The organism is Pinirhizobacter soli, assembly GCF_015905305.1.
Taxonomy (GTDB): domain Bacteria; phylum Pseudomonadota; class Gammaproteobacteria; order Xanthomonadales; family Rhodanobacteraceae; genus Pinirhizobacter; species Pinirhizobacter soli.
This window is the reverse complement of sequence record NZ_JADZLQ010000001.1, coordinates 115,344-171,940: the sequence shown is the minus strand read 5'-3', so window position 1 is coordinate 171,940 and position 56,597 is coordinate 115,344. Positions and strand designations below refer to the sequence as shown.

General features: G+C 60.9%; 55 protein-coding genes (2 of these 55 cut by a window edge). 36 read left to right on the top strand and 19 right to left on the bottom strand.

What is annotated here, in order from left to right:
* From NDK18_RS00620 to NDK18_RS00610, 3 genes are all read right to left on the bottom strand, one after another.
* On the bottom strand, positions 1–702 hold the start of the coding sequence (locus NDK18_RS00620) for a glycosyltransferase family 2 protein (protein WP_250626778.1). The gene continues 762 nt to the left of window position 1, outside the view; only the first 702 of its 1,464 coding nucleotides appear in the window; it begins with the start codon at positions 700–702; the stop codon falls past the left edge of the window.
* A gap of 24 nt (positions 703–726) precedes the next feature.
* On the bottom strand, positions 727–1,344 hold the full coding sequence (locus NDK18_RS00615) for a cytochrome b (protein WP_250626777.1): 618 nt from the start codon (positions 1,342–1,344) through the stop codon (positions 727–729).
* Positions 1,345–1,426: 82 nt separating this feature from the next.
* Positions 1,427–2,308 carry an ATP-grasp domain-containing protein gene (locus NDK18_RS00610; RefSeq protein ID WP_250626776.1) on the bottom strand — a complete coding sequence of 294 codons (882 nt, stop codon included), beginning with the start codon at positions 2,306–2,308 and terminating at the stop codon, positions 1,427–1,429.
* Positions 2,309–2,650: 342 nt separating this feature from the next.
* Here NDK18_RS00610 and NDK18_RS00605 point away from each other — a divergent pair, with 342 nt between their 5' ends.
* The 4 genes from NDK18_RS00605 (at position 2,651) to NDK18_RS00590 (ending at position 5,612) form a co-directional block, all read left to right on the top strand.
* Positions 2,651–3,091 carry a VOC family protein gene (locus tag NDK18_RS00605; RefSeq protein ID WP_250626775.1) on the top strand — a complete coding sequence of 147 codons (441 nt, stop codon included), beginning with the start codon at positions 2,651–2,653 and terminating at the stop codon, positions 3,089–3,091.
* Positions 3,092–3,337: 246 nt separating this feature from the next.
* Entirely contained in the window at positions 3,338–3,739 is a 402-nt protein-coding gene (locus NDK18_RS00600) for a hypothetical protein (protein ID WP_250626774.1), read from the top strand.
* A gap of 4 nt (positions 3,740–3,743) precedes the next feature.
* On the top strand, positions 3,744–4,142 hold the full coding sequence (locus NDK18_RS00595) for a hypothetical protein (protein ID WP_250623000.1): 399 nt from the start codon (positions 3,744–3,746) through the stop codon (positions 4,140–4,142).
* Between the two features lie 459 nt (positions 4,143–4,601).
* Positions 4,602–5,612, top strand: a complete 1,011-nt coding sequence (locus tag NDK18_RS00590; RefSeq protein WP_250626773.1) for a DUF3800 domain-containing protein — start codon at positions 4,602–4,604, stop codon at positions 5,610–5,612.
* On the opposite strand, the gene NDK18_RS00585 is transcribed toward NDK18_RS00590, so the two are convergent.
* Positions 5,593–6,018 carry a winged helix-turn-helix transcriptional regulator gene (locus tag NDK18_RS00585; protein ID WP_343219673.1) on the bottom strand — a complete coding sequence of 142 codons (426 nt, stop codon included), beginning with the start codon at positions 6,016–6,018 and terminating at the stop codon, positions 5,593–5,595. The genes NDK18_RS00590 and NDK18_RS00585 overlap by 20 nt on opposite strands.
* A 97-nt stretch (positions 6,019–6,115) precedes the next feature.
* On the opposite strand from NDK18_RS00585, the gene NDK18_RS00580 reads away from it, so the two are divergent.
* From NDK18_RS00580 to NDK18_RS00570, 3 genes are read left to right on the top strand one after another with little or no spacing between them, the layout of a single operon-like run.
* Positions 6,116–6,514 carry an NAD(P)H-binding protein gene (locus NDK18_RS00580; RefSeq protein ID WP_284692058.1) on the top strand — a complete coding sequence of 133 codons (399 nt, stop codon included), beginning with the start codon at positions 6,116–6,118 and terminating at the stop codon, positions 6,512–6,514.
* The gene (locus NDK18_RS00575; RefSeq protein WP_250626771.1) at positions 6,469–6,825 is read left to right on the top strand and encodes a Rossmann-fold NAD(P)-binding domain-containing protein; all 357 of its coding nucleotides are present in this window, start codon (positions 6,469–6,471) and stop codon (positions 6,823–6,825) included. Before NDK18_RS00580 ends, NDK18_RS00575 begins: the two co-directional genes overlap by 46 nt.
* Complete coding sequence (locus NDK18_RS00570) at positions 6,818–7,219, top strand: DoxX family protein (protein WP_250623003.1); 402 nt, start codon at positions 6,818–6,820, stop codon at positions 7,217–7,219. The genes NDK18_RS00575 and NDK18_RS00570 overlap by 8 nt, the downstream gene beginning before the upstream one ends.
* On the opposite strand, the gene NDK18_RS00565 is transcribed toward NDK18_RS00570, so the two are convergent.
* Positions 7,181–8,326 carry an RHS repeat-associated core domain-containing protein gene (locus tag NDK18_RS00565; protein WP_250626770.1) on the bottom strand — a complete coding sequence of 382 codons (1,146 nt, stop codon included), beginning with the start codon at positions 8,324–8,326 and terminating at the stop codon, positions 7,181–7,183. The two genes, NDK18_RS00570 and NDK18_RS00565, sit on opposite strands and share 39 nt — an antisense overlap.
* Positions 8,327–8,560: 234 nt before the next feature.
* Here NDK18_RS00565 and NDK18_RS00560 point away from each other — a divergent pair, with 234 nt between their 5' ends.
* The 6 genes from NDK18_RS00560 (at position 8,561) to NDK18_RS00535 (ending at position 11,782) form a co-directional block, all read left to right on the top strand.
* On the top strand, positions 8,561–8,896 hold the full coding sequence (locus NDK18_RS00560) for an ArsR/SmtB family transcription factor (protein ID WP_250623005.1): 336 nt from the start codon (positions 8,561–8,563) through the stop codon (positions 8,894–8,896).
* Positions 8,893–9,381: an SRPBCC domain-containing protein gene (locus NDK18_RS00555; RefSeq protein WP_250626769.1), complete on the top strand. Its 489-nt coding sequence runs from the start codon at positions 8,893–8,895 to the stop codon at positions 9,379–9,381. The genes NDK18_RS00560 and NDK18_RS00555 overlap by 4 nt, the downstream gene beginning before the upstream one ends.
* Positions 9,382–9,422: 41 nt before the next feature.
* Positions 9,423–10,349, top strand: coding sequence for an MBL fold metallo-hydrolase (locus tag NDK18_RS00550; protein ID WP_250626768.1), 927 nt, complete (start codon positions 9,423–9,425; stop codon positions 10,347–10,349).
* Between the two features lie 100 nt (positions 10,350–10,449).
* Entirely contained in the window at positions 10,450–10,593 is a 144-nt protein-coding gene (locus NDK18_RS00545) for a hypothetical protein (RefSeq protein ID WP_250626767.1), read from the top strand.
* A gap of 45 nt (positions 10,594–10,638) precedes the next feature.
* Positions 10,639–10,995 carry a hypothetical protein gene (locus NDK18_RS00540; RefSeq protein ID WP_250623009.1) on the top strand — a complete coding sequence of 119 codons (357 nt, stop codon included), beginning with the start codon at positions 10,639–10,641 and terminating at the stop codon, positions 10,993–10,995.
* Positions 10,996–11,047: 52 nt separating this feature from the next.
* Positions 11,048–11,782 carry an SDR family oxidoreductase gene (locus NDK18_RS00535; protein WP_250623010.1) on the top strand — a complete coding sequence of 245 codons (735 nt, stop codon included), beginning with the start codon at positions 11,048–11,050 and terminating at the stop codon, positions 11,780–11,782.
* 13 nt (positions 11,783–11,795) lie between these two features.
* Here the strand turns inward: NDK18_RS00535 and NDK18_RS00530 are convergent, their stop codons facing one another.
* Complete coding sequence (locus tag NDK18_RS00530; protein ID WP_250626766.1) at positions 11,796–12,743, bottom strand: alpha/beta fold hydrolase; 948 nt, start codon at positions 12,741–12,743, stop codon at positions 11,796–11,798.
* A gap of 146 nt (positions 12,744–12,889) precedes the next feature.
* Here NDK18_RS00530 and NDK18_RS00525 point away from each other — a divergent pair, with 146 nt between their 5' ends.
* On the top strand, positions 12,890–14,443 hold the full coding sequence (locus tag NDK18_RS00525) for an SDR family NAD(P)-dependent oxidoreductase (protein WP_250626765.1): 1,554 nt from the start codon (positions 12,890–12,892) through the stop codon (positions 14,441–14,443).
* Between the two features lie 12 nt (positions 14,444–14,455).
* Here the strand turns inward: NDK18_RS00525 and NDK18_RS00520 are convergent, their stop codons facing one another.
* Positions 14,456–14,599: a hypothetical protein gene (locus tag NDK18_RS00520; RefSeq protein WP_250626764.1), complete on the bottom strand. Its 144-nt coding sequence runs from the start codon at positions 14,597–14,599 to the stop codon at positions 14,456–14,458.
* 253 nt (positions 14,600–14,852) lie between these two features.
* On the opposite strand from NDK18_RS00520, the gene NDK18_RS00515 reads away from it, so the two are divergent.
* The 10 genes from NDK18_RS00515 (at position 14,853) to NDK18_RS00470 (ending at position 25,881) form a co-directional block, all read left to right on the top strand.
* On the top strand, positions 14,853–15,401 hold the full coding sequence (locus tag NDK18_RS00515; protein ID WP_250626763.1) for a hypothetical protein: 549 nt from the start codon (positions 14,853–14,855) through the stop codon (positions 15,399–15,401).
* A gap of 298 nt (positions 15,402–15,699) precedes the next feature.
* Complete coding sequence (locus tag NDK18_RS00510) at positions 15,700–16,590, top strand: hypothetical protein (protein ID WP_250626762.1); 891 nt, start codon at positions 15,700–15,702, stop codon at positions 16,588–16,590.
* 126 nt (positions 16,591–16,716) lie between these two features.
* A complete protein-coding gene (locus NDK18_RS00505) occupies positions 16,717–17,301 on the top strand; it encodes a hypothetical protein (RefSeq protein ID WP_250623020.1) in 585 nt (194 codons plus the stop codon).
* Positions 17,302–17,404: 103 nt separating this feature from the next.
* A complete protein-coding gene (locus tag NDK18_RS00500) occupies positions 17,405–19,246 on the top strand; it encodes a M61 family metallopeptidase (RefSeq protein WP_425600633.1) in 1,842 nt (613 codons plus the stop codon).
* On the top strand, positions 19,246–19,716 hold the full coding sequence (locus NDK18_RS00495; RefSeq protein ID WP_250623022.1) for a group II truncated hemoglobin: 471 nt from the start codon (positions 19,246–19,248) through the stop codon (positions 19,714–19,716). Before NDK18_RS00500 ends, NDK18_RS00495 begins: the two co-directional genes overlap by 1 nt.
* A gap of 201 nt (positions 19,717–19,917) precedes the next feature.
* Positions 19,918–20,916: a transporter gene (locus NDK18_RS00490; protein WP_250626760.1), complete on the top strand. Its 999-nt coding sequence runs from the start codon at positions 19,918–19,920 to the stop codon at positions 20,914–20,916.
* 73 nt (positions 20,917–20,989) lie between these two features.
* Positions 20,990–21,745, top strand: coding sequence for a methanethiol S-methyltransferase (gene mddA / locus NDK18_RS00485; protein WP_250626759.1), 756 nt, complete (start codon positions 20,990–20,992; stop codon positions 21,743–21,745).
* Between the two features lie 107 nt (positions 21,746–21,852).
* On the top strand, positions 21,853–24,825 hold the full coding sequence (locus tag NDK18_RS00480) for a sensor histidine kinase (protein WP_250626758.1): 2,973 nt from the start codon (positions 21,853–21,855) through the stop codon (positions 24,823–24,825).
* Between the two features lie 62 nt (positions 24,826–24,887).
* Complete coding sequence (locus NDK18_RS00475; protein ID WP_250623026.1) at positions 24,888–25,253, top strand: hypothetical protein; 366 nt, start codon at positions 24,888–24,890, stop codon at positions 25,251–25,253.
* On the top strand, positions 25,237–25,881 hold the full coding sequence (locus tag NDK18_RS00470) for a response regulator (RefSeq protein ID WP_250623027.1): 645 nt from the start codon (positions 25,237–25,239) through the stop codon (positions 25,879–25,881). The genes NDK18_RS00475 and NDK18_RS00470 overlap by 17 nt, the downstream gene beginning before the upstream one ends.
* Here the strand turns inward: NDK18_RS00470 and NDK18_RS00465 are convergent.
* The 3 genes from NDK18_RS00465 to NDK18_RS00455 are packed head-to-tail and all read right to left on the bottom strand — an operon-like array spanning position 25,878 to position 27,540.
* The gene (locus NDK18_RS00465; protein ID WP_250626757.1) at positions 25,878–26,747 is read right to left on the bottom strand and encodes a CPBP family intramembrane glutamic endopeptidase; all 870 of its coding nucleotides are present in this window, start codon (positions 26,745–26,747) and stop codon (positions 25,878–25,880) included. The two genes, NDK18_RS00470 and NDK18_RS00465, sit on opposite strands and share 4 nt — an antisense overlap.
* A gap of 2 nt (positions 26,748–26,749) precedes the next feature.
* Positions 26,750–26,902 (bottom strand): hypothetical protein, encoded by a 153-nt coding sequence (locus NDK18_RS00460; protein WP_250623029.1) that lies wholly within the window; start codon positions 26,900–26,902, stop codon positions 26,750–26,752.
* Positions 26,899–27,540, bottom strand: a complete 642-nt coding sequence (locus NDK18_RS00455; protein ID WP_250626756.1) for a YceI family protein — start codon at positions 27,538–27,540, stop codon at positions 26,899–26,901. Before NDK18_RS00455 ends, NDK18_RS00460 begins: the two co-directional genes overlap by 4 nt.
* 210 nt (positions 27,541–27,750) lie before the next feature.
* Between NDK18_RS00455 and NDK18_RS00450 the strand changes: the two genes are divergently transcribed.
* Entirely contained in the window at positions 27,751–28,773 is a 1,023-nt protein-coding gene (locus NDK18_RS00450) for an alpha/beta fold hydrolase (RefSeq protein WP_250626755.1), read from the top strand.
* Positions 28,774–28,842: 69 nt separating this feature from the next.
* Here NDK18_RS00450 and NDK18_RS00445 read toward each other — a convergent pair whose 3' ends face one another.
* Positions 28,843–30,306 (bottom strand): MFS transporter, encoded by a 1,464-nt coding sequence (locus NDK18_RS00445; protein ID WP_250627635.1) that lies wholly within the window; start codon positions 30,304–30,306, stop codon positions 28,843–28,845.
* A 159-nt stretch (positions 30,307–30,465) separates the two neighbouring features.
* Between NDK18_RS00445 and NDK18_RS00440 the strand changes: the two genes are divergently transcribed.
* From NDK18_RS00440 to NDK18_RS00425, 4 genes are all read left to right on the top strand, one after another.
* Positions 30,466–31,476 carry a LacI family DNA-binding transcriptional regulator gene (locus tag NDK18_RS00440; protein WP_250626754.1) on the top strand — a complete coding sequence of 337 codons (1,011 nt, stop codon included), beginning with the start codon at positions 30,466–30,468 and terminating at the stop codon, positions 31,474–31,476.
* A 177-nt stretch (positions 31,477–31,653) separates the two neighbouring features.
* On the top strand, positions 31,654–34,167 hold the full coding sequence (locus NDK18_RS00435; RefSeq protein ID WP_250626753.1) for a glycoside hydrolase family 3 protein: 2,514 nt from the start codon (positions 31,654–31,656) through the stop codon (positions 34,165–34,167).
* A 170-nt stretch (positions 34,168–34,337) separates the two neighbouring features.
* The gene (locus NDK18_RS00430; protein ID WP_250626752.1) at positions 34,338–36,767 is read left to right on the top strand and encodes a TonB-dependent receptor; all 2,430 of its coding nucleotides are present in this window, start codon (positions 34,338–34,340) and stop codon (positions 36,765–36,767) included.
* A gap of 27 nt (positions 36,768–36,794) precedes the next feature.
* Positions 36,795–38,336 (top strand): tryptophan halogenase family protein, encoded by a 1,542-nt coding sequence (locus tag NDK18_RS00425; RefSeq protein WP_250626751.1) that lies wholly within the window; start codon positions 36,795–36,797, stop codon positions 38,334–38,336.
* Position 38,337: 1 nt separating this feature from the next.
* On the opposite strand, the gene NDK18_RS00420 is transcribed toward NDK18_RS00425, so the two are convergent.
* Entirely contained in the window at positions 38,338–40,047 is a 1,710-nt protein-coding gene (locus tag NDK18_RS00420; protein WP_250626750.1) for a thiamine pyrophosphate-dependent enzyme, read from the bottom strand.
* Between the two features lie 353 nt (positions 40,048–40,400).
* On the opposite strand from NDK18_RS00420, the gene NDK18_RS00415 reads away from it, so the two are divergent.
* Positions 40,401–40,982: a response regulator transcription factor gene (locus NDK18_RS00415; protein WP_250623037.1), complete on the top strand. Its 582-nt coding sequence runs from the start codon at positions 40,401–40,403 to the stop codon at positions 40,980–40,982.
* Positions 40,983–41,058: 76 nt separating this feature from the next.
* Here the strand turns inward: NDK18_RS00415 and NDK18_RS00410 are convergent, their stop codons facing one another.
* Together NDK18_RS00410 and NDK18_RS00405 are read right to left on the bottom strand one after the other, a co-directional pair.
* The gene (locus tag NDK18_RS00410; protein WP_425502727.1) at positions 41,059–41,889 is read right to left on the bottom strand and encodes an alpha/beta fold hydrolase; all 831 of its coding nucleotides are present in this window, start codon (positions 41,887–41,889) and stop codon (positions 41,059–41,061) included.
* A gap of 335 nt (positions 41,890–42,224) precedes the next feature.
* Positions 42,225–43,079, bottom strand: coding sequence for a PA4780 family RIO1-like protein kinase (locus tag NDK18_RS00405; RefSeq protein ID WP_250623038.1), 855 nt, complete (start codon positions 43,077–43,079; stop codon positions 42,225–42,227).
* A 258-nt stretch (positions 43,080–43,337) separates the two neighbouring features.
* On the opposite strand from NDK18_RS00405, the gene NDK18_RS00400 reads away from it, so the two are divergent.
* Together NDK18_RS00400 and NDK18_RS00395 are read left to right on the top strand one after the other, a co-directional pair.
* On the top strand, positions 43,338–44,132 hold the full coding sequence (locus NDK18_RS00400) for a trypsin-like serine protease (protein ID WP_250626749.1): 795 nt from the start codon (positions 43,338–43,340) through the stop codon (positions 44,130–44,132).
* A gap of 403 nt (positions 44,133–44,535) precedes the next feature.
* Positions 44,536–45,732: a diguanylate cyclase domain-containing protein gene (locus NDK18_RS00395; protein WP_250626748.1), complete on the top strand. Its 1,197-nt coding sequence runs from the start codon at positions 44,536–44,538 to the stop codon at positions 45,730–45,732.
* 704 nt (positions 45,733–46,436) lie between these two features.
* Here the strand turns inward: NDK18_RS00395 and NDK18_RS00390 are convergent.
* Together NDK18_RS00390 and NDK18_RS00385 are read right to left on the bottom strand one after the other, a co-directional pair.
* Positions 46,437–47,657, bottom strand: coding sequence for a PQQ-dependent sugar dehydrogenase (locus tag NDK18_RS00390; RefSeq protein WP_250623042.1), 1,221 nt, complete (start codon positions 47,655–47,657; stop codon positions 46,437–46,439).
* 220 nt (positions 47,658–47,877) lie between these two features.
* A complete protein-coding gene (locus NDK18_RS00385; protein ID WP_250626747.1) occupies positions 47,878–49,338 on the bottom strand; it encodes an efflux transporter outer membrane subunit in 1,461 nt (486 codons plus the stop codon).
* Positions 49,339–49,428: 90 nt separating this feature from the next.
* Between NDK18_RS00385 and NDK18_RS00380 the strand changes: the two genes are divergently transcribed.
* From NDK18_RS00380 to NDK18_RS00370, 3 genes are all read left to right on the top strand, one after another.
* Positions 49,429–50,046 carry a TetR/AcrR family transcriptional regulator gene (locus tag NDK18_RS00380; RefSeq protein ID WP_250626746.1) on the top strand — a complete coding sequence of 206 codons (618 nt, stop codon included), beginning with the start codon at positions 49,429–49,431 and terminating at the stop codon, positions 50,044–50,046.
* Between the two features lie 86 nt (positions 50,047–50,132).
* Positions 50,133–51,248: an efflux RND transporter periplasmic adaptor subunit gene (locus NDK18_RS00375; RefSeq protein WP_250626745.1), complete on the top strand. Its 1,116-nt coding sequence runs from the start codon at positions 50,133–50,135 to the stop codon at positions 51,246–51,248.
* Positions 51,245–54,328 carry an efflux RND transporter permease subunit gene (locus NDK18_RS00370; protein WP_250626744.1) on the top strand — a complete coding sequence of 1,028 codons (3,084 nt, stop codon included), beginning with the start codon at positions 51,245–51,247 and terminating at the stop codon, positions 54,326–54,328. The genes NDK18_RS00375 and NDK18_RS00370 overlap by 4 nt, the downstream gene beginning before the upstream one ends.
* Here NDK18_RS00370 and NDK18_RS00365 read toward each other — a convergent pair.
* Together NDK18_RS00365 and NDK18_RS00360 are read right to left on the bottom strand one after the other, a co-directional pair.
* Complete coding sequence (locus tag NDK18_RS00365) at positions 54,310–54,942, bottom strand: class I SAM-dependent methyltransferase (RefSeq protein ID WP_250626743.1); 633 nt, start codon at positions 54,940–54,942, stop codon at positions 54,310–54,312. The genes NDK18_RS00370 and NDK18_RS00365 overlap by 19 nt on opposite strands.
* An 87-nt stretch (positions 54,943–55,029) precedes the next feature.
* Positions 55,030–55,782, bottom strand: coding sequence for an SDR family NAD(P)-dependent oxidoreductase (locus NDK18_RS00360; protein ID WP_250626742.1), 753 nt, complete (start codon positions 55,780–55,782; stop codon positions 55,030–55,032).
* Positions 55,783–55,940: 158 nt separating this feature from the next.
* On the opposite strand from NDK18_RS00360, the gene NDK18_RS00355 reads away from it, so the two are divergent.
* Complete coding sequence (locus NDK18_RS00355) at positions 55,941–56,495, top strand: TetR/AcrR family transcriptional regulator (protein ID WP_250623048.1); 555 nt, start codon at positions 55,941–55,943, stop codon at positions 56,493–56,495.
* An 8-nt stretch (positions 56,496–56,503) separates the two neighbouring features.
* Here NDK18_RS00355 and NDK18_RS00350 read toward each other — a convergent pair whose 3' ends face one another.
* Positions 56,504–56,597: the end of a hypothetical protein gene (locus NDK18_RS00350; RefSeq protein ID WP_250623049.1), read on the bottom strand. The gene runs 179 nt beyond the window's last position; only the last 94 of its 273 coding nucleotides appear in the window; the start codon falls outside the window, past its right edge; the stop codon is at positions 56,504–56,506.

The window sequence follows — 56,597 nt, the reverse complement described above, 5'->3', positions numbered from 1 at the left end:
ACCGCTGGCCGTGCGACTGCAGACCGGCGACAGCAGTCCCGCCGCGACCACCAGGTTTGGCGATACGGCGAACGCTTGTGACATCGCCGCACACGCTTCCGGTTCGAGCAGCGTGTCCGCATCGACGGTCATCACCGTCTCGGTAGTCATCAAGGTGATCGCCGCATTCAAGGCGCGCGCCTTGCCACCGTGCGGCATGCGCAACCAGCGCAACGCGGGGAAGGACGGACTCGGTTCGCTCAGATTGCCCTCGCCGGGGTCAACCAAACCATAGCGCGCAGCCAGAAGTGTGGCGGTAGCATCGGTCGATCCGTCATCGGCAATTACAATCTGCGTTGGCACGCGGGTCTGGCCGAGCAACGCAGCGAGCGTGATCGGCAGTACCGCCGCTTCGTTATGCGCGGCAACTACCACGCCCAGCGTCGGTGCGGGACGGCTTGTCGCAACCGATGGCAACGGCCTCACCAGCGAAAGTGATTTCCACGCTACGAAGGTCAGCAGCAGCGTGTCGTAAATGACATACGCAATACCGGTGGACCAGGCAGTAACGCCATGCAGGAAAAACGCCCTCGCGAACAACACCAGCCACAGCGCCATTACGCCACCGTGGATCAGCATGCTTATCAGGGGTGTGCGCACGGGCGAGATGCGCGGCGAAGTCAGCGCCCGCGCGCGATCAAGAGCAGAAAGGGGGGTGTTCATCGACATCCTTTACAAATCGGTTGCTTACGGCAGCATCCGTCCCAACACCGGATGGCGGTCGATCCACTGATGTTTGAGCGCGCCAAGAATGTGCAGCGCCAGCACCACATAAAGCGCATAACCGCATTCGGTGTGCAGTGTGCCCAACTGCGTATGCAGTTGTTCTTTCAGGCCAGGATCAAGATGCATCAGGAAACCGATGCGCGGCCACGGCACCACGCCGAACAAATGCATCGGATGCGATGCAGCGTCGCTCCAGGCCGAGTCGTGCATCCAGCCGCTGAGTGGCAGCGCGAAGATCAGCACGTAAAGCGCGATGTGCGCGGCGTGCGCCATAGCCTTTTCCCAGCCAGGAAACACGCTCGGAAGCGGCGGCGGCCGGTGCATTAACCGCCACAGCACGCGCAAGATGGCCAGCCCGAGTACCGTGATGCCGATGGACTTGTGCATGTCGACCACGACGCGCGCATCCGTATCGGACAGTATCGAGGCCGGCAGCAGGGAAGCAGTCAGGCCAAGGGAGATATTGACGATGATCAACAGCGCGATCGTCCAGTGCAGCAGCATCGCGATATGGGTATAGCGAACCGTGTCCTCGATCAATGCGCGAGAGTTGGGTTCAATGGTTTGGGAAGCTTTCACGATAGTCTGCGATGAAAGCTGGTTGGTGCCTAAATGGATGCAGATGGTTGCGTCCGCAAGAAGATACGATCCCGCCTCGAATCTACGAGATGTCGCTTAACCGCTTGAACAAATTGGCAGCGAAGCGTTCTGACGCGTCAGCTCTATTTCCCAGATGCAGGAATGGCTCGATCATTTCCAGTTCCATTAGCAAGAAGCGTCCCTGGGAGATAACCCCGTCTATGCGTGCATAGGCTACGTCGGCATGACCGATCGCCGCCGCCGCCTCCAGGGCACGACCCGCGCTGGCAACCAGCTCTGCACCTGGTTCAGCCGCCAGGGCGACGCCGCCGAAATCGCTCTGCACACGATAATCGCCAGTCTTGGGCCGCTTGATGACCGCGTGACTGTATTCCCCGTCGAAAAACAGCAAGGACCATTCTCCATCGCTGGCAACTTCGGGCACGTAGGGCTGCACCAAATACTCAAACTCTGACGGAAGTTGCGAAACGATTTGATCAAACGCGGCGTCGCCGGCTACGCCGCGCACCGTGTGCCACGCCGTGCCACTTACCGTTGGCTTGATCACCACTTCACTACCGGGCATGGCCGCCAAGGCGCTCTGCAACTGCGATGCCGATACGACCTGCGTGGGAATGATCGGCACTCCGTACTTCTCCAACTCGACGAGGTAGCGTTTATCGCTATTCCAGAGCAATAGGTCCCTATTGTTGATCGTGGGCACCGGCAGCCGAGCCAGCCATTGCTTGAAGCTGGCGTAATGCTTGAAATAGTCCCAGATTGAACGTATCAGCACAGCGTCGAACCTTGACCAATCCACGGCAGGGTCGTTCCAGATACAAGCAGTGGTTTCCACGCCGAGGCCTTTCAGCGATGTGGAGAGGTGTTTGTCATCAGAGTGGATTCCAGGCTCGGCCACGGAGGTAGCGATCGCCAGGCGGTACGTATAGGCAACAGACATCATGGAATCATTCCATAGGGGAGGTCATGCGATGGGTCCGATCTTATAAGACTTCGGGGTAGTCAAAGGGACCCTCGCTGGCCAGAACCGGAAATACCTGCTTACAAACTCCCCAATTTCAGACACCCCTGCCCTAGTGGGTGGCGATACTTTTGCACTACGCGCAAGTGGCGCGGTTACGTCAGGCAAGAGAGATCAACCATGCCAAGCATCCCAGACGATGGAGGGAATATAGGACGCCAGAAAAAAAAGCGTGAGCGTCGTAACTCTCGACTCGCTGCGTCCGGCGCTCGATCAATGGGCATCGAGCGTGGTATCGGAACTAACGTCAGAACGAGGTAATTCATGACAGCCAACCGTTCCATGCCCGGCAGCACCGTGACGCCGGTCCTTCATTACCCGGATGTGCGCGCTGCCGTCGAATGGCTTTGCGGAGCCTTTGGTTTTCGCGAGCGCCTGCGTATCGGCAATCACCGGTCGCAGCTGGAGATCGGCAACGCCAGCGTGGTGGTGGCGCAGGGCGCGCAGTTCTATCCGGGCGGTGGCTGGCTGGGACACTCCACCATGGTGCGAATTTCGGATGTGGATGCCCACCACAAGCACAGCGTCTACAGCGGTGCCGACGTAGTCAGCCGGCCGGTGACGCACCCTTATGGCGAGCGCCAATACAGGGTGCTGGATATCGGCGGACATTCGTGGACGTTCTCGCAAACCATGGAGGATGTGGATCCGGCGTTTTGGGGCGGCGTCGAAGTAGGCAAGGAAACGCCAGCGGAACACGCATGAACGCGCGAAGCTGAAACTACCGACATTTCTCGTAAGATCTTGCGACTTGCCGCGCCGGAAAGGCGCCGCAGGGGACTGTTGTTTCGTTTTGAGACTCGGCTAGTATCCGAACCAGCGTGCCAGCAAGGCGCGCTAAAAGGGGATCCACGAATCGTTCAAATCAACGCACCCTTGCGAGGGGGCGTCTGTTTGCGTGATACGTGCAGCGCAAAAAAATAGATTCATAACTCAACAAGGGAGTGGTTGATGATGAAGTCAATTTCAGCGAAAGCTGCGGTGGCAGCTTGCATGCTTGTTCTCGCCGGTTGTTCGGCGACACCCACCAAACCGTCACAAGGCGCGCCTGGCATCGTCTACGACAAACCTGAAGCGACGGTCCAGAAAGCGGCGGTCGATGCACTGGCGGCGAACGGCTTCGAGATCCTCAAGTCCGAGCCGGAGTACGTTGAAGGATCGCGGCCGCACAAGATCGGCGTTGTAGTGGGTTCTGGCGGCGAGTCAGCTGGTGTGTGGCTGTCGTCGTTGGGGAGCGACAAGACGTCCGTCAAGGTGAACACGGCCAAGTCGTCGTTCGGCATCGTCGGCCAGAAGAACTGGGACAAGGAAATCATTGCCGGCATGGACAACAGCCTCGGCGGGCATCAGTAACTTCATGGACAAGTACGTGGGGAAGATCATGAAAAACATGCTTGGAATGGTCTTCCTCGCGTTTGGCCTATGCGGTTGCGTGACCACGACGGGCAACTACAGGCCGATAGGCGACCATTCCTACCCGCCGCGGATAACTGGTTGTGATGTGGAGATATTCAGGGACCACGCCCCGAGCAGGCCTTATACCGCCATATCTCAACTAACTGTCCATGTCGAAAAAACCGCCCTGATGGCCTCCGACTATGCCTCGGCGAGCGACGAGCTCAAGTATCAGGCATGCATGTCCGGCGCCGATGCCGTGATCGATTTCAAGGAGCAGAAGTCGTCATACCTGGAAACACGGATGTACAACCTGACCGCGACAGGTATTCGGTGGATGGATAGGGCGACTAGGCAGTAGGAGGCTCGTCGCGTAACGAATCGGGCGGATGAACGATGCGGGCCTCACTGGAGCCCGTGGACCCCGGTCGCGCGATGGGGGAGGGGGGAGCGACCGGTGGTTGTCCAAAAACACTTCCACGCGTTCCATGCGTCCATCCACCCGGCCTGGCCAGATGGATCCTGCCACCTCATCACTGGAAGTGAGGTGGCGGGCAAGCCAGGGTGACAATCCGTAGTGTTCACGGTCGGGCTTGCGCCCTCCTGGCTGCCCACCATAAAGGCGGGGAACCCAGCTCCCGCAGGATTGCCCTGCGGTAGCCGAAACACTACTGGGTTGTCACACCCGGTTGCCGGTGTTTGCCGGCAACGAGGAAGATGATGGCTGACAGCGTGGTGTGGTTCCATAGTAACGGTCGTAAAAGTGGAGACGGATTTCTATGGAAGGGATCGGAGTAACTGACTAACAAGGTCGAGATCCGTGTACATCTTCATCGACGAGTCCGGAACGTTCGCCCCGACAAGCCAACCCGGGGCATGGTGCGTCGTCGCCGCCTACGTTGTCGGCTCCCGAGATCGCGTTGCAGCGGAAGACGCGCTGAATGCTCTCAAGGCGCGAGCTGGCCGCAGTGCGCTGGACGAAATCAAGCGCCGCGACGTAACCGAAGAAAACTACTTCCGGTTCCTGGAATATCTCAGCTCCCAGGGCGGCTTCCTCGTATCCGTAGCGACCGACGCAGGCGTAAACAACGGAGTAACTGAAAACCAGATGGGCCAGGTTCGCATCATTCGAGATGCGATCGACAGCCTGGAGACATCCAAAGACAAATCGGAAGCCGAAGCCCTCGCCGCAGCGATGGAAGTCCTGTCGCCGCAGCTATACGTGGAAATCATCTGCCGAATGTACCTGGCCTGGCTTGCCGTGAATGTTGGTGTTGCGCACTACGTGCAAGCCGAGCCCCAGACCTTGTGGAGCATGGATTGGCGCTTCGATGCGAAGGGTGGTGCCGGCGCCGCATTTGAGAAGGCGCACGGACCATTGATGGCAGGGCTGGCCAGCCAAATGTCCAAGACCCAACCCATGCCCTTCGTCGCTGGAGGGGATTATTCGCACTTCGGGCGATTCATCCGAGGCGGCGCCGCTGCACTACGGCCAACGGGGCAGGGACGCAGGGATGTGGCCGTAATTACGCAACGTCTTTACCGTGAGAAACAGTCATTCGCCGATTCCGCGCGAAGCCCCGGCATCCAGATTGCCGATCTGCTTGTATCCGGCATCGCCGCGCTTCTGCGTGGAAAGTTCACCGACCAGGAAAGGGCCGCCCGTTGCCTCGGCCGCCTGACAATGAGGTTGTACGGCACGGATGACGCCACTTACCTGATCGCCTTTGGCAACCCTGAAACTCCAGCGCCGATCACGGATGTCGCAAAGAGCGCTGTCAAGAACATGAACTCAGCAGCAAGGTCCGTATTCAACCAACGCCCTGGATAGCGGACTCTGGCTTCGCCTCACCAGACATGCCGTCAAAGCGGGCGCGTGCGGCATGGATGTCGCCATAGCAACGGTCCGCCCACTCGACGAGGCCCGCCATCGGGTCCAGTAGCGATTGGCCTAGCGGGGCCAGACGATATTCAACGCTCGGCGGCTTGGTTGGAAAGACATGGCGCGTGATCAGTCCATCGCGCTCCAGATCGCGCAAGGTCTGGGTGAGCATGCGCTTGGAAATGTCATGGACAGCGCGGTGAAGCTCGCTGAAGCGGTGCGGTCGCGTCGCGAGAGCCATGATCATCAGCATGCTCCATTTGTCGCCGATACGGTCGAGCACGTCTCGAACCGGGCAGTGCACGGATTGGGACTCGCCCAATGGATATTGGCTGAATCTTTCGATCACCCTCAATGCGTTGCTCACGCGGGACTCCTCGAAATCTGCTGGTTACAAAAAACTGCCTCCTTACGGCGCGCAGAGGCGGTCTCTATAGTAGACCAGACATCTGTTGGCGCAAGGCAAAGAAGTGCGCGCGCTCGTCCGGAATCGTGAAAAGGCGGCGAAGTGGGCCGACGAAGGTGTGCGCCTGGTAGATGGCGACTGGAATGATTCGGCGGCCATTGAGATGGCGCTTAAAGGTGTCGAAGGCGCGTTTGTCATGTTGCCAGCTGAGTGGGCGCCTACGCCTGATTACAAGGAAGCGAAGGCTGTGATTGCGAGCTATGTCAGTGCGCTTGTCCAGGCAGCACCGCCGCGGGTGGTGGCACTCTCATCCATGGGTGCGAATCGAACCAGTGGGTTGGGGATGATCACAGCCCTGTCGCTTCTGGAGCAAGGATTTCGCGGCCTGAAATTGCCGCCATGGTCGCGACCCATGATATCGGCGCCGAGATCGCTGCGCTTCTGACTGGGCCGGCATGGTTGGGACATCGGGTCATCGAGCTCGGCTCGATGGTCAGCGCGGATGAAGTAGCGACGCAATTGGGTGAAGTCTTGAAGGCCGACGTCAAAGCTTTTGCTATCCCGCGGGCCGGGTGGCCGGCGGCGTTCGAACAGCTCGGCATTCCAAAGGGCCAGACGGGACCGGCCGAGGCGATGTTTGACGCCATCAACTCAGGCTGGATGAACCTCGGGGTCGAGGGTACGGAGCACATCCCGGCGGCGACGTCCGCCCGCGATGTCTTCGCGGCGGCCCGGAAGGCCGCTACAAATGTCTAAAATCTCCTGGCGCCAAGTCCTGCCTTTGGCTCTTGCCGCTTTCTTCGTCGTGGGTTCACTCAGCAACATCTTCGCCGCGGGATCTATCTACGAGGAATACCTGAAATGGGGGTACCCGCGCTGGTTCCATTTCGTGACCGGATCGCTGGAACTCACGACTGCCATTCTATTTTTCCGGGCGCCGAGTCGCCTGTTGGGCTCGGCGCTCGGCTGCGCTGTCATGTTTGCCGCCATCGCGACCGTCGTCATCCACGGCGAATACGGGCACGCTGTGCCGCCACTCGTCGTGGCGACATTGTCACTAGTGGTTGGCTGGATAAGCTGGCCGGGGAAAATTGAATTGACCGCCCAACTTTCAGGCGACCCTCGTCCTGGTGCCCAAAGTCCGTCTTAAATAAGTGGCCAATACAAGCAACGCTATCGGGATTAGGGAGAACGATGCAAAGGGCAAATCGACGGCAACGAACGTTTCGGGTCTAAGTATTGGAGGGAACACAAAAACCATTGCGCCCACCAGAGCAACAGCCACACGACTCGGAAAGACAGACCATAGAACTACTACGGCTCCGGCGGCTGCGAGGAAGCCTATGTCGAGAAAGTGCGCATCCTGATTCAGGAGATACCAACCATAGCGCATCTTTAACAAGGTGTAGGACACTGCCATGCCAAGACACGCACAGATCAGGAACAAGGCAATTTTCACTCGCGCTACTCCAAGCTCTTTCGCCATAGCTGTGTGGGGTGGTTGTGCCGTCGCTATTTTTTCACCGAATCGCATGACGTAGCCTTCAGCCAGCTTGTGGTCCCCCGCAATGGTGTAGTTCACGACGATGTCGGAATATTTTGTCGGATCGGGTGATGCCACCACATACGATCGGACGAAATTGTCGCCATCCATAATGGGAATGTTTCCGACATTGTTCTTTGTGCCGCCGGGAGATGCTGGCAAATCCCAGCCTGGGGTTGGGTTGTACATTAGCCCATCCCGAGCCTGCGTAAGCGACAGCGTACTAGGTGTCCGAACGTCGTACGTATGAAACGACAGGTTACCCGGGCCGAATCCAACGGCGCCAACATTATTTGGAATAGGACCGATAGCCGGAGCTGCTCCATTTTCAGGCCGTATGTAGATTTGCCCATTGGCAACAATAGCTCGACGGCCGTCGGGATCGATGTTTGCAATGGGATTATTGTTTGCGTAACTGTACCGGGCAAACTGCGTCGGAGCACCAGGGACCAGTGTTTTCGGATCGGCACTGAGGAAACGCGCGCTGCTCGGATCGTAGTACCGCGCTTGCATGTAAATGAATCCAGAGTCCGAATCGTCGAAGTGGCCCGTATAGCCACGCCCCGATTTCGGATTGCCCATGACTTGTTCGCCGTAGGGCCGACGATCGGCTGCTGTCAGTACGTTCCCTGCGTCGTCGGTAGTGGCCAGCACCGTGCCCTGAGAGTCGGTGTAGTAATACGTGACTTTTGTCGGGCCGGACGCATGGGCCACGCCGCACACCAAATTAACGATCCGAAAAACTGCCAGCCTCTACTCTGAAACCGCTGCATCCGTCGTCCTCCCCCAAGGGCTGCAGGAGCGGCCGCCAAACTCTGCACCACCATCGGCTGGGCGTCTGTAGGCTATCGCCTACAAGCGCGCAACACTTAGGCATTGACCTAAGTATACGGCGCTGACAGACTGTAGTCGTCGGACCAACTCGTCCCATAAGTGACCGATATAGCTATGCCCCAATCCGCCATTGTCGACGACGTCTTTTACGCCCTGTCCAACACGACCCGGCGAAAGGTCCTGGAGCAGCTTTTCAGCGGCCCAGCCTCCGTCAGTGAGTTGGCGGCGCCGTTCGACATGAAGCTTCCTTCGTTCGTGCAGCACCTGTCCCTGCTCGAGAAGAGCCGGCTGGTGCGATCGAAGAAGGAAGGGCGTGTGCGGACCTACGAGATAGCGCCCGAGATGTTCAAGATCGCCGAGGACTGGCTTACCGAGCGACGTCAGCTGTGGGAGTCCCGACTCGATCGGTTCGACGAATACGTCAAAAAACTCAAGGAATCGAAGTCATGAGTAGCCAATTAGCGCTTGATCCGAAAGTGGATTTCACCATCGAACGTTTCATTGATGCCCCTACGCAGCTCGTTTGGGATGCATTGACGAAGCCTGAGCATCTCCAGCAGTGGTACATGCCCAAGGTTTGGGGACGCGTCATGCGAGCCGAGATGGACTTACGGCCAGGCGGCGTCTTCAGCATCGATATCGCAACCAATGATGGTCACGAATTTCCCAATCTCGGTTGTGTCCTGGAAGTTGTTCCCATGGAGCGGCTGGTTTGGACCTCCATGCTCTTCCCCGGCTATCGCCCGGCCGTCTTCGACGATATTCCCATTACAGCGATTTTCACGCTTAAAGCCGAGGGGACTGGAACCCGCTACGTCTTCACAGCGCTGCACAGGAATGAAGCCGACCGCCAAGCGAACAAGGAATCCGGCTGGCAGGAGGGAACCGAGATTGCCATGGAGCAGCTGGTCGCCCATGTGGAGTCGATGCGATAGTTCAGGGCGAGCCGTCTTTTTCGCGCAGGGGGAGTTACAGCATGAAATGGTTGAAACGGGCAGGCTACGTGCTTCTGGCGCTCGTCGTCCTTAGTATCCCCGCTTATTGGTGGCTCCTTGTCGAAAGCCATGAGGCTTCCTCGGGCGGCTACGCCATCGACATCGCCGAGGTAAGAAAGCTCGCCGAATCGCAAGCCGGGGAAAAGCCAAAGCTCATTCGTGTGGAAACAGTAGCGAATTTTCCCGTGCCAAAGACGATTGTTGTTGCGGGCGACAGCTGGCAAAGCGTGGATCTGCCGGTGTCGTCCTACGAACTGCTCTATCAGGATCACACAGCAATCCTCGACGCAGCACTCAACATGTCCATCGCCAAGTCCATGGGCGCAACGTTCGACAGCGGTGCGTATTCACGGATGAGTGCCGCGATGGCCCGCGCCGCCCTGATCGTCGTTACCCACGAGCATCCGGATCACGTTGGCGGTCTTTTAGCTCAACCGGACCTCAAAAAACTGTTGTTCGTCACGCGCCTCACGACGGAACAGGTCTCGGAACTCAAGGCGAACCTGACAACCGACCCCTTTGCCGGATTGCATTTGCCGTCCAATCTTTTTGATGGCTACCAGCCACTGGATTATGTGCAATACCAGGCGGTCGCACCCGGGGTCGTGCTGATCAAGGCGCCCGGCCACACGCCTGGCAGTCAAATGATCTTTGTCCGGCGCGCAGACGGCGTGGAATTCCTGTTCCTGGGTGATGTCGCCTGGCAAATGCGCAACATCGAAATCTTACGAGGAAAGTCGCGGCTGGCGACGTGGCTGGCTAGCGAGGATCGCAACAAGGTCGGAGCGGAACTGGCCGAGCTCCATCGACTCCATGCCGCCAATCCCGGGCTCCATATGATGCCGGGTCATGATGCCGCGGCGATCGACTCATTTGTGAAAGGCGGACTGTTGGTAAAAGGCTTCTGAATCCCGTCCCCCGTGCTATGGCAGCGATCGTTCCTGCACTCTATGATTGAAACCGCGAACGGGGGTTCGTCGGGCTACCGGCCCGATCCAGGGGGATTCAATGCAGGGACGTCATGTAAGCGTGCTTATGGCCACGGCAGCAGGCCTGCTTGGCCTGGCCAGCTTGTCGGGCTGCTCGGCCCCACAGATGGTGACCTCGCACAAGGCCGAAGGCGACATGTTGACTCTCAGCTGCCGGCGTTAAGAGGCAGGGGCAGGTTGCCCATTCCGATCACTTGAAGGGAAGAAGATGCAGCAGACATATGAGCTCCTCGGAATAGGCATCACGGGCTTTTCTTGCCTTGCCCTGATATTTCTACTTGCCATTGAAGTCACCGCGCTCCGTCGGTACAAGCTCAAGTGCTTTCTGTTGCTGGTGATTGGCACCTCTTTTAGCGTCATATCGACGTTGATTGGAGCAGGAGCGTATTTCATGGAGCGGGAGCTGCCAGCCATGCTTCTTGCGCTTGAATTCCGCTCCCTTTTCTATGTCGTGGCGGTAATATTCGGCCTTTGTGGCACAGTACTTTTGTTCGAATCGTACGGCGAACTTTTGGCAGTGAGGCAACAGTCGAAAACCCGGACTGATGCGCCCTTAGTTCCATAGTGCGATACCCCGCTTCAGGGGTCTATTTAGCGTTCGAGCTACGGAGAAGCATATGTTTGACCTTCAAGGGGCCCGCGTATTGATAGCAGGGGGCTCGTCCGGTGTTGGCCTGGCAACCGCCGAATTACTGGTCAAGTGCGGTGCAGCAGTCGTTCTCAATGGTCGGGACCGCGTCAAACTGGAACGGGTGAAAGAACAACTGGGCGCGCAGGCGTCCATTTGTGCATTCGACGCCGCGAACCCCGAAGAACGAACTCGCGGCCTGGCGGCGATCGGAGCGTTTGATCATCTCGTGGTTGCGCTCAGTGGCGGGAAAGGCGCAGGAGCATTTGCTGACGTTACCCAGCCCGATTTGCGTAGCGGATTTGAGGCGAAATTCTGGGTACATTTCTCGCTGGCGCAAGAATCGCTCGCTTATCTTTCCCAGTCTGGGTCCATCACCTTTGTCTCGGCTATCTCGGCACGCGCAGCCAACCCCGGCACAGCGGGCCTTGCCGCCATCAACTCAGCCATCGAGGGGATGGTGAAGCCACTTGCGGTTGAGTTGAGGCCACGCCGGGTAAACGCAGTTTCTCCCGGAGTGGTTGATACGCCCTGGTGGAACTGGATGACGGAAGATCAAAAACAAGCGGCTTTTGCCAAATTTGCAGCGTCTACCCCGGCCGGGCGTGTCGGGAAGCCCAGCGATATCGCGCAATCAATCGTATTTCTCATCGGCAATTCATTTATGACCGGGTGTGTTCTGGAGTGCGATGGCGGTCTACGTTTAGTAGGTCAATCGCTCTAAACCACCTCACGCCTCAATGCTTGGCCGAGTCCCTCGTCGCGCCTGCCACAGGCTTGCCTTCGAAAAAGCTGCGCACTGCCGACACAATGACGTCGGGAGCTTCTTCCATCAGCCAATGCCCGGCGTTGGGGACCACCAGTTCCGTGACGTTGGTGGCGGCGTTTCGCATGACCTCTGCCTCGCCCGCACCGAACGACTTTGCTCCACCAATGGCAAGTACCGGCATGGTGAGCTTCGGAGTCAGCGTCGCCTTGTTGTCTTCGGCATCTTGTCGTATGGAGCGGAACTGGGCGAATGCCGAATGCATGGTGCCCGGGCGGGCGTAGAGTTCGGCATAGTGGCTGCGCGTCGCCTCATCGATCTTCGACGGATCGCCCGCGAAATCGTTCCAGAACCGGTTCAAGTAAAGGCGTTCACGGCCGGCGACCAGTTTCTCCATGTCGGCACCGCCAAGATCGAAGTGCCATAGAAGAGGGGAGCGCACGATCTGGTCCCACGGCGGAACGCCGGGAACAGGGGCATCCATCACCACCAGGTGGTCGGTCTTGTCGGGATAGCGCCGGGCATAGGCATACGCGACCATGGTGCCGATGTCGTGGCCCACGACATCGGCATGATCGATGCCGAGCTTCGTCAACACGCCGCGGATGTCCTGCGCCTGATTCCGCTTGTCATACCCCCCGTCTGGATGTGACGACAGGCCCAAACCACGCAGATCGGGCACGACCACGGTGTGGTCCCGCGCAAGATCCGCGGCAAGCGGCTCCCACATATCGCCGGTGTCGCCAAATCCGTGCAGCAGCACGACGGCGGGGCCCTTGCCACCGACGCGGACATGAATCGTCGCATCGTTGGTCTGGATATCCTGCATATGAAAGGACGCCGGGAAGGGCTTGACGGCAGCGTAAACGGGAAGGCTGGCGGCCAAGGCAAGGCACGCTGCGAATAGAGAGCGGATCATGAGTTTGACTCCGAAGGAGTGACGGAAACTTCGTAACCTGCTAGCCAGCCTACCTTTTTCCCTGGCAAGGCAGGGCGAAATCCCCACGACGCGACCATAACAGGCAAAATACGCGGCTTACAGTGCTGCCCGCCCCGATACCGATCATGCCCTTGACCACTACCACGCCACCGCTGGGTGACGTCGACACCGAACTGCAGCAGCGCTTACTCGCCGCGACGCAGCTGCTTGAATCCATTGCGGCCAATCGGCTATTGCTGGACAGCCTGCCGGCGGAAGACCGCCAGCGCCTGTATCAGGCGGTGGCGCAGGTCTATCACCCCGACCCGGGTGAGCGTCGGATCAAGCTGAAGGCTGCCCAGAAGGCGCGGCATGCGTCGAAGATCAAGGCCGAGGACACCGTACTTAACCAGACCGGCATCCGCGCACTGCGCCGCAAGCCGGTATTCACCACGCCGAATGTGTTTGCTCCGGAGGGTTTCGAGGCCAGGGACATCACGCCCGATGCCGACGCCGCGCAACCGCGCGAATCGATCGAGCCCAAGCACTGCTATGTGTGCAAGAAGAAATATTCGGCGATCCATTTCTTCTACGATCAGCTGTGCCCGGCGTGTGCTGCCTTCAACTACGCCAAGCGCACCGAACTGGTTGATCTGAGCGGCCGCGTCGCGCTGCTGACCGGTGGCCGCGTGAAAATCGGCTATCAAGCCGGCCTGAAGCTGCTGCGCGCTGGTGCGGAACTGATCGTCACCACACGCTTCCCGCGCGACTCGGCGGCACGCTACGCCGAAGAACCAGACTTCGGCGAGTGGGGCCACCGCCTGCAAGTCTACGGACTTGACCTGCGCCACACGCCCAGCGTCGAAGCGTTCTGCCATGAACTTCTCGCCACGCGACCGCGGCTGGACTTCATCATCAACAACGCCTGCCAAACCGTGCGTCGCCCACCAGAGTTCTACGCGCACATGATGGACGGCGAGACCGCAGCGCTGCACGACATGCCCGAACACGTGCGCAAGCTGGTCGGCAGCTACGAGGGCCTGCGCGGCTCCAACATCCTCCCGCTGGCCGGCCGCACCACGGACCTGCCTGGCCTGACCCGCGCTGCCGAACTATCCCAGATGCCGTTGCTGCCCGAAGAACTCCTGGCGCAGAGCCACCTGTTCCCCGAGGGCAGGCTCGATCAGGACCTGCAGCAGATCGACCTGCGCGAACGCAATTCCTGGCGGTTGCTGATGGCCGAGGTACCCTCGGTGGAACTGCTGGAAGTGCAACTGGTCAATGCCATTGCGCCGTTCATCATCAACGCACGACTGAAGCCGCTGATGCTGCGCACACCCGAACGCGACAAGCACATCGTCAATGTGTCTGCGATGGAAGGCCAGTTCTACCGCAACTTCAAGACCACGCGGCATCCTCACACCAATATGGCGAAAGCCGCGCTCAACATGATGACGCGCACCTCGGCCACGGACTATCACAACGACGGCATCCACATGAATAGCGTGGACACCGGCTGGGTCACCGATGAGGATCCGGCGGAGCTTGCAGCGAAGAAGGTGCTGGAAGAGCGTTTCCACCCACCGTTGGACATCGTTGACGGCGCGGCGCGTATCGTCGATCCGATCATCAGCGGCATCAACACCGGCGAACACGTGTGGGGGCAGTTTCTTAAGGATTATCGACCGACCGACTGGTAAGGACCGCAGCGCCTAGACATAGGCAAGCAGCCGCCCACAGCAGATCACGGCCAGCCACAAGGCCAGCGACAGCGGCGCCTGCGCCTTGGCCAGCGGCGTCGCCGCCAGCCAGCTGGCCACGTCATCTGAAGGCATCAGGATCATACGCTCGGACATCGATAAGCGATCGTATATTTACGTAGTTTTTTGCTCATTTATTTATGCCATTTCCAAAAAAATGCGTGATAGCTTCATGCAGCTATCGGGGAATTCAGGTATCAGGCTTAGTCATTGGGCTTTTGCGAGTAATCGGACGACAGTTCGATTGCCGTTGAATCCTGTGCGCTTTTTCCGCACAGCCGCCCATGTTTTCCCATGAGTAGCGTTGGTTGAATGCCTTTAGATGTATCTCATTAATAAAGGATCCAATATGCGCCTCAAAAACCATCGTTTGGGCTATTTCCTGGCATGTAGCGTGATCGCCTTGTCTTATGGCGGCACCGCTTTGGCGGCACCTGTCCAGGGAAAAGCATCGGTCCGATTGACCAATGTCTTCGCAACGTTGCAGACAGGTCAGCCCGACAAGAACCCGGAACACATTGCCGCCTGCCGCAAACAGGTGTCGGCACCTGACTCCCGGTATCTTGGCGTTACTGTCACGACGCACTACTCCATCGATGCACAGACGATGATCATGACCGCATCATCGTCATTGCCGTCTCCAGTGGCCACGAAGCCACTTCAGCTCACCGTAAAGCTGGCGCCACTTGGTATCGCGGGTCAGTATGCGTTCGGCGCATTCCGCCCGCCGGTACTGCCTAATAACTACGTGTTGTTCTCTACTGGACTCGACTTCAAGGGCGCCAAGTCGTCTGTGCTGGTTCTCAATGAAGGCAAGGATTACAACTGCCTTGTCACCAGCGATCCGACGCCTTTCAGCGGTGGTTTGAGCGAGAAGCTTGGGGCCGAACAAAAATAGCCACACAATCGGCGGCGTTTTTGCTGTTTTGAGTAAAGTGGGGAAGGGTGCGCGGGCCCCTGTAGGGGCCTGCAAGGTCAACTCTTTTGAGTTGCGCGCTCCATCAAGGGAACCCTTGATCAAATAGCCTGTCTACAGACGATGGCCGCAACACGCGCTGAAGGTATGCGTAAGTTTTTGCGCGGGTAATTGGCTTGAATGAGGCTGTGTCATCGAACGTACCGAGCAGGGCCGAGATCACCGGGGAGGGGGTGCGTCAACGTGTGAGACCTTGGGTCACAGGCGCTGGCGACAGCCGGTGCTGACGCGTCGGGCGAGCGTGCTCGTGCTGGCTTTGGTATTGGCGCTGCACATGTTGCTCGTGCTGGTGCTGTGGTCTCCGAGGCAGCCAGCACCTGTCGATAGCGAGCGGACGGTGATCGTTCGTCTGCTGGATGACACCAGCACGCCGCGTACCGCGCCGCCACCACCACCGCCCACGCTGCCCGAGTTGGTGTCGCCACAGCGGGCGGCGGCAGCACGCGTTCGCCCTGAGTCACACGAGAAACCACGTCGTGATGCGATGGTCGTGCAAGATCATGAGGCGGTACCTGCGCCGGCGGCCTCCGTGGCCACACCGGCCACCATCAGTTTGTTCGCCAAGAATGGCTCGATACGGCTAGCTCCCGCGCCGACAGGCACCTCGGCAGCAGTCGAGGCCAAACCGATCAAGCCTGCGGACGATCGTCAGATCATGCAGCACGACAGCAACCACATGCACTACAAGGCCACGCGTTTCGAGAAGTATTTTCCGCCGCCGGACGAGACAGCCGGTGGTGCGGTGGGTCGCCATATAGGCGATGCGATCCATGAGATCGCCAAAAGCTTGTGCGATCCCGACAAACGCAGTACGGCTTCTGACATGCTGTGCGGCGCACCTCCGCCGCCGGCCTCGCGCAAGAATTCCGACGAGCGCCTCAATCTACCGGCGGCGTCGCTGGTCGGCGACCCGCCTCCGGTCACAGTGCCGCTGCCGACCTGCATCGCCGAGTACAACGACGGCAAGCCACTGTCGTCTGGTTGCCCGGTAAACACGCCTGACTTGGCCTTCAAGGCCGAAATGCGTGAATGCATCGACCTGTTCCGTGCGGGCAGGCACCTCAAGCCCTGGTGCCCGGCCGACACGCCCCAGCGCGCCGCCGCCGAGTAGTCCACGCCAGGGCTAAGGATGAGCACAGCTGAATCAGTGCTGCCGCCGTAGCAGCATGACCAAGCGCACTTGCCGGCCTTCGCCAAGCTCCTTATGGTGTTCCCCTCTGATAGGGGGGGGCACACCATGGGCCATGTATCTCTTCGCAAGCTGACGGCGTTTTGTGCCCTGGCGCTCGCCGGGACATCGCTGCAACCCGTCGCCGCTCAAAGCGCTCCTGCATCCGCTCCAGCCGTCGCGAGCACGGCCGCAACGCCCGCCGCCCGACCCGCGGACGTCTCCTCGGAAGACGCGGTCATCAAAGCAGTCTACGACGTGATTTCGGGCCCCAAAGGCCAGCCGCGTGACTGGGATCGCATGCGCTCGCTGTTCGTGCCAGGCGCACGTCTTATCTCCGCACACACTGGCGACGATGGCATCGTCACGGCTCATGTGATGACCGTGGAGGACTACATCCGATTGGGCGATCCCTTGCTGAAAAAGGACGGTTTCTTCGAGCGCGAAGCACACCGCTCCGAGGACCGTTTCGGCAACATCGTCCAGGTATTCAGCACCTACGAATCGCGCCATGAGGCGGATGCCAAGCCATTCCAGCGTGGCATCAACAGCTTTCAACTGCTGTTCGACGGCAAACGCTGGTGGGTCGTGACGATCTATTGGCAAGGCGAGAAGAGCCCCGAGCGGTCAATTCCAAAACAGTACGGCGGTTGACCGGACACCCGGCCCGCACCCTTCGCCCTAAGCGCAGCCCGTCCACAGAGGCCTTCCGTTGAAAACCACATCCCTCGCTTGCACCGTACTGGCGCTCGCCGCCATGCCCGCCTTCGCCGACGTGCCGCCACCGCAAGATATTGCGTTCAATGGCACCCTCAAAATCGCCGTGGACGCCACGGATATCGCCCACCGCGTGTTCCGCATCAACGAAACCATTCCGGCCCAGCCTGGCCCGCTGACTCTGCTTTACCCGCAATGGCTGCCGGGCGTTCATTCACCGGCTGGCCCGATCGACAAGCTCGCCGGGCTGGTGGTCAAGGCCAACGGCAAGGTGCTGCCGTGGACGCGCGATCCGCTTAATGTCTTCGCCTTCCATGTGGACGTACCGCAGGGCGCGACCGAGGTGCAGGCCTACTTCGAATACCTCTCGCCGCAGGCCACCACGCAAGGCCGCGTGGTGATGACGCCGGAAATGCTGAACCTGCAGTGGAACGCCACCACGCTGTATCCGGCCGGCTACAACGCCGACCGCATCATGTCCCAGGCCAGCGTGACCTATCCGGCCGGCTGGCAGGCCGGGACCGCGCTGGAAGTGGCGTCCACCGCCGGCGACACGGTGACGTACAAGCCGATCAACTACGACGACCTGGTCGATTCGCCGATCTATGCCGGCAAGTACTTCAAGCGCGTGGACCTGGACCCGGGTGCGCAGACCCCGGTGCACATGGACTTCGTCGCTGACGATCCGAAGTACCTGGAAATGAAACCCGAGCAGATCAAGCCGTTCCGCGACCTGGTGCAGCAGATGTACAAGCTGTACGGCGCGCACCACTATGACCACTACGATTTCCTGGTCTCACTCAGCGACAAGATGAGCGGCAACGGCCTGGAGCATCACCGCTCCAGCGAAGACGGCACGGGCGCCGACTTCTTCACCGAATGGGCCAAGAGCGCGGCGAGCCGCGACCTGTTCTCGCACGAGTTCAACCACTCCTGGGACGGCAAGTACCGCCGGGGCGCGGATCTGGCCACGCCAAGCTTCAACGTGCCGATGAGCGACACGCTGCTTTGGGTGTACGAGGGCCAGACCCAGTTCTGGGGGCATGTGATGGCTGCGCGTTCGGGCTTGTGGACCGACGAGATGGCACGCGACCAGTGGGCCTATACCGCCTCCATCTATGACAAGGGCCGTCCGGGCCTTGCCAGCTGGCGCAATGTGCAGGACACCACCAACGACCCGATCATAGGCGGGCGCGGCGGACAGCCGTACCACAACTACCAGGGCCGTCAGGAGTACTACTCAGCCGGCCAGATGATCTGGCTGGAGGTCGACAGCAAGCTGCGTGAGCTCAGCGGCAACAAGAAGACCATCGACAACTTTGCCAAGGCGTTCTTCGGCATGGAGAACGGCAAGTGGGACGTCAACACCTACACCTTCGAGGACGTGGTCAAGACGCTCAACACCATCCAGCCGTTCGATTGGGCAAAATACTTGCGTGATCGCCTGGACGGGCACGGCCCGCTGATCGGCGGCCTGGCCTCGCACGGTTGGACGCTGGTCTATACCGACAAACCCAATGACGCACTCAAGGGCATGGAGTCCGAACGTGGGGTGTCCGAGCTCACGTATTCGCTGGGCGTGTTGATCGGCAAGGGCGGCGAGATCAGCGACGTCCTGTGGGATGGTCCTGCCTTCAAAGCCGGCCTTTCGCCGGGCATGAAGATACTCGCGGTGAACGGCAAGGATTTCTCCGGCGATGCCATCAAGGACGCCATCACCGCAGCGGCCAAGGACAAGGGTAAGCCGATCGAGCTGCTGGTGAAGAACTTCGACGAGTACCAGACCCTTCGCGTGGACTACCACGACGGCCTGAAGTACCCGCACCTGGTTCGCGACAAGAGCAAGCCCGACACCCTCACCGACCTCATCAAGGCTCACTGATGACCCAGCCGCCGGTGCCAACCCTGTATGAGTGGGCCGGCGGCAACGAGGCCTTCGAGCGGCTGACGACGGTGTTCTATGAGCGTGTCACCGCGGAGCCTTTGCTGGCTCCGCTGTTCGCCCATATGGCAGCCGAGCATCCTCGGCTGGTGGCGGCTTTCATCGCCGAAGTGCTGGGTGGCCCCGCGCTTTACAGCCAGGAGCGGGGAGGGCACCACGCGATGATCCTGCAGCACCTGGGCAAGCATCTGACGGAAGCTCAGCGCACGCGCTGGATGTCGTTGATGCTGGAATGCGCGAATGAAGTCGGACTGCCGGCGGACCCGGAATTCCGCTCGGCCTTCGTAGGCTATCTCGAGTGGGGCACCCGGCTGGCAGTAATCAACTCCCAGCTGGACTCGTTGCCCGACGTCGACTCCGCCATGCCCGCATGGGGCTGGGGACCGGTGGGTGGTCCTTATCAGGGGTGATTCACCCGCGTGACGATATTGGCCGGATGTTGCCGCAACATGGCGAGGCTTTGGGTCGCGGGCGACGCCAGGTGCGCGCAATCTTGGTCTGCTCAAGCGCAAGAATCCGGAAGCATTGCCCGGATGAGAAACCGATCATAGCGAACACCCGACGGGTCACCTTGAAACCTCACCCCTTTTCCATCGACCCGAGTTCCGTTAATGATATTCCGGCGTACGAAAGCTGATTGGCCGCGCACGGCGTGCCTGTTTTTCCTTGGAGTATGGCCGCTGGCCCTGGTGGCGCCGCTAGCCACGGCGCAGGACGTGGACACGGCCGCGCCGCAGCGCCAGTCTCGCGACGACGCCTGGTGGACTGGCCCCATGCTCGCCAATTCCGCTGAAACCCTAACCCCCGGCCACATGCTGGTGGAGCCCTACGTCTACGACGCCATGTCCCACAAGAAAGACGCCTTCGGCTCGCGTGCCTACGTGCTCTATGGCGTCACCGACGATTTCACTGTCGGATTCATTCCCATCGTCGGCTACAACCGCGTCAGCGGCGGCCCCAACAGCTCGGGCATCGGCTTGGGCGACCAGATGTTGCAGGCGCAGTACCGCCTGATCCGCTACCACGAGGGCAGCTGGGTGCCTACCGTGTCGCTGATGCTGCAGCAGTCGCTGCCCACTGGAAACTATGACCGCCTGGGTTCGCGTCCCGCCAACGGCATGGGCGGTGGCGCTTACGCCACCACGCTTGGTGTAAACGCACAAACCTATTTCTGGATGCCCAACGGACGCATCCTGCGCATGCGTCTGAACGTCACCAGCACGGTGTCAGGCCACGCGGATATCGACGGTGTGAGCGTGTACGGCACGGGCCCATCCTTCCATGGCCGTGCGCATCCGGGTGACAACTTCTACGTCGACACATCGTTCGAATACAGCCTCACCACGCGCTGGGCGCTGGCCACGGACGTGGTCTACAGCCACAACGACAACACTCGCGTGACCGGCACCGACAATCCCTCCGGCCCGCTCGGGTTGCCACTGCCCGTGAGAATAAACTCCGGCTCCAGCGACACCGTGGGCTACGCCCCGGCGGTGGAATACAACTGGACGCCCAATATCGGCGTACTCGCAGGTGTTCGCGTGCTGGCCGGTGGCCACAACACGCAGCGCACGGTGACACCGGTTATTGCCCTCAACTATGTACATTGACTATCCAAAATGGCTAGGATCTTGCCGGCCGTTTCCATGCTAGCGTAAGTACCACTCCGACCAGGGGTAACTTATGCAACGCATATTCGCGGTGGGCTTTTCCCTTGTTGCGTACTTTATATTTTTCGCAACTTTCCTGTGGCTGATCGCCTTCATCGGCGACATCGGAATATTCCCAACGACGATCAACGATGCGGTCAATGGCACGCCTGTGGTCCAGGCCATCGGGTTCGACCTGCTCCTTATCGCCTTGTTCGGAATTCAGCACAGCGTCATGGCGCGACCCGGGTTCAAGGCGCGCTTGACCCGAATCGTTTCGACGTCGGTAGAAAGATCGATCTACGTGCTGGCCGCCGCTGTCGTCCTTGCGATCATGCTTCGCTATTGGCATACGCTTGGCGGGACGATCTGGGACGTACGTGAAAGCGCCGCAGCGCCGTTGATCTGGGCGGTGTTCGCTATGGGCTGGGCACTCGTGTTGCTAAGCACCTTCCTTATTAATCACTTCGAACTGTTCGGACTGAGCCAGGCGTGGCGCCACGGTCGTGCGCGGGAAGATCGCCCACCGCAATTGCGCGAACCGCTACTCTACCGCTGGGTTCGCCACCCGCTTTACCTGGGCTTCGTCATTGCCTTCTGGGCAACGCCGCATTTAACAGTTAGCCATCTAGTGTTCGCGGCAGGCATGACCGCCTATATCTTCATCGGGATCGCGCATGAAGAGCGCGACCTGCTTGCGCACTTCGGCTCCGCCTACGACGACTATCGCAAACGCGTCGGGATGATCGTGCCTGGCTTAGGGCGGCGACGGGATCGGTCCGGCGACTGACTCTCGTCGACCGCGGCTGGGCGGAGGGTTAAATGCTAGGCAAAAGCCCTTCGCCATAACAGAATGCAGGGGACGGCGCCCGCGTTGGGCGCCGCAGGGAATACTCCGTGCGCCTGGGCAAGACCTCGATTGCGATCGTAGTGCTTGCGCTGGGCTGCCTGCTCGGTAGCGCGTTCGGCCAGGCGGCTACCGGCTACCAGCGCTCGATGTGGAGCCAGAAGGAAGGTGCACCCGCCGGTATCCAGGCCATGGCGCGTACCAGCGATGGCTGGCTCTGGCTTGGGACCAATGCGGGCCTGTTCCAGTTCGACGGGCTGACATTCGGTCGCCGGGAGATACTGGCACCGGGTGACCTTAGGTCCCGCTCGGTGGTGCGGCTGGCCGCGATGTCGTCCGGCGACCTTTGGGTTTTCCTCAGTGCCGGCGGCGTGATCGTGCTACCCAAGAATGATCGCGATCACCCGGTGGCCATGACGGGGCTTCCAGACCAAACCACCTACGGCGGCCTGGCCGAGGACACCCAAGGCCATGTGTGGGCCACTGCCGGGAACGCCATCTATCGAAGCAGCGGCACGACGTGGCAAGCGCTGGCACCGGACTCGCTGGGCTTGCCCGTACCGGACGACCCCAATCTGCGCAATGACCAGGCGGGGAACCTTTGGTATGGCGATCAGGGGCGTTTTTGGGTGCGCAAGCGAGATTCGCCGCGTTTTGTCCCCGTCCCAGGCTCATGGGGTCCGATTGGCGAAATCATTGCCGCCATGGACGGGCGTGTCTGGGTGCTCGCCCTGGATTTGCAAGTGACGCGCCTGCAAGAGCTCCCCGACGTGGGGCGCGCGGGCGCTGTGTCGGCGTTCTCCGAATCAGACCAGATGATGATCGACAAGAACGGTGTTGTCTGGTCGGTCGCCTGTGACACGGGAGACCTCTGCATCAAGCAGGAACCGACCTCGTCAACGACGGGTGCTGCACGGGTGGAGAGTTCGTGGAAGGTCGTCGGCGACGTCAGCAAAGGGGCGATGTGCGTGCTTATCGACGCCGATGGAAACATCTGGATCGGTACCAAGGGCGGCCTGATGCGATTGCGCACGAACGCGGCCACCCCTGTTCCTTTCCCCGACGACACGTACTACTTCGCCGTGTTCCCGGGACCCGATGGCGCGGTTTACGCCGGCACGGACAGCCGGAACGGCACGCCGTCGGACAGGCTTTGGCGACTAGGCGACACGGCAACACCTGTTTCAGGATTGGATCACCCCGTGTCCGCATGGACGCGCGAGGATGACGGGACGCTTCTACTGGCAGGCGAGCACGGTGCCTGGTCGTTTGATGGAAGTCGCCTGCAGACCTTTGACCAGCCGATCGCCTGGTCGAGGGATAGGCCGCGCCCGCAGGCCATGGCCAGTGATGCCCAGGGACGCCTCTGGATCGCTTATCCCCACGGAGCGCCGTGGCGCAGGAGTACCGCAGGCTGGCAGGAACGTGGCGGCATCCCTGATCTTCCCGACACGCCGATCGCGTCGATAACCAGGGTGCACGACGACCTGTGGTTCGGCTATCGCGACAACAAGGTAGCCATCGTGGAGGCGAATGACCGGGTAACCGTCCTCGACCAGCACGCAGGCCTCGCCGTCGGCTCGGTGAATGTGATCCTGGCCACGCCCCCGTTTCTCGTTGGCGGCGAGCGCGGCTTGCAGTGGTTCGATGGCCACGCGTTTCATTTCATCCGCGCCCAGCATCCCGAACTGCTATCCGGCATCACCGGCGTGCTCCGGGACGAGGATGGTTCGCTGTGGATCAACGGCTTTGCCGGGCTGGTCCACTTTGCCGGGGCCGATGTAGCCAGGGCCATGCATGATGCGACCGTCGCCATGCCGGGGCGCCTTTACGACAACGGCGACGGCGTCGCTGGCGCGGCGCAGCAGGTGCGCCCGCTGCCGACGCTGACGCGCGGCCCCGACGGCAGGATCTGGGTGGCATCGAGCGACGGCCTGGCCTGGATCGACCCCAAGACCATGCCGCGCAATACACGCAAACCCGAGCTGGCCATCCGCGACATCAACGGGAACCGGCCCTCGCACGACGAGACCATCCTTCCCGCCGGCACGACCCGGGTAGGCGTCGGCTTCGATGTCCTGTCGCTGACTCGGCCCGACCGCGTCGACGTCCGCTATCGGCTGGTAGGCAACTCCAACGGATGGGTGAGCGCGGGGACCCGCCGTGACGTCATGTTCGATCACTTGCCGCCGGGGCACTACCGATTCGAGGTGATCGCCGCCAACGAGGACGGTGTCTGGAACCTCGATGCCGCGACAGTCTCCTTCGCAGTGCAGCCGATGTTCTACCAGACGGTATGGTTCAAGCTGCTCTGCGTGCTCGTCGCGCTTGTGCTGGCGTGGGGCATCTTCAGGCTTCGCCTTCGCCAGGAACGGACGTTGATCCGCCAGAAGATGGCCGTCAGGCATGCCGAGCGCGAGCGCATCGCACGCGAGCTGCATGACACGCTTCTGCAGGGCATCAGCGGACTGTTGATGCGCGTACAGGCCTGGACCCGCCTTGGGGACCTTTCCGCCGAGGTGCGCGGGGACATGGAACGCGCGGGCGAGCAGGCGCGCCAGATGCTGACACAGGGGCGTGACCGGATCGCCCACCTGCGGGCGGACGATGATCACCCCGTGCGGCTGGCGGACGGGCTCCAGGCCATTGGCGAAAACTTGTCGGCACTGCATGGCAAGAATTTCCACCTCGTCGACCACGCACCGGAAGCCACCTTCCGTCATGACGTGGCCACCGAGGTCTGTGCCATCGTCCACGAAGCCATTGCCAATGCGCACGCGCATTCGGGAGGGCAGGCCGTGACCGTGACCCTGGAACGCCGTGGCGACGGCTTGGCCATCACCATCGCCGACGATGGCCGCGGCGTTACCGATGCCGAAGTGGAGGAGGCAGCGAAGTCGGGTCACTGGGGCGTGGTCGGCATGCGCGAGCGCGCACGCCGCATCGGTGCCCGCTTTTCGATGACTGCCGGCGGCCAGGGCGGCACGACGGTGACCATCGAACGCATCACGCCCAAGGCCTGAGCCGGCCGGCATTACCCCTTTGGGGTGATCCCCCGTTCCCGGCCACGCGGTATTTAAGTCCGATGCATACCCTATTTCCTGGCTGCCAGAACACCTGGTGGTTTGCCGCCTGCGTGATGGCGGTCACGTTGATGCTCGCGGCCCTGCTGCTCTGGCGCCGACGCCAGCGCCAGGAGCAGGCCCGGGCGCGCGCCGAGCAAGCGGTGCGCGACTCGGCCGCCAGCGCCATGGAGGAATCCATGCTGCAATCGGGCCAGGGGCTGATCCTTCGCTTCGAGGCCATCGCCCGGCGCCTGCCGCCCGATCACCCCACGCGCCGCGATTTGCTGGCAGCGATCGACCGCGCCGAGCGCGTGCTGGAAAAAGGACTGGATCGAGCGCAACATCGACGCGACGGGGGAGGGCGAGACGATGAGCAACGACCTTGATCCCGCGCAGCCGGTCATCCGCATCCTTGCCGTGGATGACCACCCCCTGCTACGCGAGGGCCTGGCGGCCGTGATCGACGCGGAACCTGGCATGCAGCTGGTGGCGGAAGCTGCCAGCGGCGAAGAAGGCGTGGCTCAGTACAGGCTGCACCGGCCCGACGTCACGATGATGGACCTGGAGCTCCCCGGCATACCCGGCGAGGAGGCCATCCGCAGGATCCACGATGAATTTCCCGAAGCCGTGATCCTGGTGCTGACCACGTTCAAGGGCGACGCCCAGGCCCTTCGCGCCTTGAAGGCCGGGGCACGCGGCTACCTGCTCAAGAGTTCCCTGCGGCGGGATTTGATCGACACGATCCGCCTGCTGCACCAGGGAAAAACCAGCATCCCGAAAGACATCGCCGCCGAGATTGCCGAGCATGCCATCGACGAGCGGCTAACGGCTCGCGAACTATCGGTGCTGCGCTACATCGCCGATGGACACTCGAACAAGATGGTCGCCGAGCTGCTTTACATCACCGAAGCCACGGTGAAGGTGCACGTCAAGAGCATCCTGGGCAAGCTGGGCGCCACGTCGCGCACCCACGCCGTCCAGATCGCGCGCAAGCGCGGCATCATCGAAAGCTAAACGCGCGCTGCGAGCAGTCGGGACCTATACACCCAGTAGAGGATCACCAGGGCAAGCGCACCGACCAAAGCGGCAAAGATCGACCCATCGGGCCCATAGGTGCCCCCGGTCCACAGCACGTCCCGCGCCGGATTGGGAACACTGTGCAACAGGCCGGCCCCGCTGTTCACCCCATAGATCGTTTCCTCGCTGAAGTCCCAGCCCAGGTGCAGGCCGATGGACATCCACAAGCGGCCGGTCGCCATATAGGCCAGGCCCATCACCAGCCCGCCGTTGAAGGCAATTTCCGCCGCAGCGGCCCACGAGCCGTGGGTAAGGTGGGCGGCACCGAAAGCGATCGACGACACGACAAGGCCCGTGATGGGGCCAAAGGCCCTCGCCAGCAGGCGGAGTAGTGCCGCACGGAACGCCAGCTCTTCCATCACGGCCGAGATGTAGGTGTTGAAGATCAGGCTGCGCAGCGCGGCTTCCCCCGTGGGATGGCCCAGGCCGGTGTGGTACAGGCCCAAAACAAGCAACAGCAGCAACGTGGCACCCACGAACACCACGCCGGCGATCGTTCCCGTGCCCAGTTCCAGCCATGGCGTGGGACGCAAGCCAAGCTCGGTCGCCGGACGTTTTTCGACCAGCCTGACCAAGCCCATGTAAGCAAGCACCGCCAGCAAGGGCACGATGATCGCGAAAGCGGTGTACCAGCCGTTCGGCAGGGAGAGCCACGACGCTCCCAGCACCGCGGCCAGCATGAATCCGAACAGCAGGGCGAACAGCAGCACTGCCCATGCGATCGCCCGCAAGGCGAGCAACTTTCCCGGGGCAAGCCATCCCTTCGATCCCGTTTCCATAGGCCAGACGATCTGCTGGGACATGGTCACCTCGGTGGTGTTGAATCGAGCGTCTTTCCGCAATAGCGGAAATGCTCGATGGTTTTAGGATCGTCGCTGGACGACCAATCGAAAGCAGCGTCCGACTGGGCATGCGCCAGTACGGGTGCCATCAGCAGCACAGCAAAACGCCACTTCATTGCCGGATGAATTCCATTTCGACCAGGATGGTTACGTCGTCCGCTTCCAGGGGTACCCATTGACCCACTCCAAATTGAGAACGCTTGAAGGATGCTTCACCGGAGAATCCGATACGTGACTGGGCAAAACCTCGGTACACCGCCTGCAACACCACGGGCTTCTTCACGCCATGGAATTCAAGGATGCCCTGCACGGAAGCATGGTCGCCGACGATCTTCACCGAATCAGCCGTGAAGTGGATAGCGGGATAAACAGGGGCTTCGAAGTACTTGTCCGCGATGCGCTTGTCGAAGGCCGCGTCGCCCGTGTCCACGGACGCCGGGTTGATGGTGAAGTCCAGGTGCGTGGCCGTGGCGGTGGATGGATCGAAGTTGAAGCTGCCGGCGATCTCGTTGAAACGCAGCGTATAGCGCGATAGATCCATATGCGCGAGCTTGGCGATCACCGAGGCATGGTGTGGATCAAGCTTGTATGTGCCGGCGAGGGCGGCCGATGGGTCTTTCGTCAGGTGCAGCTGCTGGTACTGGGCGACGGCGCTGGCGTCTTCGGCCTTGGGCGGGTCCGCCGCTGCTGACGCCGTGGCCGACAGTGCAAGGAATGCGATCACGGCAGGCATGGTTTTGATTGGCAGAATCATGTCGTTGCTCCAAGGAAGTTCGCCGCCAGTTCGCCAACGACCACGTTTGGCGACATGGGTGCAGCAGACCATTCGCGCCTATGGCGTGCATCACTCTTTGGGGGTAAGTCGCCCTGTCTCAGACGGATCTACCCCTTTCGGGGGAATTGCGAAGCCCTGGGAAAGCCTAGGCTACATACGCTGTGCTAACTCCCCAAGGTGCGCATTGAAATGAACCCGTTCCCCTCGCAAAAGCCCCTCGATATCGACATCTCCCGGCGCAACGTGTTGGGTGCATCTTTGCTGGCGGCCGCTACCGCCGCGATGGTTGCGCCACTCGCGCAGGCCAGTGCCACCGGGAATGCCAGCACCGCGAACGCGGCAGGCGGCAAGGACCGGGAAGCGCGCTTCCACAAGGTGAGCGTGGATGGCTTTGAGGTGTTCTACCGTGAAGCCGGCCCAACCGACGCACCGGTGCTCCTGCTGCTGCACGGGTTCCCTACCGCCAGCCATATGTTCCGCGACCTGATCCCGCACCTGGCGGGAAAATACCGCTTGATCGCACCGGACCTCCCGGGCTTTGGGCAAACTTTCACGCCAAAGGGAACATTCGACTACACCTTCGACAACCTAACCACGGTGATCGACGGCTTCACCCAGGCGCTGAAGCTGAAACGCTACGCGTTGTACATCTTCGACTACGGCGCGCCCGTGGGCCTGCGCCTGGCGCTCGCCCACCCCGAACGCGTCACCGCGATCATCACCCAGAATGGCAACGCGTACATGGAAGGGTTCAGTGATGCCTGGGGCACGCTCCAGGCTTACTGGGCCGAACCGACCTTGCCCCACAGGGAAGCGTGCCGCGACCTCATCAGCCGCGACACGATCGAGAATTTCCAATACTTCCAAGGCGCACCGCGGGATCGCGTGTCACCGGACGGGTATGAACTGGACATCGCCTATCTGGCCCGTAAAGGAGCGGACGAGATCCAGCTCGACCTGATCTACGACTACCGGAACAACATCAAGGCCTATCCCGCGTTCCACGAATATTTCCGCAGCCACCGGCCGCCGATCCTGGCCGTTTGGGGCAAGAACGATCCAGCCTTCATTCCCGCTGGTGCATTGGCGTACAAGAAAGATAGCCCGACCGCCGAAGTTCACCTGCTTGATGCGGGGCATTTTGCGCTCGAGACTCACGCGGCGGAGATTGGTGCGCTTATGGTGGATTTCCTGTCCCGGGTGCTGAAGTAGGTCCCGAGTCGTGCTTCAACGATGGTTCGCGTGCGTATTCAGGGGGCGACTGGTTCCACCTGGCTAGGCTCAGTCTTCGAGCTCGGGCACGCGCAGGGTGCACAGGCCTGCCATGAGCAGGCTGGCGCCGCCCAGGCCCAGTGCCCAGATTGGCTGGTTGTGAAAGCACAGTCGCAGCAGTAGACCGAGTACGCTGGCGGCGAGCAATTGCGGGATCACAATGAAGAAATTGAAGATGCCCATGTAGACGCCCATTTTTGCCGTGGGCAGGCTGTCCGAAAGCAGCGCATAAGGCAATGACAGAATCGACGCCCAGGCAAAGCCGACGCCAACCATCGAGGCGAGCAGCCAGTGCGGATCGCGGATGTACAGGAACGACAGCAGGCCGGCCCCACCAAGGCACAGGTTCATTACGTGGCTAATACGCAGGCCCCACCTGCGCACCATCTGCGGGATAACCACTGCGGCCAGCGCACCAAACCCGTTGTACGCAGCGAACAGCACTCCGACCCAGTTGGCGCCGTCGTTATAGGCGGACGAGCCGGTATCGGTGGTGGCGTAAATCGTCTGCGTCACTCCTGCGGTGGTGTAGATCCACATCGCGAACAGCGCGAACCAGGAGAACAACTGCACCCCGACCAGTCGCCGCATCGAGATGGGCATGCCATAGAAATCACCCATCACTTCGCGCAACATCCCGTGGCTACGGGTGTGGCTGAGCCATGTGAGCAGCAGGCCGAACGCGATCAGGCCGCTGGCCAGCAGGTAAACCTCTTTCTCCAGCGAGAAATACCTGATCGCGAACAACACTGCCATACCGACCAGCAGCAGTAGCAGGCCGGGTCGCCACGCGCGCGACACCTCCACCGCCCGTCCATCCGCCACGTTGTCGGCAAACGACTGCAGCTGCGCAGGTGCGTATTCACGCGTGGTGACGATGGTCCAAAGCACCGCACCCAGTAGTACTGCGCCACCGCCATAGAACGCGTACTTCACCGTATCGGGGATACCTCCACCCGTCGCTACGTTGGTAACGCCGAGCTGAGCCAGGACCCACGGCAGCATCGAGGCGATCACAGCGCCGGCGCCGATGAAGAAACTCTGCATCGCATAACCGGCGGGTCGTTGTTGCGTAGGCAGTTGATCGCCGACCAGGGCGCGGAATGGCTCCATCGACACGTTGATCGACGCGTCCAGAATCCAAAGCAGGCCGGCGGCCACCCACAATGCCGGCGCGTTCGGCATCCACAGGAGCGCCAGCGAGGCGAACACCGCTCCGAACAGAAAGTACGGCCGGCGCCGACCCAGGCGATTCCAGGTGCGGTCGGAGTAGTGGCCGACGATCGGTTGCACGATCAGCCCTGTCAGCGGCGCGGCAATCCATAGGGCAGGGATGTCGTTTACATCCGCGCCCAGCGTCTGGAAGATCCGGCTGACGTTGGCGTTCTGCAGTGCAAAGCCGAAATGGAGGCCCAGAAAGCCGAAGCACATGTTCCAGATCTGCCAGAACGACAGCGTGGACTTCTGTGTCATCGGTTCCTGCCCTTCCCATAGGTTAGTCATGCCGTTATGTCATGGCGTGGCGCATCCCGCATGCTGCGACCGCAGCATCGACGCATCTTGTTGCCAGGGACGGCCTTGCATGGTATCCAGATGCGCAGTAAAGCAGCCAGCGCCTGCCTAGGAGAATTCATGCGGGTACGCCTCGAAGATGTGGCGCGCGCAGCGGGTGTATCGCCCAAGACGGTGTCGCGGGTGCTCAATGACGAGGCCAACGTAACCGACGCCACGCGCGAGCGCGTGCGCGCTGCCATGGAGGCGATGGACTATCGTCCGCATCCGTCGGCGCGCAGCCTGGCGGGTAATCGCTCGTTCCTGGTAGCCATGTTGTACGACAACAACGACAACCCGGCCTCGACCTATCTGGCCGAGATCCAGGATGGTGTGCTTGAGGCCTGCGATGCGCATCGCTATAGCATGATGGTGCGCCCTCTGCGCATGCGGGACGGTGATTTCATCCGTCGCTTCGATGCGCTGATTTCCGACCACCACCCCGACGGCGTTGTGCTGACGCCCCCCATCACCGACCATGCGCCACTGCTCAAGCGCCTGCGTGAGCGCAACGTACCCTATGCCAGCGTGTCGCCGCTGCGGCACGGCAAGACCATAGGCGTGGCGATGGACGAACAGCTGGCTGCGCGGGCGATCGTGGAACACTTGCTGGAGCTGGGCCACCGGCGGATCGCCCATGTGATCGGCATCGCCGACCATGGTGCCAGCCGCTGGCGACTGGCTGGCTATCGCGAGGCGATGGCCGCTGCGGGTCTATCCGAGGAACCGGCCCTGGTAGTGCAGGGCGCTTTCACTTTCGGCTCCGGCGTGGAGGCGGCGCGGCAGCTGTTTTCACTGGCCAAGCGGCCGACGGCGGTGTTCGCTGCCAACGACGATATGGCCACCGGCGTCATGTGGGCAGCGGGAGAGTACGGCTTGAAGGTGCCGCACGACCTGTCGGTCTGCGGCTTCGACGATACCCCGCTGTCGCGACAGCTGTGGCCAGCACTCACCACCGTCCAGCAACCCAGCCGCGAGATGGGCAAGATCGCAGCCGAGCAGTTGCTAAGCGTCTTGCGCGGTAACCCCGGCCGGCTGGTGCAGGTGCCTTTCTCCCTGCAGATCCGCGGCTCCACTGCCATCGCTCCCTGAGGTCGTTTCCCTCGACTGAACGGCCCGAAATTATGTTGCAATGCAAATTGACAGCGCTGTCATTCCTGCCAACATGCGCCCAGACGCGTGCCGACGGTACGCCACCCCGGGGGCTTTACCGTGCCATTGCAGCAGCCGTTGAGTCCGTTCCTGCGAAGCGTTTCCAAGGTCCTGCCAATGGCTGGCGCGCTGCTGATGACCGTTCCCTCGATGGCCGGCGATGCGACCATCGTCCACCCCGAACAGTGGCCCAAAGGCGGCTCGCCGCTGCCGATTGACCCAGTGATCGAGTCCCGGATCCGGGCTTTGCTGGCGAAGATGTCGGTGGAAGACAAGATTGGCCAGATGATCCAGGCTGACATCAAGTCCGTAACTCCGGACGACGTGCGCGAGTACCGCCTGGGCTCGATCCTGGCCGGCGGCAATTCCAAGCCGCCCGGGCAGCCATACCCTGATGCGTCGCAGTGGCAGGCGCTGTCCGACGCGTTTTACCGCGCGTCGATGGATACCTCCGATGGAAGGTTGGCGATCCCGGTGTTGTTTGGCATCGACGCGGTGCATGGCCATAACAATCTCGTCGGCAGCACGCTATTTCCGCAGAACTCCGCGCTGGGCGCTACGCGCGATCCGCAACTGATCCACGATATCGGCCAGGTCACTGCGCGGGAGCTACGTGCCAGCGGCATCAGCTGGACTTTCGCGCCCACGCTCACCGTGCCGCAAGATGTGCGCTGGGGCCGTTCCTACGAAGGTTATTCGCAGAATCCTGCGCTGGTTGCGCAATACGCAGCCGCCGTGATCGGCGGGCTGGAAGGCAAGCCGGGTACCCCGCAGTTCCTGGACGCCGAACATGTGATCGCTACCGCCAAGCATTTCGTCGGCGACGGCGGCACCCGCGACGGCAAGGACCAGGGCGATGCCCAGATCAGCGAGGCGGTGTTGCGCGACGTTCACGCAGCCGGCTATCCGCCAGCGATCAAGGCCGGCGTGCAGGTGGTGATGGTCTCGTTCTCCAGTTGGAACGGGGTGAAGATGGCCGGCAACAAGGCGCTGATCACCGACGTACTGAAGGGGCGCATGGGCTTCGACGGGATCGTGCTGGGCGACTGGAACGCGCACGGCCAAGTGCCTGGCTGCACCACCGAGGATTGCCCGGCGGCATACAACGCCGGTCTGGACATGCTCGAAGCGCCCGATTCCTGGAAAGGCCTGTACAAGAACACCCTGGCCCAGGTGAAGGCTGGGGTGATCCCGATGAGCCGCGTCGATGATGCGGTGACTCGCATCCTGCGGGTGAAGATGCGCCTGGGCATGTTCGAGGCCGGGCTGCCATCGGCCAACCCGTTGGCGGCCCGGGCGGCACAGGTGATCGGAAGTCCCGAGCATCGTGCGCTGGCGCGTCGGGCGGTACGTGAGTCGCTGGTGCTGCTGAAGAACAACCAGGGCGTGCTGCCGATCGATCCGCGCAAACATATTCTGGTGGCCGGTAATGGCGCCGACAACATCTCCAAGCAGAACGGCGGCTGGACGCTGACCTGGCAGGGCACGGGTCTGACCAATGCAAATTTCCCCGGGGCCACCTCCATTTGGGCCGGTCTCCAGGCACAGGTGAAGGCGGCTGGTGGCAGCGCCGAGCTGTCGGTGGAGGGCGACTACAAAAAGAAACCCGATGTCGCCATCGTGGTGTTCGGCGAAGATCCCTACGCCGAATTCCAGGGTGACCTTCCGAACCTGGCATACCGTCCGGGCAACGATCACGATCTTGACCTGATTCGGCGGCTACGCGGGCAGAGCGTGCCCGTGATAGCGGTGTTCCTGACCGGACGGCCGCTGTGGATGAATCGCGAGATCAACGCCGCTGACGCCTTCGTGGTGGCGTGGCTCCCGGGTAGCGAAGGGGAGGGTATCGCCGATATCCTGCTGCGTACCCCTGACGGCCGTATAGCGCACGACTTTCACGGCAAGCTGGCATATGCATGGCCGCTCAGCGCAGCCCAAATACCGGTCGCCGCAATTGCACGCGGGGAGCATCCGCAGTTTCCCTACGGCTTCGGCCTGACCTATGCCGATGGTGGCCGTACCGGTCCTTTGTCTGAGGATGCGGGGGTCGCACTAAGCTCGGCGCAATCCGGCGTCTACTTCACCCATGGCAAGCCGGCGCAGGGTTTCGTCATGCGCTTGACCGGCGCCAACGGCGCAGTGATGAATGTCGAAGCCATGCCAGCCGGCACGCCGGACGGTAGCATGCGCATCAGCGCGCTCGACTACAAGGCACAAGAGGACGCGCGCAGCTTAAGCTGGTCCGGGACAGGCGCCGCAGGTATGGAGCTGGTGGCACCAGCGCCGCTCGATGTGGAGCGCGAAACCAACGGCGACGTATTGCTGGTGACTACGTTGAGGGTCGATGCCGTATCGCAAGGGAGTACTGCGATGATCGGTGTCGGCTGCGGTGCCAGTTGTGGGGGTCAGGTGCCCGTGGGGCGAGATCTCGCCGCATTGCCTCAGGGCCAGTGGGTGCGCCTGGGCATTCCGCTGAAATGTTTCCGCGATGCCGGCGCCAGCATGAGCAAGCTGGACCGGCCCTTCGAATGGTCCAGTCATTCCAGCGAGCGGATCGCGATCGCTGACGTCTCATTGGGCACGGTAGCGGACCGGACGCTGGGCTGCCCAGCTCACGGGGACAAGCCATGAATATTGCTGCCATGCGGCAAGCATTCGTCGAAAAGGCACTTTATTATCCAGGAGTGACAGCGCTGTCATTCCGGAGTCAATGGCGTGCTTGTGGAGAGTTGGGAAACCTTTGTCATGGCCGCTTGTGCGGCGGACAACATTGATCCGAACGATTTAGAGGGGAGAGCCAGATGAATCTGCATCACAAGTTGTTGTATGTCGCCATATCACTCGTGCTTGCTCCTGGTGTGCTGCTTGCAGCGGATCAGGACGCGGCATCGCAAAACCAGTCACCTCAGAATCCGGCAGGCGCTGACAAGAAAGTAAAGAACCTGGATGCCGTCACGGTTACCGCGACCAAGCGCGAGACGCCGATCCAGAAAACGCCGGTGGCGGTTACAGCGATCACGGCGGACACGCTCGACAAGGAGCGCGTGATGACCGTACAGGACCTGACCAAACTGGTACCAGGCCTGCAAGGTACGTCCGAGGGCGACCATGGCGTGGTAACGCTTACCATGCGCGGTATCGGCAACGACAGCGCCAAGACCGAGTACGCCGATCCGGAAGTCGCCACCTTTGTGGATGGCGTGTACGCAGCTCGCGCCGAGGCTGCCGCGGGTCTGTTGCTGGACATGGACAGTGTCGAAACGCTACGCGGTCCACAGGGCACGCTTTGGGGCCGCAACTCCACCGCGGGCGCCATCAGCTTCCAGACGGCCAAGCCGGAAATCGGCGCGGGCTTCTACGGCAATGCGCAGGTTGAAGCGGGCAACTACAACCAGACCGGCGCGCGCGCCGCGTTCAACCTGCCCATCAGCGACACCTTCGCCATGCGCGTGGCAGTGGTGCACCAGCAGCACGACGGCTACGTCGATTACCAGAATCCGTCGAGCGAACTGCCCACCGTGGCGCAGCAGCAGCAGGCGTATCTCGCCTCCGGCGGCACGCCGGCCAACTTCAAGCCGATCGATCCCAGCCAGTACGTGCAGGGCGGCGACAAGTACAACTCGCAGGATCAGTCCGCCGCGCGCGTCAGTGCGTTGTGGCAGCCCAGCGATTCGTTCAAGTGGAACTTGTCGTACGAGTACTTCACCGATCGCGGCACGCCCAACCTCAGCCTGATGCAGACGCCGCGCCAGGGGCAGGATTTCTGGTCCGCGCTGATCGACACCGCGCCGTACCTTGACCGTACGTCCAAGACGGTGCGCAGCCGCATGGACTGGGACATCAACGACGGCGTGCAGCTGAGCTACATCGCCGGCTACAACCGTTACTCCGGCAAGAGCGACTTCGACCAGGATGTGGGCGTGAGCGTGCCCACCAGCTTCACCACCAATGGCGTCTATCAGGACGACCGCACCAACTATTCCAACTACGAAAGCTGGAGCCAGGAGGTGAACCTGAAGTCCACCGGCCCGCAGACCGTGGACTGGATCGTCGGTGCGTACTACGCCTACGAAGACAACAACATCCGTTTCGACATCCCCATCATGAACGGTACCCGCTACGGCACCGTGAGCTGGCAGGGTTCCTTCATCCAGCCGAAGGAAACGGTGGAATCGTACGCGTTGTTCGGTCAGGCCACCTGGCATCTGAGCGACCACTGGCGCCTCACCGGTGGCGCGCGCTGGTCGCATGACGACAAGGAGAACAAGGGCGGCATCAACTGGGGTTGGGCCTACGACCCGACCGTGCCGCAGGTGCCGATCTCTCCGGGCGTGTATCCGGATCCGTCGAACGGCTTTTCCATCTCGCAGCGGAACACCGCCAAGTACAGCAAGGGCAAGCCGACCTGGCTGCTGCGCCTGGACACCGACGTTGGCGATAACGGCATGGTCTACGCCAGCGTGTCCACCGGCTACAAGTCGGGCGGCACGCAGGACGCGGGCACGCTGTACAAGCCCGAGACGCTGACCAACTATGAAATTGGCAGCAAGTTCAGCTTCCTCGATGGCCACATGACGTGGAACTCGGCCATCTATTACGAAGACTTCAAGAACTTCCAGCTCTCAGCGCCCATCGTCTATCCGGACGGCAACCACGGTCTGGGGTTCTCCAATGTGGACGGCAGCACCAAGGTATTCGGCATCGAGTCGGAGTTGGCGTATCAGCAGAAGGATGATCGCTTCAACCTGATCTTCTCGGCCATTCCGAAGAAGGAGCTCGGCAAGCTGATCTACGCCGGTTCCAACGACTACCAGGGCCTGCCGGCATGCCCGCCGCAGTCGAACCTCGCCAGCTGCATGGACGTCACCGGCAACGATCTTCCGCATGCGCCGAACGTGTCGCTCACCGCCATCTACGAGCACGACTTCCACCTTCCCAACGGCGGACGCCTCACGCCACGCGTCAGCGCCCAATACCAGAGCACGCAATGGTTGAGCTACTTCAACTTAGGTTCGGGCGACCAGCAGAAGTCATACACGCGCGGCGACGTGTCACTGCGCTACTCCGAGCCGGGCGACAAGTGGTGGGTCAACGCGTACGTGCAGAACGTGTCCGATGACAAGATCCGCACCAGCGCCGGCCGTTTCTCGATGGCCGACGGCTCGCTGCAGTACGTGTCGCAGTACCTCGCACCGCGTACCTATGGCGTCCAGCTCGGCGTGTGGTTCTGACGTGATGCACGGCGGCGGGGACACACCATGGCGCGCCTGAAGAAAGTGTTGATCGTGGGCGGCGGCACCGCCGGTTGGTTGGCGGCGTGCTATCTGGCCAAAGCGGTCAACGCGGTCGATCCCCGGAGTGTGCAGGTGCACCTGGTGGAATCGCCGGACATCGGCCTGCTTGGCGTGGGCGAAGCCACGTTTCCCTCCATTCGGGGCACGTTGTCGGCCATTGGCCTCGACGAGCGCCGCTTTCTGGTCGGCGCTACCGCGACGTACAAACAGGGCATCCACTATCGCCATTGGGTAAGGCCGCCAGGAACCCCCGGAGCGGATCACTTCTTTCATCCATTCAACGTACCCAGCCAGCGTCCGGGTGGCCCCGAGTTGTTGCCGTACTGGCTGCTCGGTGCCGCACCGGAGGGCATGCCGTTCGCCGACGCCGTGTCGATGCAGAGCACGTTGGTCGATCACTCGCGCGCGCCCAAGCGCGCAAGGGATGCGGATTATCAGGGGCCGATGAATCACGCCTTCCACTTCGATGCCGCCTGCTTCGCACGCCTGCTGGCCGATCACGGCCAGCAGGCGCTTGGTGTGGTTCGGCATGTGGCGACGGTGGAGCGCACGGAGCTGGACGAACGCGGCGCCATCGCGCGCGTGGTGACGAAGGAGGCGGGCGAGCTCACTGCCGATCTCTACGTAGACTGCACCGGACTGCGCGGCATGCTGATCGGCAACGTGATGAAGTCGCCGTTCCGAAGCCGTGCGGACGTACTGTTCGCCGATCGCGCGGTGGCCATGCAGGTGCCGTACGAAACCCCCGATGCACCGATCCCCTCGTACACCATCTCCACCGCCCAGGAAGCCGGCTGGATCTGGGACATCGGTTTGCAAAAGCGGCGCGGCGTCGGCTACGTGTATTCATCGCGGCACACCACCGACGATCGTGCCGAAGAAGTCTTCCGGCGCTATCTGGGCGGTGCCGGCGAGGGCCTGAAGGCCATGCACATCAAGTTCGAGACGGGATACCGCCCCGAGCACTGGCGCAAGAACTGCGTAGCGGTGGGCCTGGCCGGCGGCTTCGTCGAGCCACTGGAATCCACCGGCATCGCGCTGATCGAGCTGGCGACCTACCTGCTCACGCACCTGTTGCCAAGCGACACCGACAACATGGAAAGTACCGCGCATCATTTCAATGAAATGATGGTTGCACGCTACGACCGCATCATCGACTTCATCAAGATGCACTACTGCCTGAGCCAGCGCCGTGACTCGCCGTTCTGGATCGACAACGCCGACATTGGCACCATCCCGCAAACCCTGCAGGAAAAGCTCGCGAAGTGGAAGCAGCGCCCACCGCATCGATTGGATTTCGTTGGCGACCTGGAAATGTTCATGACTGCCAGCTGGCAGTACATCCTGTACGGGATGGAGTTCCAGACGGACCTCGATGCCATGCGCAGCGCCTATCCACACATGGAATCGGCGCGCCAGGAATTCGCAATGATCCAGCAGGTAGCCGCTCGTGCACTCAACGACCTGCCAGATCATCGTGCGCTGGTCGAACAACTGTGCCGCTGAATCAGAAGTTCTCGCGCACCATTTCCAACACATCTGCGCCACGGCCATGCAGGATGGCGCGGGTTGAGTACAGGGCCATGCCGATGACCGGTTTGGCCTCGATAAATGGAGGCTTCAATAGCTCAAGCGGACTAACCAGCACGTTGAGGAGGGCGGGGCCCGGCTGCGCCAACCAGTCTTGCACGGCCGCGTCCAGCTCGGACGCCTTGCGGACGGTTTTCCCCCATAGGCCGATGGCCTCTGCCACTTTGCCGAAATCGGGGTTCTTCAAATGCGTGAAGGTGTCGAGCATTCCTTCCGATTTCTGTTCGATTTCCACGAACCCCAGCTTACTGTTGTCGTACACGACGATCTTGACCGCGATGTCTTCCTGGATCGTGGTAAGCAGTTCGCCAAAGAGCATGGAGAGACCGCCATCGCCACACAACGCGATGACCTGACGCTCGGGAGCAGCCTTCTTTAGTCCCAGTGCGCTCGGAAGGCCGGCAGCCATCGTTCCATGAAGAAGACTTCCGTAGATGCGCCGCTTGCCAAGGGTGTCAACAAAACGGTGTGCCCAGGCAACGGGGGTCCCGTCATCGGCGGATATCAAGGCATCCGCATCGGCGTACCGGCTGATGACTGAAGTGAGGTAGGAGCCGGGGATGGTGTCATCGTGCCCGGGAACCAGATGCTTCTTCCACTCATCCATCGCTTTGCGAAAGCGCTCGATAGAGTCCTCCTGGAACGAGGCATCCTTTTTCTCTTCCAGATGTGGAAGGAGCGCCTGCAGGGTCGGCTTGATGTCGCCCACGGCACCCAGCGTGATGTGATGACGCCTGCCCAGATGCGTCGGGTCGATGTCGATCTGGACGATCTTGGCCTTATCGGGATAGAACTGCCGCCAGGCGAAGTCGGCGCCAAGCAACAGGAGTGTGTCGCATTCCAGGAGGGTCTTGTAGCCAGCCTCGCTGCCGAGAATGCCAGTCATGCCAACGTTGTAGGGGTTGTCGTGCTCGAGGAAGCTTTTGCCGCGCGAGGTGTGCGCCATGGGAGCCTTCAGGCGTTCGGCGACCGCTTTGATCTCCTCAAGCGCAAATTCGCATCCCGAGCCAGCATATATGGCGATCCGGCTTCCCGCATTGAGGATCTGTGCGATGCCTTCGATCTCGTCATCGTTCGGGCGAATCATTGGGCTACTGCGGTGGACGCGATAGGGGAAGTCTTCATGGACCTCCGCGTGGGAGATGTCGACAGGAACGATCAGCACTGCCACGCCTCGTTTGGCGATGGCCGCCTGGCAGGCCATGACGGCCTTCTTCCGCGCTTGCTCCGGCGTCATGATCATGTCGCAGAATACCGAGCACTCCTTGAAGACGGTCTTGAAGTCGACTTCCTGGATGAATTCGAATCCCATTTCACTCATGAGAATCTGGCTTGCGATAACCACCACCGGCGATCGGTTTCGATGGGCTTCATACAGACCGTTGATGAAATGCAGGCTTCCCGGGCCGCAGCTTCCCGCGCATGCCGTGAGGTTGTTCGTATGGAGTGCCTCGGCGCCCGCAGCGAAGGCGCCGGCCTCTTCGTGCCGGACATGGACCCATTCAATGGGACTGCTATCAAGATTCTCAGCGATGAGATTGAGGGTGTCGCCCACGATGCCATAACAGCGCTTCACACCCGCCTGTTCGAGCACATCAACGATGATCTCAGCAACTTTCTTGCCCATGTGATTTTTCCGGAAGAGAGGGTAGGAGTGTACGAAGCGCACACTATTGGCCATACACCGCCACCGGCTTGTACGAAGTTAATCGCGGTTGAATGAAACCACATGTTGATAGCGTGCACCGACGTTGCAGTCAGTGAGCAGTAAACTCCCAGAAAGGTTGTGGAAAGAATCGTTCGCCAAAGGGTGGCCTGACGAAGGTTTGATGATTCGTTACTGGACGCTGACCACGATGGCCCACCTCGCTATCGGTGCGCATATTTGTCCAACAACGATGACTTGCATACAAGCTAGTGGTGCAGCGCCGCAATAGGGTGCTCTACCTACCTACCGAAGCTTTCGGAGCTATGCACGTCATGGAAAACGCAAACACACCATGCCATGGAGGTCTGGTGCTTTTACTGGACGAAGACTCAAGCTCATCGCGCCGGATCGCCGAAGAGCTTCGCCGCCACGAGTACGAAGTGCTCGTTGCAAGTGATGATGAAATAGCCACGGCTTTGGCGGCTCGCTTTAAACCGACCCTGTGCGTGCTTGAGCTGATTCCAGGCAGAGACAATCGACTGGGCCTGATTTCCCGGCTGCGGTCCATCGTCCCTGATATGCAAATCGTCGTCGTAACTGCGTATGGGTCCGTCGCAACGGCGGTTTCATCCATGAAGCGCGGCGCCAAGGATTATCTAGTAATGCCCTTCAAGTTCGAAGAACTACTGGGAGCCCTGCGAAGTGATGTGCGGGCGTGCGACGAAGAGGTGGTGAAGTGCACTGAAGCACCCCTGGCGTTGCGGCGTGCAGAGTGGGAATACATACAGCGCGTATTGAATGATTGCGCAGGAAATATCTCCGAGACGGCACGACGCCTAAGCATGCACCGTCGAACGTTGCAGAGAAAGCTGAACAAGCGACCTGTACCGGAGCGAGGCTATGCCGCGCACTAGCCAGATGGATCCCGCCACCTCATCACTGGAAGTGAGGTGGCGGGCAAGTCAGTTGGAGATGGATGAAGGACGCGTCCTAACCTTTGATGAAGCTGAGGATGTCGGCATTGATGATGTCGGCATGAGTTGTCATCAGGCCGTGCGGCAAACCCGGATAAATCTTGAGCGTGGCGTTCTTCAGCAGCTTGGCCTGCAACAGGGCAGCATCCTTGTACGGAACAATCTGGTCGTCATCGCCCTGCATGACGAACGTTGGCACCGTGATGGCCTTGAGGTCATCCGTTTGATCCGTCTCAGAAAACGCCTTGATGCCTTCGTAATGGGCGAGGGCACTGCCCATCATTCCCTGGCGCCACCAGTTCTCGATCGTTCCCTGTGAGATTTTTGCCCCGGCTCGGTTGAAGCCATAGAAGGGGCCCGTCGGAACATCGAGGAAAAACTGTGATCGGTTCGCAGCGAGAGCCTTGCGTAAACCGTCGAACACGTCGATCGGAGTGCCTTCCGGATTGTTCGCGGATTTGAGCATGATTGGCGGAACGGAAGCGATAAGAACGACCTTGGCTACACGCCCTTGGGGCTGGCCGTACTTCGCCACGTAGCGGGCCACCTCGCCACCGCCGGTGGAGTGACCGACGTGAATGGCGTTTTTCAGATCGAGATGCTCGACGACTGCCGAGGCGTCAGACGCGTAATGATCCATGTCGTGACCCGTCCCCACCTGCGAGGACCGGCCATGACCACGCCTGTCGTGGGCGACAACGCGATAGCCATTGGCCACGAAAAAAAGCATCTGCGCATCCCAGTCGTCTGACGACAGTGGCCACCCGTGGTGGAACACGATCGGTTGGGCATCCTTCGTGCCCCAATCCTTATAGAAGATCTCCACACCATCCTTCGTCACCACCATATTGCCCATCTGTCGGCCTCCGGTGGATGGGCCGGTAGCCTTGCCAGGCGTGGCGGCATGGGCCGCGTCGCTCGAGGAGATGATGGATGCAGCTACGACCGTAGCGGCGGCGACAGCGCCGGCTCCCATCACGACATCGCGACGGGACTTGTTGACGACGGTGATCTTATCGTTGTTCAGCATAACTAGCCCTTCAATACCAAGTGGGGTTCTTCACATCGAGTTAATTTGAACCGTCTGGACGCGGACGATCTATCACTTTAGTGACCACTTTTGACTGAAGATGACGTTTGGGCGTTCGGGCAGGGCGATTCGATCGGGTTATCGGGCGTCGTCTATTCTTCCGCTGCCGCATCGCGGCCCTGCTGTCGGATCAGCGCTTCTTCACGTGCATCATTGATGGACTGACGGATGCTGTCGAGATCTACCTCGGATTCGTCTGGCTCGAACTCGCCGGTCAGTTCCGAATCGGGTCGCAGCTCACCGGTTTCGAACAACGCCCACATCTCCTCGCCGTACCACGTGTCAAACAGATCGGGTGCCCAGCGTCCAAGATGTGCAGTGAGGTTGTTGACGTCACGCAACAGCATCGCGCGCGCCGCATTGTTGCCCGCGGCACTGACCACTTGGGGAAAATCGATCATGACCGGCCCATCCAGACCGACCAATACGTTGTACGCGGACAGATCTCCATGAATCAGCCCGGTACACAGCATCCGCACCACCTGCTGCACCAGTACACGATGGTATTCACGCGCTGTCTGCGCACTGAGTTCAACCTCACCCAGGCGTGGTGCGGAGGAGCCTTCGGCGTCGGTGACCAGTTCCATCACTAGTACACCGTGGAAGTAGCCATACGGCTCGGGCACACGCATGCCGGCGTCGCGCAATTGGTAGAGTGCATCCACCTCGGCATTCTTCCAGGCTACTTCCTGCTGCTTGCGCCCGTACTTGCTAGCCTTGCCGATCGCACGCGCCTGGCGACTGCCTCGTACCTTGCGACCTTCCTGATACTGCACACGTTGCTGGAAGCTGCGTTGCGCCAAGTCTTTGTAAACCTTCGCACACCGTATTTTGTCGCCGCTGCGGACAATATATACCGCCGCTTCCTTGCCGCTCTTAAGCGGTCGCAGTACTTCATCAATGACGCCGTCGTCGATCAGCGCCTGCAGGCCTTGGGGGGTCTTCACTGTGTCTCTGGGGGCGGTTGGTACAGGTAGGCGGGCATTAACCATAAATTGTCGCATTTTCGAGCGTGTTTGACCATTGTGGGGTGGTTCGCGTGCCGAGGCTTCAGCACTGGACCGCGGTGGCGCCGCCCTTGCCGTCCCCTTGAACCGAGTCCCAGTTATGATGGCGCCCGACAATTCATTCGAGCCGAACCGGCTTCGCGGGCCGGCTTAATTCAGGCGTTAGCCAAGGGAGTTGCTTTGAATCGAATGATAGTGATGTGCCTGCTCGCGATGTCCTTACCCGCTTATGGCATTGTTATTCGCCACGACGTGGATGACTCCAAGTATCGCGTAGCGGCCACCGAATTCCCGGCACTGGTCGATCTGCCTGGTGAGGGGCACGGAGTTTTGATTGCCCCGCAATGGGTGGTCACCGCTGCCCACGCAGTGACCTGGCAAACCGAAATCAAGCAGATTGTGCTTAATGGAAAGGCGAGGGATGTTGAAAAGGTAATCGTTCACTCCGGATACAAGAAACTGCCGAAGGATTTAATAGATCAAGCAGTAAAAACTGGCGACGCAACACACATCGTGGATTTTCTTGCATCGCAAGATGATATTGCCTTGATCAAGCTAGCTGGGCCGGTGTCCGATGTGATCCCAGCCAAACTATTTTCTGGAAATGATGAGCTTGGAAAGACCGTTGAGCTTCTTGGGAAAGGCGCAACAGGAACCGGGCTTACCGGACAGGATGTGAACGCCTCTCATCACGCCGATCTACGCCGCGCCTACAACAAGATTGTCGATGTGAAGGATCGCTGGATTTGCTATGTCTTCGATAAATCGCCATCAGGGCTCGAGATCGAAGGCATATCAGGCGATGGCGATAGTGGTGGTCCGGTCCTGATAAAAGTTGATGGGAAATGGCAATTGGCCGGCTTGGCTTCTTGGAAGAAACATGCACAGGACAATGACCTGATCCTCCATGCCGGCTTTTACGGACAGAAAAACTACAACGTGCGGATTGGTCACTACACGGGATGGATCGAAGACCAAATGCGCGCAATTTAGCGAACGCTCGTCATTGCTTCGATCGAACGCAGTCGAAATGACCACAAGATAGGTTCTGCACCTTTTTATACGTATCGTCATGCGGCCTTCACGGCGTTCTGCCGGACCACCGCTGTCGATAACTGACGTTCAGCGGCTTTCGCTGCACCTCCTAGCTGCAGATCACGCCAGGGCATAGCGTCGGAGGTGGATTGCGGGGCTCCGGTCAGCCAAGCCTCTTCGCTCCTCTAGCGCGGGAGTGCACACCTGGACACGAAAGAATCCGCCCTTTAAGTTGGCGGGCGCCAAATTTATGGCACGACACGTGCACAACCTCCCGGGATATCGGTACTGCGCGAGCAGGGACTGCCCACCGAGCGACGTTGGATCCACATGGAGGCGATCATGGCCGGTGTCACATGCGATGAGTAAAAGGAAGGCCCTCAAGCTCCAGCTGCCGAGCAACCCGTCAGCTCTGAATGGCGAGCGCGGTGCTGGCCTCGGCTCGGAACTTCTGGCCGCGAACGAAGAGCTGTTGATCTCAATGTTGCGCATCCAGGCTGATGCGGATGCTGCCAGAAAGGCATTGGAATCGCTCGCCGAATCGGTGGGTCTGGATACGCTTACCCAGCTACCGAACCGTTCCCTGTTTCTGGATCGCTTCGCCCAGGCCATCATCAGCGCCCAGGTTCAGGAACGCCGCATGGCTTTGCTTTTCGTTGATCTAGACAACTTCAAGCAGGTAAACGATCAGCTTGGTCACAGCGCGGGCGACCAGATGTTGAGAAGGGCAGCCTCACGCCTGTGCTCCGCGGTGCGCGGCACGGACACAGTGAGCCGCCATGGCGGCGATGAATTCCTGATTCTGCTTTCCGACGTAGAGGATGCGGCCGATGCGGAGCGCATGGCCAAGGGCGTGATACAGGCACTTGGATTGGAAGCCTTGTACGACCAGGCACACTTGTATGACCAGGAACAACTGACAGCGAGCATTGGTATCAGCATTTACCCCGATCATGGCGATGATCCACTGGCCCTGATTGAGAACGCGGATCTGGCCATGTATGCGGCCAAACGGCAGGGGTCTGGGGTGTACCGTCTTTTTTCGACAGGACTCCAGGCAGGTCGCAATCAACGCGCCACCGACAAGAACAGAAGATCCACGCCGGGTGTCGATGTTGCGGCCAGTTTACCGACCACCCGGAAGAACCTCGATATCGTCGCCGTGATCGAAGAAGCCGTCGGCACGTGCCGGCCCGTGTTCGATGGCCGCGAACAGAGTCTTCGTTGGTGCCCTTCGGAGGTCCCCGTTGCAATGCACGGGGATGCGGCGAGCCTCGGACGGCTTTTCGTGAGCCTCTTGGACAGCGCTTCGAAGCGAGCCCCAGAGGGCGGGTGCATCGAACTTTCGTTGACGAGTACCGGCCGCACGGCTGTCGTAACTCTTTCCGATGAGGGAAAGAAGAAAGCTACTGATGCATTCATGACCTGTCTTGATGATGGCCATGGTGCTGAGCTGGCCGAGGCACTTGATTTGGTGGTCGCGCATGGCGGCGCGATCATCACGACGGAGCCGACTGTCGACGTTAGCGGTGACATCGTCGTGATACTGCCGCTTTGATTGTCGTGCCGAATAGGCCTATTGGAAGTTCGCACCATTTCACGCGCCAGCGACATCCCGGTCTTTGACAGGACTACAGTGGGGTAATCGCGCTTCTGGGAAGACCTTCATAGGCTTCGCATTGGCTCTTTTAGGCGGAGCAAGGAAAGCGTCGATGAACAAGATAACGAATCCCAAGTGCCCGTTCGACGAAGGAGATCGTGTAGATCACAAGCTTCTTGGGCTTGGGACTGTGGCCGATGCCCCCGGGGACCCTGTGGGACCAACAGGCTGGGCTGCGGGCGGTGTCAGTAGCGCGGGGTGGAGAGTTCCTATTAGGTGGGACGACCCGCAGCGTAAAGACAGTGCCGTTATGGACTTCGCTTTGCGAAAAATGTCGTCTGACCCAGCGCAGAGGCGGTAGGCCGCTACTTTACCCACGCTCGGCATGCGCAGTTTAGGTTCGGAGCGGCAGAGGAACTACGTGCGATTTGCGCCCGTGGGGTCATCCGCTTGCAAATTATCTATGCGGGCTTGACTCAACGTTCGCCGCGCTGTGACCACGGTGACGTTCGAAGAAAATGCCGGCAAGACGCTGGTCACCCTGCACTGAGTTGCTCTCAGCCAGATCGTGACCACACCGCGACCATCGGCGCATGGAAGGGATGACGATGAAACCCACGATCACCGCAGGTTGAGTCAAGCAAGATGAAGATCTTGAAGAATTATTTCGGTGTGAGGCGGTACAAGCCACCGGGTTCAGCGTCTTCCAGTAGCCAGAGCGAGCCGTCCGGCGCCTCTTCGATATCGCGGATGCGCTTGCCGAGGCTCCAGCGCCCGACCGCGGTGGCGCCGCCCTTGCCGTCAACGGTGACGCGAATGATGCCCATGCTGACAAGGCCGCTGATCAAGGCGCTGCCTTTCCACTTCGGGAACATGCTGCCCTTGTAGAACATGAGATTGCCTGGCGCGATCACCGGCACCCAATAGATCACAGGCTTGGCCAGATCCGGCCGTGTGTCGGGGGAGGGGATAGGCACGCCGTTATAGTTCATGCCATACGAAACCAGCGGCCAGCCGTAGTTCTTGCCACGCTGGATCAGGTTCAGTTCGTCGCCGCCTTTGGGGCCGTGCTCAAGTTCCCACAGTCGACCATCGGGAGCGAAGGCGAGGCCATAAGGTGTGCGATGGCCCGTGGTCCAGGTTTCAGCCGGCGTAAGGTTGGGGCTGGGGAACGTATAAGTGCTGACCACCGGCGCCGATTTGGCGGCCTCGGTATCGGTCGCCGGATCGATCAGCGAAATGGTTTGGGCACCGGTCTTTCCTGCCCATGGATTACCCGGCGCGGGTTTGCCGTCCAGCGTCAGACGCAGGATCTTGCCTACCGGTTGATCAGCATCCTGCGCAGGCGTGAAGCGCTGGCGGTCGCCCACGGTAAGGAAGAGGTACTTGCCGTCCGGTGAGAAGGCGATCTGGGCGCCGGCCTGGCCGCCCTTGCCCGTGGGCATCTGGCGCCACAGCACCTGGAAGTTGTCCAGCCGGGCTTGATCGCCATCCAGTACAAGTTGACCTCGACCCATGGCTAGGCCGCCGCCGTAGTCACCGGGTGCGACATAAGTGAGATACACATTGTGGTCGCGGGCGTAATGGGGCGAAAGGAAGACGCCCAGCATGCCGTTCTGACCTTCGAATTGGCTGGGCGGTACACCCTTGACCTCGGTCTTGGCGCCTTGAGGGGTGACCAGTTGCAACCGGCCGACCTTCTCGGTCACCAGCATGCGGCCATCGGGCAGGAAAGCGATGCGCCAGGGCAGGTCGAGGCTAGCTACCTTGGTGACGGTGAAAGGAAGATCGGGATCGGGCTTCTGATCGCCTGCGTTGGTTTGTGCGTGGGCGGCACTTATCAGTAGAGCCCCAAGCAAGAACCCGTTGGTCAGCTTCTTCATTTGCATCTTTCCTTGCGTCCCAGTGACCCGGAAAGATTCTAATGTTCTGATTGCCGTTTGGGTGTGATGGTTTATTTAAGTTCGCGTGGCAGACCTGGGGCGGCACCGAGGCACTCGAGGCAATCTGAAACGAATCGGGCGGATGAACGATGCGGGCCTCACTGGAGCCCGTGGACCCAGTCGCGTGGGGAGGCGCATGCGTGGCATGTGGCAGCGACTATTACTTGATAGCGACCGCCTGGGTTCCGTCAGCTTGCCACCCGCCGCCAAGTGCCTTGAATGCAGCCACGGCCGCGCGTGCCGACTCCGTTTGCGCCTGCGCCTGCTCGTCGGAGGCGCGCAGCAAGCTTTCATCCGCCTGGAGCACCTCGATCAGACTGACCACACCCTTTTGATAGGCCGCAAAGGACGCTGCGCGTGCACGGGTGAGCGAATCCACGCCCTGGGCGAGCACGGCAGCTTGCTCCTCGCGCTTGACCAAGGCCGAAAAAGCATTCTCCACATCCTCTGTCGCGTGCAGCGCGGCAAGTCGATACGCAGCCAGATTTTCTGCCTGCTGACCTTTGGCCTGCTGGATCTGCGCGTTGATACGGCCGAAGTCGAACAGGCGCCAGCGCAAGCCCAGCACGCCAGCGGCTTGGTTGGCGCCGCTGGTGAACAGGTTGCCACTGGCGACGGAGGTCGCACTGCCGATCAACCCGCTCAGCGAGAGCTTGGGGTAGTACTCAGCGATGGCTATACCGATCCGCGCATTGGATGCGGCCAGGCGCCGTTCGGCCACGATCAGGTCGGGGCGGCGCCGGAGCAGCTCGCCCGGGGTTTCAGCGGTGGCGATCTGCGGGGCGGTCGGAATCTCGCGATCTTCCATGAGTTCCACCCGATGCGTGCCCGGCTGAGTGCCCAGCATGACATCCAGAGCGTTCGTGGCCGCATCCAGGCCCGTTTCGAGCACAGGGACGGATGCCTGCACCTGCGCCAGCGCACCTTCGGCTTGTCTCACTTGAAGTTCGGCCGCCAGTCCCTTGCCGTACAGAAGCTTGATGGTGGCGAGCAGGTCCTGCTGTGTCTGTACTTGTTTGCGCGCCACCTTCAGGCGCGCCTGCAGTCCGCGGATGGTGATGTAGATGTCGGCGGTCTGTGCCGCCACGGCTAGACGCGTGGCCAAGGCGCCGGCTTCGGAAGCCTGGTAATCGGCCAGAGCCGCCTCCCGTCCACGACGGAGGCCGCCGAACGCGTCCAGTTCCCAGCTCGCGCTGAAGTCGGCCTCATAGTTGTTACCGTAGCGGTCGAAACCGGGCGTGGTGTTCAAGACCTGACCTAGCGGCGTTTCCACCGACTGGTAGGCCCTGGCCGCTTGGCCGCTGATGTTGCCGGAGGGCAGCAAGGCGGCTGTTGCCGCTCCCAGTCCGGCGCGTGCCTGGGTGACGCGTGCGAATGCTTGCGCGAGATCCAGGTTTTGTTCAAGCGCAAGCGTCACGTAGCGGGTCAGTTGCGGATCGCCGAAGCCCGTCCACCAGGTAGCGAGGTCCGCGTCGACTGGCGCGTGCCGTTGATCGACCTCGGCCTGTCCCTGGAAATGGTCGGGCGTCGGCACATCGGGGCGAACGTAATCGGGGCCGACCGCGCAGCCTGCGAGAAGGCTGCCGGCAATGAGCGCAGCGAAGATATATCTGGGCGACATTGAGGTTCGCTCCTGGGAGTGGCAATTGTGACTATATTACCAAATGGTCACTAGTTGTCCATGACCAAGACTGGGGGTAAGCTCTCACCCATGAAAAAGGCAGTCCCCACTCCCCAACCCGCCCGTGGTCCAGTCGACCACGAAGTGCGGGACCAGATCATTAAAGCCGCCACCGAACATTTCAGCCGGTACGGCTATGAGAAAACTACGGTTTCGGACCTGGCCAAGGCGGTCGGATTTTCCAAGGCGTACATCTATAAATTCTTTGAGTCCAAGCAGGCCATCGGCGAGATGATCTGCGCCAACTGCCTGCATGAGATCGAAACCGAGGTGAAGGCGGCCGTAGCGGAGGCCGATCAGCCATCGGAGAAGCTGCGGCGGATGTTCAAAGGCTTCACTGAAGCGACGCACCGCCTGCTGTTTAGCGATCGCAAGCTTTACGAGATTGCCGCCACGGCCGCCACGGAGCGTTGGGCGGCGGTGGTGGCTTATGAAGAACGCGTACAAACCCTGCTCAAGGAGATCCTGCAGGAAGGTCGGCAGAAAGGGGATTTCGAGCGAAAGACGCCTCTGGACGAGACCGCCGCGGCGATCTACCTAGTGATGCGCCCTTATTTCAATCCGCTGCTGCTGCAGCACAGCTTCGACTACACCGACATGGCGCCGGGACAGCTATCCAGCCTGGTACTGCGCAGTCTGTCGCCCTGATGAGTGAGTTCAGTAGTGACTATTGACTAATTTGGTCACTGGATAGCAAAATGAAGCCCTGATCACTTCGCCCGTGGGGCTTCGTTATGTTCCGGCTTCGTCTCGTTACCTCTGCTGCCGTCCTGGCACTGCCGTTTGCGCTAGCTGCTTGCGGCGGAAATACGCCCGTCGACCCCCGCACCGAGGCGCCTGTAGTGCGCGTTGCCGCCGTTCAGGGCGCGCTTCCCGCTACGCGTTCGTTCACGGGCACCGTCGCCGCCCGGGTGCAGAGCGACCTGGGCTTTCGTGTTTCCGGCAAGGTGCTCCAGCGGTTTGTTGATGCCGGGCAAAGCGTCAAGCGCGGCCAGCCGCTGATGCGCATCGATCCAGTCGACTTGAAGCTGGCCGCGCAGGCACGGCAGGAGGCAGTCGCGGCCGCACGCGCACGCGCCAAGCAGACGGCGGATGACGAGGCGCGTTACGGCGATCTGCGTGGTACCGGCGCGATCTCCGCGTCAGCCTACGACCAGGTCAAGGCGGCCGCGGACGCCGCGAAAGCCCAGTTGAGCGCCGCCGAAGCCGATGCCAACGTGGCCAACAATGCCAGCGGTTATGCCGAGCTGGTGGCGGACGGCGACGGCGTAGTGATGGAAACGCTGGCCGAACCGGGCCAGGTCGTCAGCGCCGGCCAAACCGTGGTGCGCCTCGCGCACGCCGGGCCGCGAGAGGCGGTGGTGCAACTGCCGGAAACCTTGCGCCCCGCGATCGGGTCAGCCGCGCAGGCTGCGTTGTTCGGCAAGGAAGGCGTGAGCATGCCGGCCACCTTGCGGCAGCTCTCCGATGCCGCCGATCCGCTCACGCGCACGTTCGAAGCGCGCTACGTCCTGCAAGGCGAACTGGCCGGCGCACTACTGGGCACCACGGTGACAATCCGCATCCCTTCCGGCGACGCCGCCACGCAAGTCGATCTGCAGGTGCCGTTGGGTGCCTTGTTCGACGCAGGGAAGGGGCCGGGCGTATGGGTGATCGACGGCGAACCGGCCAAGGTGTCCTGGCGGCCGGTGGTGTTGCGGCACCTGGACGACGACAGTGCACGCATTGCTGGTCAACTCAAGCAAGGCGACCGCGTGGTTGCGCTCGGCGCGCATCTGCTGCGCGAAGGCGAGCCCGTGCGGCTGGCCGGCCAGGATGCCGCCGTCGCCAGTAAAGGGGTCCAACCGTGAGCGAAGGCCGTTTCAATCTCTCTGCGCTTGCCGTGCGTGAGCGCTCCATCACCTTGTTCCTGATCTTGCTGATCTCGCTGGCCGGGCTGCTGGCATTCTTTAAGCTGGGACGTGCGGAAGATCCGGCCTTTACGGTGAAGGTGATGACCATCATCACCGCATGGCCTGGCGCCACCGCGCAGGAAATGCAGGACCAGGTCGCCGAAAAGATCGAAAAGCGCATGCAGGAGCTGCGCTGGTACGACCGTACCGAAACCTATACGCGTCCTGGCCTTGCTTTCACCACCTTGACGTTGCTCGACAGCACGCCGCCATCGGCCGTGCAGGAAGAGTTCTACCAGGCGCGCAAGAAAGTCGGCGATGAGATCAGCAATCTTCCGCCCGGCGTGATCGGGCCGTTGGTCAATGACGAATACGCCGACGTCACCTTTGCGCTGTTCGCGCTAAAAGCCAAGGGCGAACCTCAACGCCTGCTGGTGCGCGATGCGGAAGACTTGCGCCAACGCCTGTTGCATGTGCCGGGCGTGAAGAAGGTCAACATCATCGGCGAGCAGGCGGAGAAGATCTACGTGGAGTTCTCACACGATCGCCTGGCCACGCTGGGCGTGAGTTCGCAGGACGTGTTCGCCGCGGTCAACGGCCAGAACGCACTGACACCAGCGGGCTCCGTTGAAACGAAGGGGTCGGAGGTATTCATTCGCCTGGACGGCGCCTTCGATTCGTTGCAGAAGATCCGCGACACCCCGGTAATCGCGCACGGTCGTACGCTGAAGTTGTCGGATATCGCCACAGTCAAGCGCGGCTACGAAGATCCCGCCACCTTCATGATCCGGAACAACGGCGAACCTGCCTTGTTGCTGGGCATCGTCATGCGCGATGGATGGAACGGGTTAGACCTGGGCAAGGCGCTGGACAGCGAAGTCGGCACGATCAATGCCGGGTTGCCGCTGGGTATGAACCTCACCAAAGTCACCGACCAGGCCGTGAACATCAGCTCGGCGGTCGATGAGTTCATGCTGAAGTTTTTCGTCGCACTGCTGGTGGTGATGCTGGTGTGCTTCGTCAGCATGGGCTGGCGCGTGGGACTCGTGGTGGCCGCAGCGGTACCGCTGACGCTGGCGGTGGTGTTCGTGATGATGGCTGCCACCGGCAAGAATTTCGATCGCATCACGTTGGGTTCGTTGATTCTGGCGCTTGGCCTGCTGGTGGACGACGCCATCATCGCCATCGAGATGATGGTGGTGAAGATGGAGGAGGGCTACAGCCGTGTGGCTGCTTCCGCCTATGCGTGGAGCCACACGGCCGCACCCATGCTGGCGGGCACGCTGGTCACGGCGGTGGGCTTCATGCCCAATGGCTTCGCACGCTCCACCGCTGGCGAATACACCAGCAACATGTTCTGGATCGTGGGCATTGCGCTAGTCGCCTCCTGGGTGGTGGCGGTGGTCTTCACGCCGTACCTGGGCGTGAAGATGCTGCCCGAACTCAAAAAGGTCGAAGGTGGCCACGAGGCGATCTACAACACTCCTCGCTACAACCGCTTCCGCGAATTGCTGGGGCGCATCATCGCGCGCAAATGGCTGGTGGCCGGATCCGTGGTGGGCCTTTTCGTGCTGGCCATCCTCGGCATGGCGGTGGTGAAGAAGCAGTTTTTCCCTATCTCCGACCGGCCGGAGGTGCTGGTGGAAGTGCAGATGCCTTATGGCACGTCGATCGAACAGACCAGTGCTGCGTCGGCAAAGGTGGAAGCGTGGCTGGCCAAGCAGAAGGAAGCCAAGATCGTCACCACCTACATCGGCCAGGGTGCGCCGCGTTTCTATCTGGCGATGGGGCCGGAGCTGCCTGACCCTTCGTTTGCCAAGATCGTCATTCGCACCGACAACGAAGAGGAGCGCGAAGCACTGAAGCATCGGCTGCGCAAGGCAATCGCTGAAGGCCTTGGCTCGGAGGCGCGCGTGCGCGTCACTCAGCTGGTGTTTGGCCCCTATTCGCCGTTCCCCGTCGCTTTCCGCGTGTCCGGTCCTGATCCGGACAAGCTGCGCAGCATCGCGACCGAGGTGGAGCAGGTGATGGATGCCAGTCCCATGATGCGAACGGTCAACACCGATTGGGGTACGCGCACACCCACACTGCATTTCACCTTGCAGCAGGACCGCCTGCAGGCGGTGGGGCTCAGTTCCAGTGCGGTGGCGCAACAACTGCAGTTCTTGCTAAGCGGCATACCCGTCAGCACCGTGCGTGAGGACATACGCACCGTGCAGGTGGTGGCGCGCTCGGCAGGCGACGTGCGCCTGGATCCGGCCAAGATCGGCGACTTCACGCTGGCCGGCGCCAGCGGGCAGCGCATTCCGCTGTCGCAGGTGGGCAAGGTGGACGTACGCATGGAAGAGCCGGTCATCCGCCGGCGCGACCGCGAGCCGACCATCACTGTACGCGGCGACATCGCCGAGGACCTGCAGCCGCCTGATGTGTCCACTGCCATTGCCAAGCAGCTGCAGCCGACCATCGCCAAGCTGCCCAGCGGGTACCGCATCGAAGAAGCCGGCTCGATAGAGGAGTCGGGCAAGGCGACGAAAGCCATGCTGCCTCTGTTCCCGATCATGTTGGCTGCCACCTTGCTGATCATCATCTTCCAGGTGCGCTCCATTTCCGCGATGGTGATGGTGTTCCTGACCAGTCCGCTGGGTCTGATCGGCGTGGTACCTACGTTGATCCTGTTCAGGCAGCCGTTCGGCATCAACGCATTGGTCGGACTGATTGCGTTATCGGGCATCCTGATGCGTAACACGCTGATCCTGATCGGGCAGATCCATCACAACGAAGGGGCCGGGCTGAGCCCGTTCCACGCAGTGGTCGAAGCTACCGTGCAGCGCGCGCGGCCGGTGATCCTTACCGCGCTGGCAGCGATCCTGGCGTTCATTCCGCTGACCCATTCGGTGTTCTGGGGAACCCTCGCCTACACGCTGATCGGTGGCACCTTGGCGGGAACGATCCTCACCCTGGTGTTCCTGCCGGCGATGTATTCCATCTGGTTCAAGATCCGGCCGGGAAACGCCACCCGTCAGGGCTTCACGAACTGATAAACGAAGCGATCGGTCTCGCCCTTGATCGAGGGATCGAACACCTTGATTGACTGCGGATCGTCCTTGTTCGCGAGCATGGTGCTTTCCGCGTCCAGTACGAAGCCGGCCGCCTCTACCTCCTTGCGAACGGATGCAGGTTCGATCCGATGCAGCGATGGGGCGTCGCTCGTGCCCGTCCCGGCGGCCGCGGCGTGGTCGACGATGACATAGGATCCACCGGGCTTCAGCCGCTCGTACACGGCTCGATTGAACTGGGCCGCCGTCGCGCCATGGGCCTGCATCAGCGGGGTGTGGAGGTCGTGGTAAAACAGGTGCAGCCACAACACATCTACCGATTGCGTGGCCTCCGGCATCGCCACGAGGTCCACCGAGACAACTTCCACGTTCTCCCGGCCCGGCTCCTTCGCAAGCGTCCGCATGAGACCCACCGGATCGTTCTTGAAGTGGGCGACTTCGGCTGGCACGAAAGTGTAGACCCGTCCTTTGGGCCCCACGACGTCGGAGAAGCGACGGGTCCAGTCGCCGTCGCCTGGGTAAACGTCGATAACGGTGGAGCCAGCTTCGACGCGTGCGAACCGGATCAACTCGGATAATTTGGATGGGTCGTACATTGAAATCTCCATTGCTTCAGGGTATTCGACGAGCGCGGGGCCCACGACTGGCGGGGCTTGTGGGCCAGCCATGGGAGCGCTCTGAGGTCAGACCTGCGCCATGCCTCCATCGACGGGGAGATCCGCACCGGTGATGTAAGAACTTTCATCGGAGGCGAGGAACGCGACTGCTGCCGCGATTTCCTCGGGCATGCCTCTGCGGCCCATGGGGATCTGCGAGGTGAACTGTGCGACTGCTTGCTCGGCCTGTTCAGCGGTAAGGCCCGTCGTCGTCGCCAAGGCCGGGGTGTCGATTGCTCCGGGACTCATACTATTCACGCGGATCTTGCGGTCTTTCAATTCCGAAGCCCAGCCGCGCGCGAAGTTGCGCACAGCCGCCTTACTCGCCGCGTAAGCGGTAAATCCTGCAAGCCCAAGGACGTTTGAGACCGAAGAGTTCAGGACAATCGAACCGCCGTCTTTGAAGAGGGGAAGGGCCTTCTGTACCGTAAAGAACATTCCCTTCACGTTCACGTCGAAGGTCTGGTCAAAATGGGCCTCGGTAGCGGCCTCGAGCGGTGCGATTGTCCCTGCGCCCGCGTTCGCGAAGAGAACGTCGATGTGACCATGTTTCTCTTTCACCACGGCATAGAGCCGGTCCAGATCTTCCAAGCGCGACACGTCGCCCACGACCGTCGTAACGTTTTTCTTGATGGAGGCGGCGGCCTCCTTCAGCTCTTTCTCTCGTCGCCCAGTGATCACCACGTGCGCACCTTCTTCCACGAAGCGCTTGGCTGTGGCCAAGCCAATCCCGCTGCTTCCGCCCGTGATAACTACAACCTTACCTTCTAAATTTTTCACAATCTTCCACCTTTCGTTTGTGGTGTAAGGCAGCGCCGCTGTTCACATTCGTGGAAAGGCGCTGTATCATTTGGATCGCCGATCCAGATCCTATTCACAGCAACCGAACCAGTGATCCAAATATATGGATCAGTGGTCCGTTTGTCAAGAGACAACCCATGCGAGCCGACGCAAAAAAAAATTACAGCCACATCCTCACAGTCGCGCATGAGGTCGTCACCGAGCACGGCGCCGATGCGTCGATGCGCGATATCGCCCGTCAGGCCGATGTCGGATTGGCCACGCTGCTTCGCCATTTTCCGACGCGAGAAGCCCTGTTCGAAGCGTTGCTGTGTACGAATCTGGACGCACTGACGCAGAAGGCAGACGAACTCGAAGCATCGAATTCACCTGACGAGGCGCTCTTGTCCTGGTTTCGCGAATGGATGGCTTTCGCCCAAAGCTATAGGGGCGTCGTCGCCATGATGGCGGCCGCCCACACGAACCCAGACTCCGCTCTTTATGCTTCGTGTGCAGCGGTGCACTCAGCGAGCGCGCGAATCCTGCTCCGCGCTCAGGCCGCAGGTAAAGCGCGCACCGATATGAATGGGGACGACCTGTTCGGTCTGATGTCGGCGCTCGGCTGGCTCGTCGACCTACCTTCATTCGCGCCACGGGCCGATCATCTCGTTCACATCATCGCGAGCGCCATCCTGACGCAGAGCGAAAACTAGGCCAGGAGCTATCGAATACTGCTGATGGTTTTGCCCTGCACCAGCGTGCCGACCACGGCCCCGGTCGCTTGATTGATTCCGAGCAGACGTATAATCACCGCA

What these genes read in the sequence shown, in the direction of transcription:
- NDK18_RS00610 (WP_250626776.1), bottom strand. Translation starts at nt 2,308, where the DNA reads ATGATGTCTGTTGCCTATACGTACCGCCTGGCGATCGCTACCTCCGTG.
- NDK18_RS00605 (WP_250626775.1), top strand. Translation starts at nt 2,651, where the DNA reads ATGACAGCCAACCGTTCCATGCCCGGCAGCACCGTGACGCCGGTCCTT.
- NDK18_RS00600 (WP_250626774.1), top strand. Translation starts at nt 3,338, where the DNA reads ATGATGAAGTCAATTTCAGCGAAAGCTGCGGTGGCAGCTTGCATGCTT.
- NDK18_RS00595 (WP_250623000.1), top strand. Translation starts at nt 3,744, where the DNA reads ATGGACAAGTACGTGGGGAAGATCATGAAAAACATGCTTGGAATGGTC.
- NDK18_RS00575 (WP_250626771.1), top strand. Translation starts at nt 6,469, where the DNA reads ATGGTCGCGACCCATGATATCGGCGCCGAGATCGCTGCGCTTCTGACT.
- NDK18_RS00570 (WP_250623003.1), top strand. Translation starts at nt 6,818, where the DNA reads ATGTCTAAAATCTCCTGGCGCCAAGTCCTGCCTTTGGCTCTTGCCGCT.
- NDK18_RS00560 (WP_250623005.1), top strand. Translation starts at nt 8,561, where the DNA reads ATGCCCCAATCCGCCATTGTCGACGACGTCTTTTACGCCCTGTCCAAC.
- NDK18_RS00555 (WP_250626769.1), top strand. Translation starts at nt 8,893, where the DNA reads ATGAGTAGCCAATTAGCGCTTGATCCGAAAGTGGATTTCACCATCGAA.
- NDK18_RS00550 (WP_250626768.1), top strand. Translation starts at nt 9,423, where the DNA reads ATGAAATGGTTGAAACGGGCAGGCTACGTGCTTCTGGCGCTCGTCGTC.
- NDK18_RS00545 (WP_250626767.1), top strand. Translation starts at nt 10,450, where the DNA reads ATGCAGGGACGTCATGTAAGCGTGCTTATGGCCACGGCAGCAGGCCTG.
- NDK18_RS00540 (WP_250623009.1), top strand. Translation starts at nt 10,639, where the DNA reads ATGCAGCAGACATATGAGCTCCTCGGAATAGGCATCACGGGCTTTTCT.
- NDK18_RS00535 (WP_250623010.1), top strand. Translation starts at nt 11,048, where the DNA reads ATGTTTGACCTTCAAGGGGCCCGCGTATTGATAGCAGGGGGCTCGTCC.
- NDK18_RS00530 (WP_250626766.1), bottom strand. Translation starts at nt 12,743, where the DNA reads ATGATCCGCTCTCTATTCGCAGCGTGCCTTGCCTTGGCCGCCAGCCTT.
- NDK18_RS00525 (WP_250626765.1), top strand. Translation starts at nt 12,890, where the DNA reads ATGCCCTTGACCACTACCACGCCACCGCTGGGTGACGTCGACACCGAA.
- NDK18_RS00520 (WP_250626764.1), bottom strand. Translation starts at nt 14,599, where the DNA reads ATGTCCGAGCGTATGATCCTGATGCCTTCAGATGACGTGGCCAGCTGG.
- NDK18_RS00515 (WP_250626763.1), top strand. Translation starts at nt 14,853, where the DNA reads ATGCGCCTCAAAAACCATCGTTTGGGCTATTTCCTGGCATGTAGCGTG.
- NDK18_RS00505 (WP_250623020.1), top strand. Translation starts at nt 16,717, where the DNA reads ATGGGCCATGTATCTCTTCGCAAGCTGACGGCGTTTTGTGCCCTGGCG.
- NDK18_RS00500 (WP_425600633.1), top strand. Translation starts at nt 17,405, where the DNA reads ATGCCCGCCTTCGCCGACGTGCCGCCACCGCAAGATATTGCGTTCAAT.
- NDK18_RS00495 (WP_250623022.1), top strand. Translation starts at nt 19,246, where the DNA reads ATGACCCAGCCGCCGGTGCCAACCCTGTATGAGTGGGCCGGCGGCAAC.
- NDK18_RS00490 (WP_250626760.1), top strand. Translation starts at nt 19,918, where the DNA reads ATGATATTCCGGCGTACGAAAGCTGATTGGCCGCGCACGGCGTGCCTG.
- mddA (WP_250626759.1), top strand. Translation starts at nt 20,990, where the DNA reads ATGCAACGCATATTCGCGGTGGGCTTTTCCCTTGTTGCGTACTTTATA.
- NDK18_RS00475 (WP_250623026.1), top strand. Translation starts at nt 24,888, where the DNA reads ATGCATACCCTATTTCCTGGCTGCCAGAACACCTGGTGGTTTGCCGCC.
- NDK18_RS00470 (WP_250623027.1), top strand. Translation starts at nt 25,237, where the DNA reads ATGAGCAACGACCTTGATCCCGCGCAGCCGGTCATCCGCATCCTTGCC.
- NDK18_RS00465 (WP_250626757.1), bottom strand. Translation starts at nt 26,747, where the DNA reads ATGTCCCAGCAGATCGTCTGGCCTATGGAAACGGGATCGAAGGGATGG.
- NDK18_RS00460 (WP_250623029.1), bottom strand. Translation starts at nt 26,902, where the DNA reads ATGAAGTGGCGTTTTGCTGTGCTGCTGATGGCACCCGTACTGGCGCAT.
- NDK18_RS00455 (WP_250626756.1), bottom strand. Translation starts at nt 27,540, where the DNA reads ATGATTCTGCCAATCAAAACCATGCCTGCCGTGATCGCATTCCTTGCA.
- NDK18_RS00450 (WP_250626755.1), top strand. Translation starts at nt 27,751, where the DNA reads ATGAACCCGTTCCCCTCGCAAAAGCCCCTCGATATCGACATCTCCCGG.
- NDK18_RS00445 (WP_250627635.1), bottom strand. Translation starts at nt 30,306, where the DNA reads ATGACACAGAAGTCCACGCTGTCGTTCTGGCAGATCTGGAACATGTGC.
- NDK18_RS00440 (WP_250626754.1), top strand. Translation starts at nt 30,466, where the DNA reads ATGCGGGTACGCCTCGAAGATGTGGCGCGCGCAGCGGGTGTATCGCCC.
- NDK18_RS00435 (WP_250626753.1), top strand. Translation starts at nt 31,654, where the DNA reads ATGGCTGGCGCGCTGCTGATGACCGTTCCCTCGATGGCCGGCGATGCG.
- NDK18_RS00430 (WP_250626752.1), top strand. Translation starts at nt 34,338, where the DNA reads ATGAATCTGCATCACAAGTTGTTGTATGTCGCCATATCACTCGTGCTT.
- NDK18_RS00425 (WP_250626751.1), top strand. Translation starts at nt 36,795, where the DNA reads ATGGCGCGCCTGAAGAAAGTGTTGATCGTGGGCGGCGGCACCGCCGGT.
- NDK18_RS00420 (WP_250626750.1), bottom strand. Translation starts at nt 40,047, where the DNA reads ATGGGCAAGAAAGTTGCTGAGATCATCGTTGATGTGCTCGAACAGGCG.
- NDK18_RS00415 (WP_250623037.1), top strand. Translation starts at nt 40,401, where the DNA reads ATGGAAAACGCAAACACACCATGCCATGGAGGTCTGGTGCTTTTACTG.
- NDK18_RS00410 (WP_425502727.1), bottom strand. Translation starts at nt 41,889, where the DNA reads ATGGTGGTGACGAAGGATGGTGTGGAGATCTTCTATAAGGATTGGGGC.
- NDK18_RS00400 (WP_250626749.1), top strand. Translation starts at nt 43,338, where the DNA reads ATGTGCCTGCTCGCGATGTCCTTACCCGCTTATGGCATTGTTATTCGC.
- NDK18_RS00395 (WP_250626748.1), top strand. Translation starts at nt 44,536, where the DNA reads ATGAGTAAAAGGAAGGCCCTCAAGCTCCAGCTGCCGAGCAACCCGTCA.
- NDK18_RS00390 (WP_250623042.1), bottom strand. Translation starts at nt 47,657, where the DNA reads ATGAAGAAGCTGACCAACGGGTTCTTGCTTGGGGCTCTACTGATAAGT.
- NDK18_RS00385 (WP_250626747.1), bottom strand. Translation starts at nt 49,338, where the DNA reads ATGTCGCCCAGATATATCTTCGCTGCGCTCATTGCCGGCAGCCTTCTC.
- NDK18_RS00380 (WP_250626746.1), top strand. Translation starts at nt 49,429, where the DNA reads ATGAAAAAGGCAGTCCCCACTCCCCAACCCGCCCGTGGTCCAGTCGAC.
- NDK18_RS00375 (WP_250626745.1), top strand. Translation starts at nt 50,133, where the DNA reads ATGTTCCGGCTTCGTCTCGTTACCTCTGCTGCCGTCCTGGCACTGCCG.
- NDK18_RS00365 (WP_250626743.1), bottom strand. Translation starts at nt 54,942, where the DNA reads ATGTACGACCCATCCAAATTATCCGAGTTGATCCGGTTCGCACGCGTC.
- NDK18_RS00355 (WP_250623048.1), top strand. Translation starts at nt 55,941, where the DNA reads ATGCGAGCCGACGCAAAAAAAAATTACAGCCACATCCTCACAGTCGCG.